The organism is Gracilibacillus lacisalsi DSM 19029 (assembly GCF_000377765.1).
Classification (GTDB): Bacteria; Bacillota; Bacilli; order Bacillales; family Amphibacillaceae; genus Gracilibacillus; species Gracilibacillus lacisalsi.
On the sequence record NZ_KB898669.1, the window covers coordinates 115,343 to 173,013 of the forward strand.

General features: G+C 36.6%; 48 protein-coding genes (1 of these 48 cut by a window edge). 7 read left to right on the top strand and 41 right to left on the bottom strand.

What is annotated here, in order from left to right:
* Positions 1-849: 849 nt before the first annotated feature.
* The gene (gene brnQ, locus D569_RS0113550; RefSeq protein WP_018932974.1) at positions 850-2,166 is read left to right on the top strand and encodes a branched-chain amino acid transport system II carrier protein; all 1,317 of its coding nucleotides are present in this window, start codon (positions 850-852) and stop codon (positions 2,164-2,166) included.
* 77 nt (positions 2,167-2,243) lie between these two features.
* Here the strand turns inward: brnQ and D569_RS0113555 are convergent, their stop codons facing one another.
* Both D569_RS0113555 and sppA read right to left on the bottom strand, forming a co-directional pair.
* Positions 2,244-2,708, bottom strand: a complete 465-nt coding sequence (locus D569_RS0113555) for an RDD family protein (RefSeq protein ID WP_018932975.1) — start codon at positions 2,706-2,708, stop codon at positions 2,244-2,246.
* A gap of 12 nt (positions 2,709-2,720) precedes the next feature.
* Positions 2,721-3,722, bottom strand: a complete 1,002-nt coding sequence (gene sppA / locus D569_RS0113560) for a signal peptide peptidase SppA (protein WP_018932976.1) — start codon at positions 3,720-3,722, stop codon at positions 2,721-2,723.
* 462 nt (positions 3,723-4,184) lie between these two features.
* On the opposite strand from sppA, the gene D569_RS22890 reads away from it, so the two are divergent.
* Entirely contained in the window at positions 4,185-4,457 is a 273-nt protein-coding gene (locus D569_RS22890; protein WP_018932977.1) for a hypothetical protein, read from the top strand.
* Positions 4,458-4,589: 132 nt separating this feature from the next.
* Here the strand turns inward: D569_RS22890 and pelA are convergent, their stop codons facing one another.
* From pelA to D569_RS0113590, 4 genes are all read right to left on the bottom strand, one after another.
* Complete coding sequence (gene pelA / locus D569_RS24015) at positions 4,590-9,809, bottom strand: pectate lyase (RefSeq protein ID WP_018932978.1); 5,220 nt, start codon at positions 9,807-9,809, stop codon at positions 4,590-4,592.
* Positions 9,810-10,492: 683 nt separating this feature from the next.
* Entirely contained in the window at positions 10,493-11,440 is a 948-nt protein-coding gene (locus D569_RS0113580; protein ID WP_018932979.1) for a nucleoside hydrolase, read from the bottom strand.
* A gap of 10 nt (positions 11,441-11,450) precedes the next feature.
* The gene (locus D569_RS0113585; RefSeq protein WP_018932980.1) at positions 11,451-12,389 is read right to left on the bottom strand and encodes a nucleoside hydrolase; all 939 of its coding nucleotides are present in this window, start codon (positions 12,387-12,389) and stop codon (positions 11,451-11,453) included.
* A 383-nt stretch (positions 12,390-12,772) separates the two neighbouring features.
* Positions 12,773-13,825, bottom strand: a complete 1,053-nt coding sequence (locus tag D569_RS0113590; protein WP_018932981.1) for a flavin-containing monooxygenase — start codon at positions 13,823-13,825, stop codon at positions 12,773-12,775.
* A gap of 196 nt (positions 13,826-14,021) precedes the next feature.
* Here D569_RS0113590 and D569_RS0113595 point away from each other — a divergent pair, with 196 nt between their 5' ends.
* Entirely contained in the window at positions 14,022-14,549 is a 528-nt protein-coding gene (locus tag D569_RS0113595; protein WP_018932982.1) for a sigma-70 family RNA polymerase sigma factor, read from the top strand.
* Positions 14,542-15,960 carry a DUF4179 domain-containing protein gene (locus D569_RS0113600; protein ID WP_018932983.1) on the top strand — a complete coding sequence of 473 codons (1,419 nt, stop codon included), beginning with the start codon at positions 14,542-14,544 and terminating at the stop codon, positions 15,958-15,960. Before D569_RS0113595 ends, D569_RS0113600 begins: the two co-directional genes overlap by 8 nt.
* A 78-nt stretch (positions 15,961-16,038) precedes the next feature.
* Here the strand turns inward: D569_RS0113600 and D569_RS24850 are convergent, their stop codons facing one another.
* From D569_RS24850 to D569_RS0113635, 7 genes are all read right to left on the bottom strand, one after another.
* Positions 16,039-16,248, bottom strand: a complete 210-nt coding sequence (locus D569_RS24850; RefSeq protein WP_018932984.1) for a hypothetical protein — start codon at positions 16,246-16,248, stop codon at positions 16,039-16,041.
* 31 nt (positions 16,249-16,279) lie between these two features.
* Complete coding sequence (locus D569_RS24855; RefSeq protein WP_245548505.1) at positions 16,280-16,654, bottom strand: CPBP family glutamic-type intramembrane protease; 375 nt, start codon at positions 16,652-16,654, stop codon at positions 16,280-16,282.
* On the bottom strand, positions 16,555-16,881 hold the full coding sequence (locus tag D569_RS24860) for a hypothetical protein (protein ID WP_018932986.1): 327 nt from the start codon (positions 16,879-16,881) through the stop codon (positions 16,555-16,557). The genes D569_RS24855 and D569_RS24860 overlap by 100 nt, the downstream gene beginning before the upstream one ends.
* Before the next feature lie 17 nt (positions 16,882-16,898).
* Positions 16,899-17,507: an ABC-2 transporter permease gene (locus D569_RS0113620; protein WP_018932987.1), complete on the bottom strand. Its 609-nt coding sequence runs from the start codon at positions 17,505-17,507 to the stop codon at positions 16,899-16,901.
* Entirely contained in the window at positions 17,500-18,369 is an 870-nt protein-coding gene (locus tag D569_RS0113625) for an ABC transporter ATP-binding protein (protein ID WP_018932988.1), read from the bottom strand. The genes D569_RS0113620 and D569_RS0113625 overlap by 8 nt, the downstream gene beginning before the upstream one ends.
* Complete coding sequence (locus D569_RS0113630) at positions 18,369-18,746, bottom strand: GntR family transcriptional regulator (RefSeq protein WP_018932989.1); 378 nt, start codon at positions 18,744-18,746, stop codon at positions 18,369-18,371. Before D569_RS0113630 ends, D569_RS0113625 begins: the two co-directional genes overlap by 1 nt.
* Positions 18,747-19,150: 404 nt before the next feature.
* Complete coding sequence (locus D569_RS0113635) at positions 19,151-20,656, bottom strand: DHA2 family efflux MFS transporter permease subunit (protein WP_018932990.1); 1,506 nt, start codon at positions 20,654-20,656, stop codon at positions 19,151-19,153.
* Between the two features lie 157 nt (positions 20,657-20,813).
* Here D569_RS0113635 and D569_RS0113640 point away from each other — a divergent pair, with 157 nt between their 5' ends.
* Positions 20,814-21,686 carry a TetR/AcrR family transcriptional regulator gene (locus tag D569_RS0113640; RefSeq protein WP_018932991.1) on the top strand — a complete coding sequence of 291 codons (873 nt, stop codon included), beginning with the start codon at positions 20,814-20,816 and terminating at the stop codon, positions 21,684-21,686.
* 197 nt (positions 21,687-21,883) lie between these two features.
* On the opposite strand, the gene hxlB is transcribed toward D569_RS0113640, so the two are convergent.
* The 12 genes from hxlB to D569_RS0113700 form a co-directional block, all read right to left on the bottom strand.
* Positions 21,884-22,441 carry a 6-phospho-3-hexuloisomerase gene (gene hxlB, locus D569_RS0113645; protein WP_018932992.1) on the bottom strand — a complete coding sequence of 186 codons (558 nt, stop codon included), beginning with the start codon at positions 22,439-22,441 and terminating at the stop codon, positions 21,884-21,886.
* A 28-nt stretch (positions 22,442-22,469) separates the two neighbouring features.
* Positions 22,470-23,099 carry a 3-hexulose-6-phosphate synthase gene (gene hxlA / locus D569_RS0113650; protein WP_018932993.1) on the bottom strand — a complete coding sequence of 210 codons (630 nt, stop codon included), beginning with the start codon at positions 23,097-23,099 and terminating at the stop codon, positions 22,470-22,472.
* A gap of 350 nt (positions 23,100-23,449) precedes the next feature.
* Positions 23,450-23,821 (bottom strand): transcriptional activator HxlR, encoded by a 372-nt coding sequence (gene hxlR, locus D569_RS0113655; protein WP_018932994.1) that lies wholly within the window; start codon positions 23,819-23,821, stop codon positions 23,450-23,452.
* 172 nt (positions 23,822-23,993) lie between these two features.
* Positions 23,994-24,857 (bottom strand): DMT family transporter, encoded by an 864-nt coding sequence (locus D569_RS0113660; protein WP_018932995.1) that lies wholly within the window; start codon positions 24,855-24,857, stop codon positions 23,994-23,996.
* 93 nt (positions 24,858-24,950) lie between these two features.
* Complete coding sequence (locus D569_RS0113665; RefSeq protein WP_018932996.1) at positions 24,951-26,669, bottom strand: CocE/NonD family hydrolase; 1,719 nt, start codon at positions 26,667-26,669, stop codon at positions 24,951-24,953.
* A gap of 83 nt (positions 26,670-26,752) precedes the next feature.
* Positions 26,753-27,628, bottom strand: coding sequence for a glycine betaine ABC transporter substrate-binding protein (locus D569_RS0113670; protein WP_018932997.1), 876 nt, complete (start codon positions 27,626-27,628; stop codon positions 26,753-26,755).
* A gap of 13 nt (positions 27,629-27,641) precedes the next feature.
* Complete coding sequence (locus D569_RS0113675; RefSeq protein WP_018932998.1) at positions 27,642-28,472, bottom strand: ABC transporter permease; 831 nt, start codon at positions 28,470-28,472, stop codon at positions 27,642-27,644.
* Positions 28,469-29,671, bottom strand: a complete 1,203-nt coding sequence (locus D569_RS0113680) for a quaternary amine ABC transporter ATP-binding protein (protein ID WP_018932999.1) — start codon at positions 29,669-29,671, stop codon at positions 28,469-28,471. Before D569_RS0113680 ends, D569_RS0113675 begins: the two co-directional genes overlap by 4 nt.
* Before the next feature lie 24 nt (positions 29,672-29,695).
* Positions 29,696-30,172 (bottom strand): thioesterase family protein, encoded by a 477-nt coding sequence (locus D569_RS0113685; RefSeq protein WP_018933000.1) that lies wholly within the window; start codon positions 30,170-30,172, stop codon positions 29,696-29,698.
* A gap of 15 nt (positions 30,173-30,187) precedes the next feature.
* The gene (locus D569_RS0113690; RefSeq protein WP_018933001.1) at positions 30,188-31,132 is read right to left on the bottom strand and encodes an L-carnitine dehydrogenase; all 945 of its coding nucleotides are present in this window, start codon (positions 31,130-31,132) and stop codon (positions 30,188-30,190) included.
* Positions 31,129-32,025, bottom strand: coding sequence for a beta-keto acid cleavage family enzyme (locus D569_RS0113695; protein ID WP_018933002.1), 897 nt, complete (start codon positions 32,023-32,025; stop codon positions 31,129-31,131). Before D569_RS0113695 ends, D569_RS0113690 begins: the two co-directional genes overlap by 4 nt.
* Positions 32,026-32,308: 283 nt before the next feature.
* A complete protein-coding gene (locus D569_RS0113700; RefSeq protein WP_018933003.1) occupies positions 32,309-32,851 on the bottom strand; it encodes a TetR/AcrR family transcriptional regulator in 543 nt (180 codons plus the stop codon).
* A gap of 487 nt (positions 32,852-33,338) precedes the next feature.
* Here D569_RS0113700 and D569_RS0113705 point away from each other — a divergent pair, with 487 nt between their 5' ends.
* A complete protein-coding gene (locus D569_RS0113705) occupies positions 33,339-33,731 on the top strand; it encodes a hypothetical protein (RefSeq protein ID WP_018933004.1) in 393 nt (130 codons plus the stop codon).
* Positions 33,732-33,861: 130 nt separating this feature from the next.
* Here D569_RS0113705 and D569_RS0113710 read toward each other — a convergent pair whose 3' ends face one another.
* The 7 genes from D569_RS0113710 to D569_RS0113740 all read right to left on the bottom strand — a co-directional run bounded on the left by D569_RS0113710 (position 33,862) and on the right by D569_RS0113740 (position 46,147).
* Positions 33,862-34,128, bottom strand: coding sequence for an alpha/beta-type small acid-soluble spore protein (locus D569_RS0113710; protein ID WP_018933005.1), 267 nt, complete (start codon positions 34,126-34,128; stop codon positions 33,862-33,864).
* Positions 34,129-35,221: 1,093 nt separating this feature from the next.
* Positions 35,222-36,265 carry a pectinesterase family protein gene (locus tag D569_RS0113715; protein ID WP_018933006.1) on the bottom strand — a complete coding sequence of 348 codons (1,044 nt, stop codon included), beginning with the start codon at positions 36,263-36,265 and terminating at the stop codon, positions 35,222-35,224.
* A 16-nt stretch (positions 36,266-36,281) separates the two neighbouring features.
* A complete protein-coding gene (locus D569_RS0113720) occupies positions 36,282-38,570 on the bottom strand; it encodes a glycosyl hydrolase family 95 catalytic domain-containing protein (protein ID WP_018933007.1) in 2,289 nt (762 codons plus the stop codon).
* Between the two features lie 122 nt (positions 38,571-38,692).
* Complete coding sequence (locus D569_RS0113725; protein ID WP_033404956.1) at positions 38,693-40,177, bottom strand: extracellular solute-binding protein; 1,485 nt, start codon at positions 40,175-40,177, stop codon at positions 38,693-38,695.
* A 303-nt stretch (positions 40,178-40,480) separates the two neighbouring features.
* On the bottom strand, positions 40,481-42,811 hold the full coding sequence (locus D569_RS0113730; RefSeq protein ID WP_018933009.1) for a helix-turn-helix domain-containing protein: 2,331 nt from the start codon (positions 42,809-42,811) through the stop codon (positions 40,481-40,483).
* Between the two features lie 216 nt (positions 42,812-43,027).
* Positions 43,028-44,596 (bottom strand): extracellular solute-binding protein, encoded by a 1,569-nt coding sequence (locus D569_RS0113735; protein WP_018933010.1) that lies wholly within the window; start codon positions 44,594-44,596, stop codon positions 43,028-43,030.
* Positions 44,597-45,151: 555 nt separating this feature from the next.
* On the bottom strand, positions 45,152-46,147 hold the full coding sequence (locus D569_RS0113740) for an NADPH:quinone oxidoreductase family protein (protein WP_018933011.1): 996 nt from the start codon (positions 46,145-46,147) through the stop codon (positions 45,152-45,154).
* A 143-nt stretch (positions 46,148-46,290) separates the two neighbouring features.
* On the opposite strand from D569_RS0113740, the gene D569_RS0113745 reads away from it, so the two are divergent.
* Positions 46,291-46,734, top strand: a complete 444-nt coding sequence (locus tag D569_RS0113745; RefSeq protein WP_018933012.1) for a YndM family protein — start codon at positions 46,291-46,293, stop codon at positions 46,732-46,734.
* A 134-nt stretch (positions 46,735-46,868) separates the two neighbouring features.
* Here the strand turns inward: D569_RS0113745 and D569_RS0113750 are convergent, their stop codons facing one another.
* The 9 genes from D569_RS0113750 to D569_RS0113790 all read right to left on the bottom strand — a co-directional run.
* Positions 46,869-47,792, bottom strand: a complete 924-nt coding sequence (locus tag D569_RS0113750; protein WP_018933013.1) for an ArsR/SmtB family transcription factor — start codon at positions 47,790-47,792, stop codon at positions 46,869-46,871.
* Positions 47,793-48,193: 401 nt separating this feature from the next.
* Positions 48,194-49,039: a carbohydrate ABC transporter permease gene (locus tag D569_RS0113755; RefSeq protein WP_033404980.1), complete on the bottom strand. Its 846-nt coding sequence runs from the start codon at positions 49,037-49,039 to the stop codon at positions 48,194-48,196.
* Between the two features lie 25 nt (positions 49,040-49,064).
* Positions 49,065-49,934 carry a carbohydrate ABC transporter permease gene (locus tag D569_RS0113760; protein ID WP_018933015.1) on the bottom strand — a complete coding sequence of 290 codons (870 nt, stop codon included), beginning with the start codon at positions 49,932-49,934 and terminating at the stop codon, positions 49,065-49,067.
* Positions 49,935-50,000: 66 nt separating this feature from the next.
* Positions 50,001-51,326: an ABC transporter substrate-binding protein gene (locus D569_RS0113765; RefSeq protein ID WP_018933016.1), complete on the bottom strand. Its 1,326-nt coding sequence runs from the start codon at positions 51,324-51,326 to the stop codon at positions 50,001-50,003.
* 148 nt (positions 51,327-51,474) lie between these two features.
* A complete protein-coding gene (locus tag D569_RS24020) occupies positions 51,475-53,622 on the bottom strand; it encodes a family 43 glycosylhydrolase (protein WP_018933017.1) in 2,148 nt (715 codons plus the stop codon).
* 128 nt (positions 53,623-53,750) lie between these two features.
* Positions 53,751-55,511: a glycoside hydrolase family 2 protein gene (locus D569_RS0113775; RefSeq protein WP_018933018.1), complete on the bottom strand. Its 1,761-nt coding sequence runs from the start codon at positions 55,509-55,511 to the stop codon at positions 53,751-53,753.
* 15 nt (positions 55,512-55,526) lie between these two features.
* Positions 55,527-56,411: a carbohydrate ABC transporter permease gene (locus D569_RS0113780; RefSeq protein ID WP_018933019.1), complete on the bottom strand. Its 885-nt coding sequence runs from the start codon at positions 56,409-56,411 to the stop codon at positions 55,527-55,529.
* Positions 56,412-57,287 carry a carbohydrate ABC transporter permease gene (locus D569_RS0113785; RefSeq protein ID WP_018933020.1) on the bottom strand — a complete coding sequence of 292 codons (876 nt, stop codon included), beginning with the start codon at positions 57,285-57,287 and terminating at the stop codon, positions 56,412-56,414.
* 106 nt (positions 57,288-57,393) lie between these two features.
* A protein-coding gene (locus D569_RS0113790) for an extracellular solute-binding protein (RefSeq protein ID WP_018933021.1) crosses the window boundary here: on the bottom strand, positions 57,394-57,671 show its end. It continues 1,018 nt past the right edge of the window; the window shows 278 of its 1,296 coding nt (coding positions 1,019-1,296); the start codon falls outside the window, past its right edge — the gene reads right to left on this strand; the stop codon is at positions 57,394-57,396.

The window sequence follows — 57,671 nt, forward strand, 5'->3', positions numbered from 1 at the left end:
ACTTAATATTGATTAAGTTTTTATGACTATATTATCATTACTTTTGGCATAATTCCACCTATCAGTACTGATGAAAAGGAATCATACATATGGTGTTTTTCTGAATCAATATATCCACTTTCATAACTTAATGTTGGTGGGAGTTGATAGTATTTTGTGAAAGGTTGATAATAAATCCCTTGAAGTTGATAATAAATTATCCGTGTACTAAAAACAATGGCAAAAAAAATCCCATTACCAATGCAGGAAAATGGGTAGTAACATACAACTCATCGAACTTTATTTCTCAGCTAATTCAATATCAAAATCTAAAATTTGCTTTTCCTCAATCCTCCTAAAGTATTTAAGATCAAATGCGTCGCAATTATGGATAAAAGGTATGCGATCATCGGGTCTTGCGTTCTTAATACAAAAGTCAAAGAAAAGAATAATAGTGTAGATATACTAAAAAGAATTATTAGATATAAACCAATACTCACCATAGTGATCATAATTAGCCTCCATTAACAGTTTACATTGATTCTACCATTTTAACATAATATTCCAACCCCATCACTGTCCTAGAATTTCATTAAAGAAAACAGACTAGGAACAGTTAGCGACTCGAGACTAGTATCGATGTTGTTCACAGGACGAGATCGAAGTTAGAAAATAAAATATGATTCTTAGTAGGGCTTATCTAATGCCGATTTCGAGAACTGTTATTCCATACTGAAAAACAGCTATTAAAAATAGATTGCTTTTCAGATAATTCCATGATATTCTGTAAATATTTTGACGAAACATGTCGCTGAAATAATCTGATATTTAGCATTTATCTGATATTAATAAAAATAACGGAGGTTTAATATGTCATCACGAAGTTCATTAAGTGTCGTTACAGTAGGGTTTATGTTATTTGCCCTATTTTTTGGTGCGGGGAACTTAATCTTTCCAGCACAATTAGGTCAAGCTGCTGGTGATAACTTATTTTCAGCAAACATAGGATTCATTATAACTGGGGTTGGATTGCCCGTACTTGCTGTTCTAGCATTAGGCATTTCAGGTAAAAGTAATTTGCAGTCACTTGCAAGTCAGGTTCATCCATTGTATGGTCTTATTTTTACGGTTGCATTGTATTTAACAATTGGTCCACTGTTCGCATTGCCAAGAACAAATACGGTTGCTTATGAAATAGGGATTATGCCGTTTCTGGAGAATCAATCAAACAATTGGGCGTTGCCTAGCTTTACCATTATTTTCTTTGGATTATCGTTATACTTCTCATTACAGGCAAAAAAGCTTGTAGATATCATTGGTAAAGTACTAACACCGCTCTTGTTGATTGTTATTGCAATATTAATCTTGGCTGCCTTTTTTAATCCGATTGGTACGATTCAGGAACCAACCGAGGCCTACTTGACAAATAGTTTCTTCAAAGGCTTTCAAGAGGGTTATTTAACCATGGATGTACTAGCAGCATTCGTATTTGGGATTATTATTATTAATGCCATGAAAGACCAAGGCGCTTTATCCAAAAAGGAACTGTTAGTTTCAACGATGAAAGCTGCACTAATTGCTGCAGTACTTTTAGCTATTGTATACTCCTCCCTTGCCTATCTTGGGGCAATTAGTATTACAGAGATTGGGTTTATGGATAATGGTGGAGCGATTTTAGCGGGAGCATCTGCATTCTATTTCGGATCATATGGGAAGATCATTCTTGGAATTATTGTGGTGGCTGCATGTTTGACGACAAGTATTGGACTAATTACGTCCTGTGCATCCTACTTTAATGAAATTGTACCAAATGTATCATACAAGGTATGGGCAATTATTTTCACATTGTTTAGTGCAGTTGTTTCCAATTTCGGTTTAACTACTATTATCGAATTTTCTGTACCTGTGTTATCTATGCTTTATCCATTAGCGATGTGCTTAATGGTTTTAACATTCGTAAGCCCGCTTTTCAAAGGAAAAAGAGAAGTATATCAAGTAAGTATTTTCTTCACATTTATTGTAGCTTTATTTGATGGATTGAATGCAGCAGGTATAAAAATACAAATTGTGGACGAATTTTTTACTGCTATACTTCCTTTATATACGGTAGGACTAGGTTGGATTGTTCCGGCAATTGCTGGTGGAATACTAGGTTTGATTTTTAGTTTTACGAGAAAAGAAGCTTAACAATCATTTAAAAGAAAGTGCCTGTCACTTATTACGATCAAATCGTTATAAGTAAACAGGCACTTTTCATATCTGGATTATTCCTCTAACACAACTCGTGTATTTCCAATCATGTCATGAATCCCTTGCTTTTGAGCACCAAATGCGACAAACAGGTACAAAAAGACACCGATAAAAAACACGCGGTGAATGAATCTTCCGATTATCTCGCGAAAGATTAGATCATTCCATTTAAGCGATTGACTATCCTCACGAATCACTCTTAAACCGAAGATCATTTTACCTAGTGTCTGGTTATAAAACTTTGTCATCAACAAAAAGTAAAGATAAAATACGATCGAGCTGAGAATCCCTGTAACGGTCCAAAATCCGATATCCATCGTGAATCCATCGTTGATAAATTTAAATGGCACAAGTAAGATGCCGTTAATACTGAAAACAATAATTAAATCAACCAGGTATGCCCAGAATCGCATCCAAAATCCTGCATATCGAAATTTCGTTGATTGCGTAGTGGAATCATTCATTTGTTCTTCAGTCATTCCGACACCTCCTTATTGTGAATAGAGAAACATGGCACGTGGCGCATTATTCTCTCGCAGTAAATCTTTAATACCAATTAAATCAGATTCTGATCTAAACATACTTTGAACAGTACCACCAAACCATTGATTAAAATTAAAGCCAGGCTCGTATTCAATCACTTGAGCTTTTGCCAGGTCATGATCTTCTCTCATGATTTCGATCGTATCATCTAAAGAACCAAGTTCATCGACAAGTCCTTCTTTTTGTGCTTGTGCACCAGTGTATACTCGCCCATCCCCTAATTCACGGACGCGATCCTCGGACATCTCTCTTCCATCAACAATAACTTGCACAAACTCCGCATACATATCATCGATCATCGTTTGTAATATCTCTCGTTCATCATCTGTCATTTCACGAGACATTGACATAATATCCTTATATTCACCACTCTTAATCGTGTTAAAATCAATACCATGTTCATCAGCAAATTCGGCAAAATTAAAGCTTTCCATAATCACACCAATCGAACCAGTAAGTGTCGCATTATGTGCAACAATTTTATCAGCTGGGGCTGAAATATAATAGCCACCTGATGCAGCGGTATTGCCCATTGATACATAGATTGGTTTTTCGTATTGTTCTTGAATTTCCAGGATCTTATCATGAATTTCTGCACTTTCCACAACACCACCACCAGGTGTATTCACACGTAAGATAATCCCGTTCACACGATTATCTTCACCAGCTTTATCTAGCATATCTAAAAAGCGTTGATGGTTATAAGAATTGGTATTAATTAACGTACTTGGTGTTGTGTCTTGAATTACCCCATCTAAATGAAGTACTGCTATTTTATTGTTGCCCGAGCCTCTCTCAATCACCTTTTCACCGAATTTATCGTCCGGATCTTGAAAATTAAGCATGTTCTCAAAATCAGCAGTCGCCATGCTTGAGAAAAACTGAAAGCCTATTGAAGCCAAAAATAACCCTGCAGCAACAACTAAAGCAATCCAGCGTTTTTGGTTCATATGTATTTCCTCCTTTTTTATATGTAAATTTCTCACTTTGTTAGTGATTAAACTCTTTTCTTGTAATTATGTACGGATGTTATTGCATGCAGGTTTCAGGAATAACTACATTTATCTTAAATTGTCATTGATATATTACATGCGCAGTAAGACATCTTCAAAATCTGAAAAGACGAAAGTGATAATTTTAGGAAATATCCGGTAAATGTACTAAGGCGGAACTTAAAACAAGCAGTAAATGGAGACTTTTTCAATAGAGGGTGGGATTCTTAATTGATTAGCCTTATTTTCCCCCATTCCATTAACATTATTACAACTACTGCACTTTAATTGTCTCTGATCACCTTATATATATATATCAAAACACTCTAGGCTTAATGATTGGAAATTGAATTACTGCATAAAAAGTGACGTTTGAATAAAAAATAAAACTGTTCCAAATCTTATTAAAGGAATGATGATATGGGTTTAATGAACAGAGTATTAGCAGTGGGTGCTGCAGGTGCAGCTATATACGGTATTACGAGAGGTGTGCAAAACGGGACTTTTCAGCGGTTACCTGAAACCGTTAATAACGCACTAAATAATCCTCAAGTACAGCAGTTTACGAAACCAGTACAAAATATGCTAACAAATCAAAACCAAAATAATACACAGCCTGCAAATGCAGTACAGAATGCTGTACAAACAGTTGCTGATGAAGAAACTAACGACGCTTTTCTTTATGAACAATAAAATTCAGTAAAACTAAGAGCAACTCCTCGCTTTTAGTAAGAGGTCTGGACTATCAAGTTTCAACCATATTTAATATAGCCTTAGCCATTTTTGGCTAAGGCTATATTAAAAGTTAGTTAAACATAATTATCGTTATTGCTTAGTTCCTTCGACTCTGTACAAACTCCCTTTTTCCAATGTTTCTCCTGCAGCATTTTGCGAGTTTTCACCAACTATTTTTACATAGGCACGGTTTTCGTAAAAACCTGTTGAATTCGCTATATCCAGTAATTTTTGTGGCCAATCTCCTGCCCAACGGTAACCATCTCTTCGTTCCTGTTCAATTTCTTGAATCGAATGCTTAATAACACCATCTCTTCCAGAGAAAATAGGACGATTTGTACCAATTTCATAGAAGCGGTACCAAGTATTGGTTGTTGGATCATCGTAGAAATATTGGCCTTCAGGATCAGCTGATACGTATTTTACTCCTTCCACTTTAGCCTCTTCAAACCAGGTTAAAGCGCCATCAATTGCGGCCTGCACTTCTTTTGAACGGTTTGGCAAAGACATTAGATACTGCACAATTCCCACTGACTCTGAACCTGAAATAGATGGATGTTCATAGGAGCGAGCTTCCTTCGGTTCATACGTAAATGGATCATGTTGTGCGCACCATGCTGTTAATTCTCCGTCTACTGAAATTTGAGATTTCAAAATGTAATCTACGCCAAGAGTTAGAGACGCGTCTACCTGCTCTGCAAGCTCTTCCGTAACGATATCTGTATTAAATGGATATTTCTTTTCTGATACCATGGTTAACACATTCATAACACGAATCATCGCATTATCGTTAAACGTTGCATAATCAGAATAGTTTCCCCTTGCAGGGTATACTTGTGGCCAGCCACCAGTTTCATATTGAGCTTCAAGTAAATAATTAATACCTTTCAGAACAGATTCTTTATAGCGTGTCTCCCCAGTTTCGTTATACATAAGAGCTAAAAAGAGAATTTCGTTTGTTGTTGCATTATTATCTATAACACCTAGTTCCCCATGTTCAGGATGATACATATCTGATTTAGGTTCTTTACCATCCCACGGACGAGTATATTTATCTTCCATATTTTTATACCATCCGCCATGGTCCATTTGCCAAGATAATAGTGCATCAGCTTGTTCTATATCATTAGCTCTATCACCGGTATAATAAGGAGCATTTAAATATGGAATGTTATGTGGATCTTCATTTATTGGTTTATTTATCGTTCCATCCTCATTGAATGACTCCTTCGTTTCAATCACCGCTACTGTTTGTTTTTCTTTATTAACCCTTGTTGATATCTTTTCTACAGTTATGTTTGGCTGGAGATCAGGGTTAAGAGCTACCCAATCGTTCGTTGCTAACTGCAATTCAATATCATTAACATCAAATTCTTTAAGCTTACTATTAAATGTGATTTCCACCGTATTCGAGCTTGTAACTTTACTTTGTAAGATTTTTATGGGGCCGTTCGGAACGGAACTTCCTTTTGGAACAAGCTTGAACGTTACAGGATCGGATTCATTTCCAGCAAGATCGACAGCCGAAATATTGACTTTATTTAATCCAGGTTCAAGATCTATCTCTGAACTAAATGTAAAATCATCCGATAGCGTTACTTCCTCACCATTAATCTTTACACTTCCTGCTTCATTAAGCTTACCTGTAATAGGAAAAGGATTATAGTTCACGTTATAGTGATTCCCTTTTTCTTCGCCTTCAATATCATCCACCGTTATAACAGGTTTCTCATGATCGTATTCTACTCTTAATATAGTTGGTACCGACTGGTTACCTTCTGAATCAACTGCCTCCAATGTAAACGTATTGAGTCCGGACTTTAGTTCAACGGTTTCCTGGAAACTAAAATCTTCGTCTAACTCCATTTCTTTTTCATTTACATAAACAGTTGCTTCTTTGTCTACCTTACCTGAAATGGTAAAGCTTGATTCGTTTACAATTGCGTCTTGCTGATCAAGCGAAATCACCGGCGCGGATGCTGATATAGATGGGATAATTCCAATTCTAGTTGGATCCCAACCGTCTGATCCTTTCAACACATTTTGAACCGTGTATTGATTCGCTTCTTCTGGTGTTAATTGCTTTGTCCAAGAATCACGCATTTTTGGATTTGCGCCTGGACCTGTACTATTGTATTCGGAATATTTTGCTGTTTCCTCGTTCGCCTGGTCGCCCCAGTTATCCCAACCATCAGGAGCAATCGAGTCATCGATTGCTGTATTGATAAAGGAAACCGCTGCATATGGACGCCATGGCCTACCAAAGCGCACGTCCTCTATACCTTCATCTGAGGTAATTTGAGAATTTAGAAAGACATAGCCAAACCGATTCTCTTGTGGTGTACTTGCAGCCGTTACCATACTTCCATCACGCTTACTGTGGATTTGACAATTATCAAAAACCGCTGTCGCACCACCAAAGATGAAATCCACATCACCTTCAATATAGCAGTCTTTATAATACTGGCTTCCAGAATGGGTATACAAAGTATCCTGATAACCTAAAAACATGACGTTGTCAAAGTATGCACGATTGCCTGCAACATAAGCTGCTACTGCTTGTCCAGTGCCTTGACCTGAATCATTTTGAATCGTTAAATTTTTTGCAATAAAATCATCTGCATAGATGAACATGCTTGAACTCTTTGATGTACCTAAAGGATTACCATCAGGTCCAATTGTGTTGGCATTATCATCATACACAAGAACAGTACCTTCTTTACTTTCCCCAACAAAACTAAGGTTTGTTTTACTCTCAGGTACCGTCAGTTTCTCGCGATACTCGCCATCTTTGATATAGATAACATGTCGTTTAGAACTATTATCTGGTGCAGCATCAATTGCTGCTTGCACCGTTTCAAAGTCTCCTCCTTCTTTCGCTACAACTGTCACTTTTGCCGGAGTAACAGCTAACGGTTCAGAATCGAAGCTTTCACCATTCTCATTTACTGCTGAAACAACATAATCATAGGTTTCACCATTTGTTAAGTCTGCGTCTTGATAACTTGTAAGCGGCACATCCGTAGCAATGACTTCATATTCACCACTATCAAACGAACCACGTTTAATGTTATAAGTATCAGCTTCACTAACAGATGGCCAAGTTAAAACTACCTGCCCATCACCAGCAGTGGCTTCTAATCCTGTCGGAATCGCAGGTGCTCCATTTTTCGGCGCAGCAACCGCGCTTATAGGAGCAGAGTTAGCACTTTGGGATGTATCGCTCTCAGCGGACACAACATAATAATACCTCTCACCATTTGTTAAGCCAGTATCCGTATATTCCGTTTCGGTTACTTCACTTTGAACAACTTCATAGCCTATTCCCTTTTCTTTACTACGAAGAACTTTGTACGAGACTGCCCCTTCGACTGGTTCCCATCTGATTGTTATCTCTTCATTCCCATTACTGGCGGACAAGTTAGTTGGAACTTGTAATGGAGCTTCAGGTAAAGCACTTACTTCGTCTGAAGGATTACCTTCTCCACCAATGTTTTCCGCTGAGATAACATAATAATAACGTGTACCATTTTCTAGCTCTGTATCACGAAATGTCGTTTTCTCAACGTTTTCAGCGATTGTTTCATAAGGTCCTTCTTTCGTTGTGCTACGTTTAACATGATAGGTTTCTTTGTAACTGTACTCATCCTCGATACCGAGTGCCCATTTTACGGAGGCATCCATTAACTTCCAACCATCTTCCGTCATTACATCTTCTTGTCCTGCGAATAAAAATGTTGCTACTTGACGAGCAGGAACTGGGTCACCATTAACATTTTTGGATCCTTTTTCATAAGCAAAAATGGTTGCTTTACTGTCATCATCTGCAGCCGTAGCAATGGTAATCGCCTCTTCACCAGGGGTACCAAAATTGATGTTTCCAGTCTCATTATAAACTTTAATCGTACCACTTAACTCTGCAGATAATGGGTGATTACTAGTATCAATCGTAATTGAATCCTGATTCTCATAACTTCCAAATAAGCCAGAACCTGCTTCACTTAAATAAACATCATCCAGAGCATAAGGTTCAGCATATACGACCGGAACTGGTGAATCTATGAATTTTGTGCCGATGTAGGCAGAGCCAGAGGATTCACCAACAAACACTAAGTCATAGGAAAGTGCATCATCTCCAGAGACTTCATTGTCTTTGATAAATGATACGGCAAAACCAAGTGACTCTAAGTGATGAATTGTTTTTTCATCAGCAGGAACACCCGTCCCAACAAATAAGACCTGTTTTCTGTCGCCGGCATTCCAACTTAAATCAACCTGACTATTCCTTTCAACAGCTGTCAAACCTGTCGGCGCTGCTGGGGGATCAGGAATTTCAATTGGTGTCACACTGACTGGTTCAGAATCTTCACTTTCACCTTCCACATTCACAGCAGAAATCACATAATAATATGTCGTATAATTCGTTAATCCGCTATCGATATAACTGGTTTCTGTTATATCTGTTGCGACAACTTCATATGGCCCTCCGTCTTCAGTGCTTCGCTTTATTGTATAGGTTTCATTATAATCCTTATCATCCATACCTAACACCCACATAACGGATTGATCAAGTAATTGCCAGCCTTCTTCCGTCATATATTCTTCTTGACCAGCGAATAAAAACGTGGCTACTTGGCGAGCAGGGACAGGATCTCCATTCACATTAGCTGCACCTTCTTCATAAGCAAAGATGGTTGCTTTGCTATCATCATCTGAAGCTGTAGCAATGGTGATTGCCTCTTCACCAGGAGTTCCATAATTAATTTTTCCTGCTTGATCATACACTTTGACAGTACCACTTAACCCAGCAGCTAAAGGATGATCACTAGCTTGGATTTGAAGTGAGTCTTGATCTTCATAGCTTCCAAATGATCCAGAAGAGGATTCAGACAAGTAAACATCATCAAGTGCAAATGGTTCTGCATAAACAATAGGGACGGAAGAATCGATAAACTTATTACCTATATTAGATGAGTTCGATGATTCACCAACAAATACTAGATCATAGGAACCCGCATCTTCTCCACTTACTTCTTTATCCTCTATAAAAGTGATTGAGAATCCAAGTGATTCAAAATGATCCATTGTCATTTCATCTGCTAGATTCCCTGTACCCACATACAATATATGTTTTCCTACGCCAGGAATCCAACTTAACTCAACCTGTTGACTGTCATATGGTTCAGCCGTTAATGCGATTGGTTGAGAGGGTAGTTTTTCTGTAGTTGCTGTTACTGTTGAAAGAACATCATGCTGCATAAATGAGAGCAATAAAATGAAACTTAATAATACCTTACATACGTTTTTCATGACTTTCCTCCTTGTAACATGCTTCATAAAATTTTTAAATTAGGTATTTCTAGATGTAATTGGCACTTCTAATACCGCATAATATTTTGCCTTTATCACCTCCTTAAAGTAAGGAAACTATCATCTTCTACTTGGAATATCTATGATCTTTTTCTAACAAGAAAATATCCCCCTCTACTATGGAAACCTTTTCATTTTAAGGTTTAATTAAACCTTCCATAAAATTGGTTAAGTTCCATTATAAAAAGGTAAGTTCCAAAAAAATATAATCAATATGTTAGAAATGAGAAAAAAGATATAGTATTCACTAAATTATAAGAACTGTTGATTATGAAATAAAGAAATGATTATGACCATATAGCCAAGCCTTTTAGCACAATTTAGAAGAACTATGGGTAACTAATACATGAGCTTAAAACTATCATCCATAGAAAAAAGCAGAATTTCCTTAAGTCAATAAAGAAATTCCGCTTTTCGTAAATACTTTACCTATTTTTTGTTTATCTTTATTCATCGTCTGGATTACCGTTTTAGTTTCACCTGCTATTTTGCTGTGTAGTCGCCCTTCAATCCATTTTGCTGAACTTAGCAAACTAACTAGTGTACCGGCAATAATGGCAAGGAAGCAAGAATCGTTTAGATTTCTTTACGGTTTGGAAGATTATACTGATCATAGACTCACTTTATTTAATCGCCGTTAATACTTGCAACAAACCTTCTTTAAACTTGTCACGATCTATTGCTTCACAAACACGGACATTTGGCTTCTGCTCCAGTCTGTTGTTCACATCAACAAGGCTATATCCTCTAGTTAATTCACCCTTTGTTTCAATATCAACATAGTACACATGTGATTTTGTCATGATAGATTCATCAGCTGAAACAGCGACTAGTAATGTATCAGGGTGTGTAGTCCCATTAAGTCGATGTACTTCTTTATTAAATTTCATTACAACTCGATTAATATCAATAAAGAATTGAGAGCCAGCTGTGTTAAGTGATTTTATCTCTTCATGATCTGCATCATCCATAATCGAATACTGTGTACACATATCCCAACCAACCATCGTAATCGGAATACCTGAATGAAGCACAAGTTTTGCTGCTTCAGGATCAACATAAAAATTATACTCAGCTGCTGGTGTAATGTTCCCTAATGTATTATTGGTTCCACCCATAATGTAAATATGGGGAATATCTTGGACAATTGATGGATCCTTTCTGATCGCCATCGCAATATTGGTTAACGGAGCAATCGCTAGAAATGAAACTTCACCAGGATATTCCTTTACTTTGTCAATAATAAAATCGACTGCATGTCCATATTCTGGTCGTTGTTGTGCTTTTGGAAAAAATGATCCTCCCATTCCATCCTCACCATGAACATCCTCAACCGTTCTGTGACTTTCATTACCTGTTGCAAGAATAGGTCCTTCATAGCCTTTATAAACTGGGACATCATACACAGGGGTGGCTACTTCTATCGTGTACAGAGCATTTTCTACTTCTTGATCGAAATCAACATTACCTCCTGTGATCGTAACACCTTCTACTTTAAAGTGGTGTAATGCAGTTAGCAACGCAATCGTGTCATCACCTGCTGTGTCGGTATCAATTATTACTCGTCTCATCCTATTCACCTCATTTTTCCTGTCTAGCTAAGTCTGTTATATAATCAAAAAAAGCATCGCGTTCCACTTCGTAAACAAGGTTGACAGTTCGTCCTGCATCAGATAATTCTGTTTTTCCTTGGCTTGCCCCATCTGAATGAACGATACTTTTTAATTCTTTCTTTTTCACTAAATCAGGCTTACCAACAGACGCTGTGGACAATACATCCCATAAGAAATATGTAGAATTTGTTTGGAAATGTACAAGTGGTGGTACCATTGCATAACATTGCCCAAGGAAATCAATACCAATGTCTATGCGCTCTGCTGCCCACTTATTTCGTACATCTACCGTTAATGGCACCATGTTGGTACTTTCTAGAGCAACTAAATCTATGGTAATACCACTATCCCACACTGTTTTCGCAGCTTCTGGATCCCAAAAAGCATTCCATTCAGCGGTACCATCATGTTCCGGTTCTTCGACGTTTCCATTTTCTAAAAACGTGCCGCCCATCCAAACAAGCTTTTCAATTTTATCTTCAATATCCGGTGCTTCTTCTAGCGCACGTGCTAAATCGGTAAGCGGACCAATAAAAAGGAGGGTAACTGGCTCTGTACTGTTACGGAGAGTTTCCACCATATGCCTGTGAGCAGGAAGGTCTGCTACTTTTGTTTTCGGCGCTCCAAATTCATTTAAAATTGGTAAGGCATCAACAAAAAAGGCATGCATGCGCCAATCTTTCGGGAATGGATTTTTACCTCGCGATGTTGAAGCTGCTACTTCAACTTCTTTGTTACTAAAGCGGTTGATGATTTTACGACTAGCATAAACAGCTGGTTCTAAATAGCAATCTGCCGGAATAACACTAACTCCGAGCAAATCGACATCCTCCATCTGTAATAATAGATAAAGAGAGACTAAATCATCCACACCGCCATCATGATTTAAATAAACCTTCTTCGCCATTTGCATTCGCTCCTTTATGTTTTTTATGCTTGCTAAAATCAAGCTGCTCACAACCGTACCCATTAGCTGTAATTAATGGTTAGCGAAACAGAGCATGATGTAATCGACCGTGATCCAAAAAATTGTTTGCAAAATTTTACGGTGAAGCTACATATACCACCGTAACATATTTCACAATGCTAATATAGCAACGTTCATAGAGATATCTAATCTCATTTCCTATTCAAAGAAAATAAAATATTCTTTTTTTCTTCTTAAAATGGAATAAAAGCATCATTTAAATACACTTGATTAGGTGTTTAATTTGGTCTGGAAGAGGAATTATTTGATTATAATTACTCTTATCTATACGTAACATGCCATATAACCCTCTCTTTCGCTGTTTAGACTTTTAAAATAGACCGCTCACTTATTTTTCTCACAATATATGCTGCGTCATATCCTACACCTTGTAATAATGCAGATCCCCGTCTAAATTGCCAAGGCAAGCCTATAAAATAGAGTCCCTTGATAGTTGATTCTCCTCTTTCATGAATTACTTGTCCCTCTTTATCTAAGACCCCTTCTATGCGTAACCATGGATATTCTGACTTAAAACCCGTTGCCCAAATAATGTTGTTTACCTCAAGTGTCGAGTTGTCTTGAAATACTAAAACGTTCTTATTTGCAGCGACTACCCTAGACTTCACTTTTACTTTATTTTTTTTGATCGCTTGTTTTAAATCCAAACCAAAAATAGGATCTCCCTTTTTTTGAATAAACTTCCCTAACAATGAATTATTTTTTGCACTTAGAATCCCTAACTTATTAAACCACCAAAAAATACTTTTATTAGATATCGTTAATGGTAAATAGCTTAATTTTTTGCTGATAGCTAAGTAAGTCTCTCGTTCCTTAGACAATTCCACAGCAATTTGCGCTCCACTATTCCCTCCACCTACTACTACTACATTCCCATCCAACAATTGATTTGAATTCTGATAATTTTCAGAGTGAAATTGGTTGATAGTAGGTGATAAGTTTTTGGAGAATTTAGGTATATAGGGCGTTTGAAAAGGACCGGTCGCTACTACCAAATTCTTTGCCTTATAAGTCCCTTTATTCGTTTCGATTAGGAAGTTATTTTCTACTTTAACAACACTTTTTACTGCTTCATTCAACTGTACGGGTAAATGAAAATGAGCTACATAATCTTTTAGATAAGAAACTATTTCATTTTTGGAAGGAAATCCTTGTTTGTCTCCTCGAAGGGGTAATCCCGGTAATGAACTATACATTCGAGGAGTAAATAAAACCAATGAATCATATCTTTCTTTCCATTTTTCGCCTATTTCATTTCCTTTATCAAGCAGTAAAAAGTTTTGATCGGTATTTTTTAGATAATAACCAACAGAAAGACCAGCCTGACCAGCACCAACAACTATTGTATCGTACATCAGTTCACCTCTTTTATATGAATGATTATTCATGTGTTCATTTTATAAATGTTGAAGATTCAATGCAACTATTTTCTAACCTATTTAAATCCTTAGCAGACATCATATAACTTTAATTTAATGTATAGTGAAATTAAATTAAATAAATGGAACGATTTGTATAACTGATCCGTCATGTTTGCGAAAGGAGGTCAACATGTATACAAAAAAAGACGTACAAAAAGCAAAAAAAGGTAACAAAAAAGCATTGGAAAACATCCTCCAAACAGAACGAGCTAAAATGTATCAGATTGCTTATTTATATGTAAAAAATCAAACCGATGCGTTAGAAATTGTCCAAGAAGCTGTTTTTAAAGCTTTTATTTCTATGCATACCATACGTGATAGTGCACAAGTATCTGCTTGGCTGAAACAAATTGTTATCCATGCTGCTATCGATTATATTCGCAAACATCGCAAAGTTACCCCCATTATGCACGAACAAATGGAAGCAATAGCAGACAAGCCTGTTGATCTTGATCAACAAATAGATTTATATAATTTGCTTGACGAATTAGATGAAAAACAAAAATCTATTATTATTTTAAAATATTTCGAAGGGTATCGAGATCGTGAAATTGCCAACATCATTGGATGTCCTGAAGGCACAGTTAAATCAACACTGCATAGAACGCTACTGCGACTACGGCAAAAATTTCAAAAGGAGGATTGTGCAAATGAATAACGAGATTAACCAATTTCATAAAAAAGTTGAGGAGATCCCGGTTCCAGATAAAGAATTAGAAACAGTTATTTCTAGTTCCATTAAAAATACACCAAGAAAAACTATTCCATTGCGAAATAAAGCACTTATTAGTATTGTCATCGCAGCTACTTTATTTTGTTCTCTAGTTGGCTCTGCCTACTTCTCCCCTGTTGTTGCAAGTGTTTTGCAGCAAATACCTGGAATTGGTTCGGTATTAAGTCATTATGATATTGGCTTGGAGTATGTTAGTCGTAACAATATGACAACCGAAATCGGAGAAACCGTAACTGACCAAGGGATTTCAATTACGGTAACCGATATTTATTATGATTACAATCGTTTTGTAATCGGCTATGTCATTGATCTTTCTGAAAAAACAGAAAAGGAGATAGACAGTTTTCAAGAAATTTTTCGTTCGACTTATCAACTTACCATTGATCAACAACCCGTCTCCAATCTTGATGAAAGTTGGCACCGTGAAGGTGATTCACTACTAGGGTTAATCAGTGTAGAGCAACCCTTACCCGAAAAATTTACTGCTCAACTAACGTTTTCAGAAGTATTATGGACATCAGGAGAGTGGAGCTTCAACATGCCCGTTGAACGAAATAATACGATTGCTATCTATGAACCTAATCAAACTAGCGAGATTGATGACTACCAGTTTGCTATTAATGAACTTACAACAACTCCAAGTACAATCGTCATCGATACGGAAATTACTACACCTTTATATGGAGAAGATAAATTTGACCTTGAGATTTACTATGACGGTGAAAAGCTCGAGAAAATAGACAGTAAAGAAAAGAAGCGACTCCGCTTATCACCTTTTAATAAAGATATTGTACGATTACGTGGAGCCTTTGAACCAATAAAAGGAATAGAAGAAATCACGGTTATTCCAACTTTGATTACTAATATGGAACAAGAACAACTGTCAGACTTAGCTATAACTGTTGATCTAGCACCTAAGAATATTGTAGCGATTAAAAAAGATACAACCAGCATAAATAAAGATCATTCTCTAAGAAAAATCGATTTTCAAACTTATGCTTGGAATGTGCTTGAGGATGAGTGGGCTAATTACGTTCCCAGCGATCCCGCACAATATCAACACGCAGCAGTAACTGTATTTGGGGGTGAATTTTCCAGTAGCTTTTATCGTTCGCTTCCCCAAACAGATGAAGAAATGATTAAGCCAACCGCCTTTATCAACAAAGCAAGTGAAAAAGAAGCATATATCATATACAAAGAATTTGATGGCACAAACCATCTTTATCAATTAACAGAAAAAGATGAGTGGGAGATTGTTGATCAGGCAACATTTAAAGGGAAGGCAATTGAAGCGATAAGGGAAGCTTATCAACTTGAACAAGCACAAAACGGATAGAATTATCTAACAAATTAGAGGCCGCTCATAAAATAACGATGATCGGCCCTTTTTATTGCAACGATAATACATATGGGTCTAATTTTTTTGCAACAAACGCTTTATACCTAAAATAAAAAGGGAGACTACAATACCACCAGCTACTATCATTCCGAGCGATATAAATAAAACACCTAATCCAGGAAAAGATTCTTGATAACTTAAAATCGACGAACCGTAATAATTATTATTAACGACAAATCGTGTGATCTCTAAGTATCCTAAATGAAAACCTATTGCTGTCCACAAACTTCCTGTCCAGAGACGCAGTAACTGCAAACTAATACCGAAAAAGGATCAGCATAATATATCCAACATTTATACTATTCCCAGGTGCCAGTCCAATCAGTACTTGTAGTAGTGTTGTTGTTAATGGAACGGAAAGAAATATCAGTGTTTGTAATTGCACGGCAACCCAAGTCGCAAAACGATGACGTAAAACATCAAACACAAAACCACGCAAAGCGAGTTCTTCTGGTAATGCCTCATATAAAAAGGCTATACCCATATTAACGAGTATTGCAATCAGCCATTGATCGGGGGTATGCCATTTTTCTATCGAAATCCAACCAAATGAGGCGGCAAGAAAAATACCAAAAAAGCTAAACCGATAGCTAGAAACATCCCAGTAAAAAAGTGATAAGCTTTCTTCCAATTATAAATTGCTTTCTTCGGCTTAATACCTGTTATTCGGTAGAAGTACTGATACAAACATAAAATAATTGGGACAACGATGCCTGTCATGACAAGACCTTGCGTCAATAAACGATAATTTCTAGTAAAACCAAACTGTTCAGCTACAACAGTTCCTGTCAGAGAACCTAGAAACAGCCCACCAGTTATCGTTGCCCATCCAGCTAATAATAGTACACCCCACCTCATCTACCACACCTCCTATTTTAAAATACTTTATTTCTATAAATGCGAATCGAAAGTAACCATGAAAAGATATATAGCACCATAATAGACAATATCATCACTAAAAACACAGAAGGATCTTCCAAAGTTAAAATCGTTTGTACAAATTCTCTTAAAATATCATTCAAATTATGGATGAAAATAGTAATAACTATCATATAAACAACAAAAAGAACTAGAAAAGCTTTTAAGATATATTGCGATTTGAATTTATATGAAAATGGAAAAATGAATGAAACAGCTAGCATCGATAGACTAACCATTAACATGATTTCTTTCCAAGTAGGTATTTCCTTGTGAATCAGCATACCTCCAATAATCATTGTTAATGCTACTAACAAAGTAAAAATAATAGCTCCTATATATTTGGAAGTAACAATTTCTTGACGTGTATATGGAAGCGAATTAAGTAACTTATTGATGGACGAATGCTCATCCTTAGCAAAAACATCCTGTATAATGACAATACTAAATACGATTCCTATCCAAATGTATGACGGATTAAACACTATATAACCGAATAAAGCGGGCAACAAGATCATTACCCCTTTCTTTTGCAGAACTAAATCCTTCCATATTAAATTAAACATGCCACTCCGCTCCTTTTTTTGTATAGAACATAATATCTTCAATGGATGGTTTTTCAATCAAAACCATTTGACCAAACACTTCTTCTATACGGTTTTTATTCGCTGTTAACGCCTCAAAACCGTGATTTGACTTACGAATGGAGATGAATTCCTTTTTCGTATCAGCATCTAACAGTTCCTTTTCCCCTTTAACGATCGCATACTCTTCTTCAATTTGCGTCGATTCTTTCGTAAATACATGTTGGCCTTTATCAATAAATATAATGTAGTCTGCAATACTGTCTAAGTCAGTTGTTACATGAGTGGAGAAAAAAATCGTCTTATCCTCATTTTCCATTAAACGATGCAATACATCTAAAAACTCTCTGCGAAAAACTGGGTCAAGGCCAGATGTAGGCTCATCCATGACAATTAACTCTGCGTGGTGGGATAAAGCTATTGTTAACGAAGCTTTCATCATCATTCCTTTTGAAAATGTTTTAATCTTTTTATTTAATGGTAGTTCAAATTGTTCGACATAATACCGAAAAAGGTTGTCATCCCAATTAGAATAGGCACGTTTTATTATTCGTTTCATTTCTGTCAATGTTAGATGCTCATAAAAGATATTATCATCGAAAACAAAACCAATTCGCTGTTTAATTTTTTTCTCATGTTGCTTATAGTTCAATCCAAATATCGAAATCGTTCCACTATCAGGCTGTAGCAAGTTCATAATCAGCTTAATAGTAGTTGATTTCCCTACACCATTTCCACCAATAAAACCTGTTACAAATCCTTTTTTAACCGTCATAGAAAAATCCTTTAATTGAAAACCTTTAAAAGATTTATTAACATTTTGTAATTCTATTACATTTTCCATTATTCTTCCTCCCTGTATAACATGGTGAGCAACTCTATAAGTTCTGTACGACTTACACCTATTTCTTTACTATTTTGAATAGCAGCCGTTAATTGTTCTTCAATTACTTGCATTTTTCTTTCTTTAATCATTTCATTATTCTGCTCTGAAACAAACGAGCCTTTTCCCACTATGGAATAAATAAATCCATTCTTCTCCAATTCTTCATAGGCACGTTTTGTCGTAATGACACTTATATCTAAATCCTTTGCTAATTGACGCATGGAAGGTAACGGTTGTCCTACTTGCAATTCACCCTTTAAAATATGCGTTTTTATTTGAGCATATATTTGCTCGTAAATTGGTTCTTTTGAATTATTCGAAATTATTATTTGCATGCAAAAAACCTCACTAAGAATATTGTATATATACTTTATATACAATATACACAAAAAATAATTATTTTACAACTATTAATTGTAAAATAATTTGAGAATACCTATTTAAAAATTGCATTCGCTCGAATTAAAGGAGTAGTGAGCTACCAAGAATCGGCACAACATGACTGGCTTTTCTATATTTGTTATGAGTTAGTACCTTTTGAAAATGCGGGAAGTTGCTTGGCTATTTACTAGGTTTTACTGGCAACTTCGGCACTTTACTATCAACTTTTTGATTTTACTATCAACTTCGACTACTTTTCTGGCAACTTTTTTGATTTTACTGGCAACTTAACAATTCCCATTATCTAAAAAGGCGCAGTGCCTACACAGGAAAATGTAGGTACTACGCCTTTCAGTTATTATTCTACTGCTGGTTCTAAAGTGCTTGTTTCTTGCTTTTCAATTTCTCGTACCGCTTTATCACTCGTATCTACTCGTTTCATAAACAAGGAAAGTACGAGCGCGACGATATTGATTCCTAGCGCTACATAAAAGGAATACTGAATTCCACTAAGTAATGCCTGTTGTGTCATGGAAGCTGTTGAAGCTTCTGTTAAGGTGGCCGGATCAACTCCACTCATTAATTTTTCACCCTCTGTAGTCGCTACAGAGTTCATAATGGTTACCATAACAGCAGTTCCGATTGATCCTGATACTTGTTGCGCGGTATTGTTAATCGCAGTACCATGTGGGTTTAACGATGTTGGTAACTGATTCAAACCATTTGTCATGATTGGCATCATTACCATCGCCATACCAAACATCCGTAAAGAATAAACTAGAACAATATACATATAGGTTGAATCAATTTGTACATGTGCCAACAAATAAGTTGAGACCCCTGTAACAGTCAGTCCAACAATCGCTAAAATACGTGGACCGAATTTATCAAACAGTCTACCAGTAATAGGAGACATAATTCCCATTATAATTGCACCTGGAAGTAACATTAAACCAGAATGAAGCGGTGAAATCCCCCGAACATCCTGAACGTAAGCTGGTGTTAAAATCATACCTGAGAACATAGCAACTGCATTAACAATCATAATGACAGAGGCAAGAGCAAACATCGGATATTTATATGCACGTAAATCTAATAATGGTTCATCCATTTTCAATTGACGAACTACAAATAGAATTAAAGCAATACCACCAACTATTAAGGTCGTTAACACGACTGGATCATCCCAGCCTTGTGTACTTGCATTACTTACACCGTATAGTACCCCACCAAAACCGAGACTGGATAATACAAGAGATAAATAATCAAGTGTAGCATTTTTATTTTGCTCCATCACATTTTGGAACTTCCAAATCGCCAGCCCTAAACTGATAATGGCTAATGGTAAAATCATTTCAAAAAGTAATCTCCAATTATGGTATTCCACAATATATCCTGATAATGTAGGTCCAATTGCTGGGGCAGCAATCATTACCATACCGAAAACACCCATAGCAGTTCCACGTTTGTCACGCGGAAAACTTACTAACATGATATTCATTAATAATGGTCCCATTACAGAGGAACCCATTGCTTGAACCATACGCCCCGTCAACAACACACCAAAATTGGGTGCAAATGCTGCGAGTGCTGTACCTAGCGCAAATATGGACATAGCCGTAATAAATAAACTACGGTTTGAAAAACGTGTAATTAAAAATGCTGAAGCTGGAATTAATACTCCACTAACAAGCATGTAACCTGTCGCAAGCCATTGTACCGTGGAATAGTCTTTAATTCCTAAATCAACCATAATCGATGGCAGTGCTACATTTAATAATGAATTATTTAGAAACGAGACGAAAGCACCGATAAACAAAATACTGATCATTAAATATGGTGTCTTATTCACTTGTGTATTCATAATTTTTCCCTTCTTATCTTTACTTAGTATATTTAGCACTTGAATATTTTATACCTACAGTTCAAATTTTTCAATACTTTTATACCAAAAGTATAAAAATGTTGTTTTTATAGGTTAAGAAACGTATACTATTCCATATAGAGGACAGGAGGATATTATGAACGAGCGTAAAAGAAAGGTAGCAGACATTGCTTTAAACTTGTTTATCGAAAAAGGATTTCAACAGACATCCATTCAAGAAATTATAGACAAAGCAGACATATCTAAAGGTACCTTTTACAATTATTTCTCTTCTAAAAATGATTGTATTGCTGAAATATTAGAAAACATTCGCTATGATGCAAGCCAACAAAGAGTGGCCATGCAAATTGGAAAAGACCCACAAGATCGAGAAGTGTTAATTGAACAAATTACTATCATCATGAAGCTGAATGAGGAAAAAAATTTACGGACGCTATTTGAAAATATTTTATCTTCTGATCAAGCAGATTTAAAAAAACTAGTGGTACAGCATCGAGTGATCGAAATGGAATGGCTAGCGAATCGTCTCGTTGATGTGATCGGAGAAGATATTCGAGGTTATGCGACAGAGGCAACGGTATTGTATTTTGGCATGCTGCAGTATATGCTATTTACATTAAATCTTACAAACAGCCCATTTACCTTACATGAATTAATCGAAACTATTTTGTCTTATGTAGAAGTACTTATACCAGAGATGCAAAAGAAAAATAGTAGTTTTTTAAACAATTATGCAATTGACTTACTTCATAGAAATGTCCATAAAAAAGTGGTAACGAAATCCGAGGTAATGGAAATGGCAGAGCAATTGCAAGCGCAACATGATTTTAATGAAGAGCAGCAGGATCTTTTTGACGTGATTGTTAGTGAATTAGAAAATGAACGTGTACGGAAGATTGTTGTCAAGAAACTGTTGAAACCATTTCTTCAATTATTTGAGGGGACAACTATGGTCTCACAGGTACAGTTATTTACGAATGCGGTATGGAATTATTTGAAAACGATATAATCGGAAGACTGAAAATGGGAAGTGTTTGATACTGTAAATAATCTCAAGAGTGAATCCTTCTCATTTTTTGGCTAATTCCTTACCTATTAAATTTGGCAATGAATAACCACCCTTGGCATCATGGCGAAATTAAAAGAAAAGGACGACCAAAGTAATGTAATTACATCTTTTGATAGTCCTTTATCTATAAGAGGGCGTTATTCTAAGTTAGCGTGTTGCGTATACATCGAACTACCCTGTAATTCTTTGTTCTTCATCAACCTTAATATCAATGAATCATAGAATAGTAATAATGATTGTTCAAATAATGAACCCATTGGTTGAATCGTATCGTGTTCACTATCTTTTTCCGCCTTTGCTTTTGCCGGAATTTTTACAGAAACATTCGCTAGGTTACCAATACTAGATTCAGGAGATGTTGTAACAACTGCTACAGTTGCACCAATATTTTTGGCCTTTTCAGCCATTACTAGTAAACTGTTTGTTTCTCCAGATCCGGAACCTATAATCAATAAATCATTCTTTTCAATGCTTGGTGTCACCGTCTCACCGATAACATAAACCTCTAGATTTATGTGCATTAACCTCATAGCCAATGCTTTTCCCATAAATCCTGATCTTCCCGTACCAGCAACAAATATTCTTTTTGCTTGCGTCATTACATCCAATAATTGTTCAGCTTCTTCATCCTTTGTGAGATTTGCTGTACGCTTCAGTTCATCGATAACTGTTAACATATATTGAGTAGTCTGCATAATAGACTCCATCCTTTTAGCCGATTTTCTATTTATTCATTACTTTTCTTATCTCAGATGCTACAGCTTTTTTATCATCTTGGCCTGTAATGCCACCACCTACGATTACAAGATCAGGCTGTGATTGAACAACTTCTGGAATCGTAGCTAATTTAATACCACCTGCAACTGCCGTTTTCGCATTTTTTACAATAGCCTTAATTGTTTCGAACTGTTCAAACGGATTTTCCCCTTCAGCTTGTAAGTCATAACCCGTATGAACACAAATATAATCAACACCTAGGTTATCTACTTCCTTAGCACGTTGCTCTAAGTCTTTGACGTTAATCATATCAACAAGAATTTTTGAACCATGTTTTCTTGCTTCTTCAACTGCACCCTTAATAGTTGCATCATCTGTTGCTCCAAGTACTGTTACAATGTCAGCGCCTGCCTCAGAAGCCTTCATCACCTCATATGCACCAGCATCCATAATTTTTAAGTCAGCTAATACTTTTAAATGTGGAAACGCATCTTTCATTTCTTTCACAGCTTTTAGTCCTTCGTTAATTACAACTGGTGTACCAATTTCTACAATATCGATATGGTCTTGTACTTCATTAACCACTTCTTTACCTTCTGGAATGTTAACTAAATCTAATGCTAATTGAAGTTCCATTATATCTTCACTCCTATAATTATTATTTATATTACATCTCCATTGTAAAATGGCTAATTAAAAAGAGGAAGTACGCACTTTAATCTCATATAGTTACAAAAAATTCACTTAGTATCTATAAAAATATCTGCATTTTTTCATTTGTGAAAATACTAGGCAAAACCCTCCCAGTCCTTATCACTAAATAGATGTACGATTACTTTGGTCGTAATGATGAATTTATCGACAGGATTATCAGCAATCCGGCTGCCTACTTCCCTTTCCATGGGAGTTTTCATTTTAAGGGCATGCCCGTGGAATAAATAAAAAAACATCTGTCATGATAAACATGACAGACGTTTTTAAGCTAATCATTTGGAACTTTCTAGTATCTTTATATCATCACGATCCTGGAGTGCAACCTCCATATAATTTTTTCCCCATTTATATAATGAATCGAGTATAGGCATCAAAGTTTGGCCATGATGGGTTAAAGAATATTCTACTTTAGGCGGGACAACTGGGTAAACTTCCCGGTGAACAATTCGATCCTCTTCTAACTCCCTTAATTGATTAACTAACATTCTTTGTGTAATACCTGGCATTAGTGATTTAAGTTCGCTAAAACGCTTCGTTCCTTCTTTACCTAAATGCCACAAAATCAATATTTTCCATTTACCCCCGATAACTGCAAGTGTTAATTCCTTCTCGCAATTATATGTTTTTCCGCATACATGTCCCATTCTATATCATCCTTTATTAAGAGTTATGGAAGGTACCTATTTATACTACGAGCATTCCACTCATTTATAACCTTATATTAAATATGAAAACATAAATCAATATCGGTGTCACTTTATTGAATTTGGCATTAGCAAAAACCACTAACATTAGGTGATTTTTTCAAATATTAAGCTATGGAGTACTTTGCGGCCGATTAACTAGATAAATGCCAACTAAAATAATCGCTCCACCTGCTAATGTAGACAAATGCAATTGTTCCTCCAACAAAAGCCAACCAAATAAAACACCAAACAATGGGGCTAGAAATAAAAATGAACTTACCTTACCTGGATTCTCAGTTTGCAAAAGAAAAAACCATACAGCAAATTGGACAATCGATGCCATAATCGCTAGCCACAAGACAATCATAATGGCGTTCGGTGTAATTGTTATTACCGTTTTCTCAAACAAGGCGCTCGCTAATAATAATAAGAGTCCACCTGTCAGCATTTGATACGCTGTGACTACCCATACATCAAGGATTGATCCCCATCTATTCATCAACAGTGTTGCAATCGCCCAAGAAACCGCGCTAAAAAAACCAAGTATAGTACCAATTTGCTGAACATTCAAATCAGCTCCTAACGTAATAAATACACCTACAAATCCAACGACAACACCTAACCATTGACTCCAACGATATTTCGTTCCTAAAAACAAGGTTCCGAAAATAACGACAAGTAATGGATTGGTGAATGTTAAGATAGATGATTCACCAGCCGTTATTGTTCTCATACTGATAAAGATAAGTCCCATAACTCCTGCTGTTTGGAACAAGCCAATAGTCATAATTTGAATCCATTCCCGTTTAGTGCTCGGGTGTTTTCGCTTGAAAAGTCGAACCATAATTCCCATTAAAATACCCGCTAGTGTGAATCGTATCCCTACTAACAGTAAAGGAGATATATAGTTTAATCCGATCTTGCCAATCGCAAAGGAAGATCCCATTAAACTAGTTGTTATAATGATTAATAATGCAAATAAACCTTTATTCAATGCTTGTTCCTCTTTTCTAAACTCATTTATGATTTTCCCCAGAAGGATACGATAACATATCCATGCCATCTAAGCTACGCTACTGCCTTTCCATTATTGTGGAATAACTGGCAAAATAACATGTGATGGATATTCAGTTTGATGAAACACTTTTTGAGCTGCCTTTACCATTTCTAATGTATCTAATGTCGTTTTACCTGTTCCAGGATTCACATCATAACGAGGGAAGTCACTAGAAGCAATATCGATTCGGATTGAATGACCTGGTAAAAACACATTACTTGTCGGAGATAATTCTATTTCATAGCAAACTATTTTATTCTTTACAGATTCTCCGTGTTGGTATTTTGCTCGGACGATGCCATCTGCTAGATTATACGCCGTTCCATCTGGAAAAACATCAACCAATTTTGCCGTAAAATCCGTATCCAATGCATCTGTAGACGCCCATAAAATTACTTTTGCGGAACCCGTCACTTCTATTGATTCGTCCAATGGTGGAGTCGTATAAACTACTACATCGTCCCGTACTTCGATTTGCCTTTGATCACGCGGTCCCACATTTCTACCATTATAAAATAATGTTCCACCACCATGAGTGGGTACAGGACTAGCGGGATCATGGGTAAACTGATCACTTGGTTCATCTGTAGGAGTGGCAGTAGTTAATCTCCCTGACTTACTATTTGCTTGTCCATCGCTATGAAAATAGTAGTTAGTATATACTGTACGCTGTAATGGCCATTCCTTTTCAGAACGCCATTTATTTATACCCATCACAAAAATTTTGACAGGATCTTCATCAGCTTGAAGTGTATCGTTATCTTCTTTCAGCCAGTGGTTAAACCACTGAATATGAACTGATGTAAGATCTTCTTTACCAGCAATAGACTGAGCTGAACTATTTACACCAAAGGAACGCTCACCTAAGTCAGAACCAACCATTCCGTGTCCCCATGGTCCAATGATTAATTTTTGGTTTGGATTGTATTCTCGCATCTGTTGATAATTCATTAACGTTTGACTTAAGAAGTTATCGTACCAGCCAGCAAAGTGATAGGCTGGAATATTCATGAAATCAGAAGTATGTTTGGCATATATTTGTGTCACTGCCCTTTTATTGAATTCCTGATCCATATATTTGCGATAAATGTCTTGTAGTACGGGATGTTTCGTCACTGCTGGTAATTCTCTAATTGGCATATAGTTATGCCATTCTTCAATCTGGTCAAGGTCGTTGGAAAGCTCCTTGATCGCTGCACTATACTCTTCACTACTTAGTTTTCTTTTTAAGTAATCAGGTGCTACAGAATCAAGCATCCAAGTTTCTGCTGACGCTAGAGCAAGTACTCCACTTTCCCCAAAAGGTTCCTTGAAAATGTTTCCTGTCATGGCCGGGAAGATAGCTTTTAGCGCTGAAGGCTGTTCTACTAATGCATACAATTGAGTGAATGCATAATAAGATAAGCCAAACATCCCCACTTTTCCATTCGAGTACGGTAAGCTTGCAGCCCACTCAACAGTATCATAACCATCCTTAATCTCTTGGGCAAAAGGTTCAAACTCACCTTCAGATGCAAAACGACCTCGAACATCTTGGACGATGACGATGTAACCTTGCATCACTGTGCGAATCGGATCGATCCATCTATGTGAAAAGTCTGGAAGATTTTTATTATAAGGCAAACGTGTTAATAACACAGGATAGTTTCCACTTGCTTGTGGCCGATAGATATTTGCATATAATGTTATGCCATCTCTTAATGTACAAGGGACTTCCCTTTCAACAATGATTTGATTGATTTTTGTCATATGAACCTTCCTTCTGAAATAATTAACAGTAAATACAAACAAGGTCTGTGCTGACACAGTCAACACAGACACTTATTGCTTCCTTATTCGCCTAACATCTCTTCTACTTTATCTTGATTGTTGTCAATCCATTCTTGTGCTACTTCTTCTTTAGGGATTTCTTCTTCTTCAATTTTCACAATCATTTCTTCGACATCATCAATAGAGATACTCCAATTACTCAAAAATTCATATGCATCTGGAGCAGTTTCTTGTATTTCATTATTGGTAATTACTTTAACAGATGCTGTTTCAAAAACACCTTTAGGGTCTTCTAATACTTTAATATCAAATTTGTTAAACATCGTGTGTGGTCTCCAGCCATAGAAAACAACTGGGTCTTCACTTTCCATCTTACGCATTGCTTGGGCGATCATTCCGCCCTCAGAAGAATTGACTTGTGTCATATCAAGTTCATAACTCTCGATTAATCCGTCGATCTCCTCTGTAATACTTGCTCCTTCTTCAATACCATATAATTCATTACCCAAATCTGCTTCGATTCCTTTCAGATCTTCGATGGAATTGACATCCTCCATATAAGTTGGTACTACTAGTCCAGAATCTGCCTCAGGATAGCTAACTGCTGTTTCTTCAATAGTGTCACTATACTTTTCGATGTATACGTCATGTACTGGGAACCAGCCATCCATAAATACATCGATATCTCCACGAGATAAACCGATATACGTACTACCTGCATCTGCTTGTGTTTGCTCTACGTTATATCCCATATCTTCTAAAATAATTTGCGCAATTTCAGTAGGTGGTACTGTACTTGTCCATGGGGTTACACCTAGTGTAATGGTTTGTTTCTCTTCTGCACCTGCTTCGTCTCCGTTTGCTTCATTATTTTGCTGGGAACATCCAACGATAAACATAACGAGTAAGACACTCAAAGTTAATACTACTTTTTTCATTCTTCTCTCTCCTCTATAATTTATTTCCTATTCCTTGTGTGATTCGATCAAGAATAATAGCAATGACGACAATAGCTAATCCACCAATTAATCCGAGACCAACGTTTACAGTTGAAATACCTGATAATACAATCGATCCAAGTCCTGGTGCACCGATCATCGAAGCAACAACTGCCATCGATAGTGCTAGCATAATTGTTTGGTTAATACCAGCCATTATCGTTGGTACCGCAAGTGGTAACTGCACTTTGAAAAGTAATTGTTTCGAAGTGGAACCAAATGCCTTTGATGCTTCCACTACTTCTTGTGGCACTTGTAAAATTCCTAATCGTGTCATTCTTACTGCTGGTGGAGCAGCGAATACGAATGTTGCGATAACTGCTGGTACACCACCAAGTCCAAATAATAGAATCGATGGGATTAAATAGACGAAAATCGGTAATGTTTGCATAAAGTCCAATATGGGACGGACGATTTTATCTATCACATTACTTTTGGCACTTAGTATCCCAACCGGAACCCCAAAAATAATCGCGATAATTGTTGAGACAATCACAATCGCAACGGTTTGCATCGTCTCCGCCCATAAATCAACGGAACCGATGTAAAGACAACCGATTAATGTAAACAACGCCGTTCCTTTTCCTGCGAGTTTCCATGCTAATAAAATCAGCAGTACTGCAATAATTTCTGGAGGAATTGCCAGAATCAGATTAGTTACACCATCAATAAACGAGCGAAGTGGTACACTGATACTATCAAAGAAGCCACCCATGACTGGTAGTAACCAATCATTAACAAAATCGTTTGTCCATTCTTCTAACGGAAAGTAGAAATAGTTCATGTTGATTCCACCTCATCTTTCTCTTTCCCAAGCACTAATCCCGATAGGATAGAAACACGTGAAACGATTCCTAATAGTTTTTCATCTTCGACAACGACAATTGGATATTTAACATCTGCTGCAATACCGATTAAGTCATTTAATGGTGTAGCTGGCGAAGTAGAATAAATATTATCGGTAATCAGTACTTCTTCCATTGGAATATTATTTTGATATGCTTTCACTGCATCATCAATCGTGATCAGACCTTTAAAGTTCTTCTCCTTATCGGTAACAAAGATACTGGAAACACCAGCTTCCTCCATCTTTCTTACCGCTACACGCGGTCCGTCTTTGTATGTTAATAACACCTCTGGTTTTTTCATGACATGAGATGCTTCTAACACTTTGGAACGATCAACATCTTTCACAAAATTGGAGACATAATCATTTGCAGGGTTTTCTAAAATCTCCTCTGATGTTCCGATTTGAACAATTCGACCGTCCTTCATGATCGCAATACGGTCGCCAAGCTTTAATGCTTCATCTAAATCATGGGTAATGAATAATACGGTTTTACCTAATTTGTTTTGAATTTTTAATAGTTCATCTTGCATTTCTTTTCGAATGATCGGGTCTAACGCACTGAACGCCTCATCCATTAAAAGGATATCTGTATCATTGGCAAGTGCACGAGCAATGCCGACACGTTGCTGCATCCCACCACTTAATTGACTTGGATAGCTATCTTCATAGCCACTCAATCCAACATCCTTAATCGTTTCTTGCGCTTTTTGTTCTCGTTCTTGTTTACTAACACCTTGAAGTTCTAGGCCATATGCGACATTTGCCAAGATTGTTTTATGCGGTAATAAACCAAATTTTTGGAAAACCATCCCTAATTTTTTACGTCTTGTATCAATTAACGTATTTTTATCCATTTTGGTAATGTCTTCCCCATCGATAAACACTTCTCCATCTGTTGGTTCAATCAATCGATTGACTAATCGTATTAAGGTAGATTTACCACTTCCAGAAAGGCCCATAATAACAAAGATTTCTCCAGGTTTTACTGCGAATGATGCTTGGTTAACACCAACTGTCATTCCAGTTTTCTCAAGGATTTCACTTTTTTGTTCGCCATTTTTCAAACGTTTGAGACCTTGTTGTGGATGAGAACCAAAGATTTTCGTCAGATTATTCACTTCAATCTTATTCATCAACATTCTCCTATCCTTATCTTCTTACCTTTTTCGTTTCATACCAATTGTTCTTCCTGCTTGTTTCGGAGCTTCCAGTTGTTTATGTTCGTTCCAGATCATTTCTACTTTCTCTGCTACATCCTCTGGAAATGGAGCAGGTCGTTGTTGATCAGTATCCATCCCCATTAACATTTGTTCACTTGTTGCAAGCACATCGTCTTTTGTATTTTTCATCGTGAAAATGACGTGTAGACGTTTGGCATCAACATCTAACAGTTGTACATTCACGGTTAGCTGCTGACCTTGATGTGCTTCTTGCAAATAACATAAATGTGTTTCTAATGTGAAAATGGTATAGCTGTACTTTTCTCGAGCTTGTGCCTCTAGTCCGATTTCATCGATAAAGGCATCGACAGCAAGACTAAATACTTTCGCATAAGCTGCATCATTCATATGGCCGTTATAATCCACCCAATCGTGATGCACATAATCTTGATATTGAAAGGCTTGTTCCGCCATTGCTATAGAGCCTCCTTAGATTTTTGACTGTGGCCAATAATCTTCTACCAAATCTAGTAGTTTAACTAAAAATTCATTTCGTTTATTTTCTAATTCAGAAATTGGCACGTCACCGGCATGACTTTCACAGCCTTCAATGACTTTTTCTTTCAAGTCTTCTGTTAATTCAGGTGCTTCTAATTTCGTCCATGGCTTTTTCAATGCCGGACCAAATTGTTCAAGCATATGACGCATTCCTTGTTCACCACCAGCTAAGTGGAATGTTAAGAATGGTCCCATTTGTGCCCAACGAAGTCCTGCACCATAAATAATGGCGGCATCAACTTCTTCTGTTGTCACAATACCATCATTTACAAGGTGTAATGCTTCACGCCATAGAGCTTCCATTAACCGATCAGCTACATGACCTTCGATTTCTTTGTTAATTACTAGCGGTCTCATTTGGATAGATTGATAGAAGGCTTTTGCTCTTTCGATTAGTTCATCATCTGTTGCTTGACCACCAACAAGTTCAACAAGCGGTAAAATATATACCGGGTTAAACGGGTGTGCCACAATGACACGTCCAGGGTGTTGTAAACCTTCTTGTAAGGTGGTTGCCATAATACCAGATGTGCTTGACCCGATTATCGCATCAGGTTTCGCGTGCTGATCAATATTGGTTAAAACACTTTTTTTAATATCTTCACGCTCTGGCACGTTTTCCTGTATAAAATCAGCATCGTGAACTGCTTCTTCTAAAGTAGAAACAAATGTTAGACGGTCTTGTGAAGCACCTTCTGCCATGCCTAACCTTTCTAACTCTGGCCAAACTTGCTCTACCACTTGACGTGTACGTTCTTCTGCACCATCTGCAGGATCAAATGCTACTACATCTAATCCTCGTGCTAAAAATCGGCCAATCCAGCCATTTCCTATTACACCTGTACCAACTACTGCTACTTTATTGACGTTACTCATGCTTTCTTACCTCCATTGGGATTTCGCAATCCGAATTGTTGTCTTGCTTCTTCTGGTGTCATCACTTCAATATCATTGCCGTTTAGCATAGTAACTGCTTTATCAACGAGTTGGTCATTACGAGCTAGTACACCTTTGGATAAATAGATGTTATCTTCCAATCCCACACGCACATTTCCACCTAACTGTGCTGCTTGTGCCAAAATTGGTAACTGCATACGTCCAATACCAAATGCTGACCAATGTGCATTCTCTGGAAGACGATCTCTCATATAAAGCATTGTTTCTACATCTGCATCCATTCCCCATGGAATTCCCATGCAAAATTGGAACATTGGGTCGCCATCGATTAATCCTTCATTTACAAGTTGTTTGGCAAAGCGAAGATGTCCGGTATCAAAACATTCCAGTTCAGGTTTTACACCACTGTCTTGAATCAATTTTGCTTGATCTCTTAACCAATCAGTCGGGCTCATATAAATCATATCTCCGAAATTTACTGAACCGCAGTCGAGTGTACACATTTCTGGAAGTAGTTCGCCGACTGGTTCGTGACGTTCTGCTGGTGTTTGCATATCTGTTCCATTGCCTCCAGCTGCTGGCGTATCTAAACTCGGAATAAAATCACCGCCACCTCCAGAAGTAATATTAATAATCACGTCTGTTTCTGATTCGCGTATACGATCGACAATTTCTCGGTAGTGATTAACATCATGACTTATTCCACCTGTTTTTGGGTCACGAGCATGGACATGTGCTACCGTTGCACCTGCTTTTGCTGATTCGATCGCTGCTTCAGCGATTTCTTTTGGTGTTACCGGAACATAAGAACTTTTTGCTGTTGTATCTCCTGCACCTGTTACCGCAGCTGTTAATAATACTTTGTTCTTCATTGGATATCCTCACTTTCTATATTAAGATGCTTTTTATCTGTCAAATCTTTTATAATTTGTATACCATCCGGACGGTTTTTTTATCACAGTTAGAAACTATACCATCCAGACGGTTTATTTTCAACCCAAGATAATAGTTGAAAGGGGTTACATTGGGTGATTTTGCGAATAAAAGTAGCGCATTAGTGACTGTCAGGACAATACATTCCGTGTTTTCGACAAAAAATCACAAAAAAAAAATAAAACACCAGCTTGATAAACTGGTGTTTTGTACAAAAACTAATTAATCTGATTCATTAGCCCAATCTTTGAGCTTTTTATAGACTGCTTCTTTCTTTTCCGGTTCGATATGATATATATCGAATAACTCAGATAACCAAATCCCATCAGTAGCCAAACGAATGATGGTCGCTTTGATTGGATCTATTCCGTCATGTTCGATTTCATGCTGCCACTCCGTATATAGTTCACGAATAGGATCCAACGAATTGGAGCTTACTGCTTTTGCAGCAAGTAAACCATAATGCATATCTTTGTTTTGGTATGCTTGATTAAAAGTGACATCCACATAGGCACGAACCCATTTTCCCTTATCAACAGGATCTGCCTCAGCGTTATTTGCTATTTTCTCGCGATAATTGTTCGCAAGGTGTTCTACCATCCCTTGTACGAGAGCTTCTTTGGATGGGTAATGGTAAAGTAGTCCGCCTTTACTAATGCCCGCTTCTTTTGCAGTAGCGTCCAGTGTTAAGTTAAAGATACCTTGCTCACTAACGACCTTTGATGCAGCATGAAGGATTTCCACTTTTCTAGAATTTCTGCCCATTCGAGATCTCCTCTTTTTTTAAACTTGTGATATTACTATACTATCCAGACGGTATATTTTTCAATCATTTTTTTGGAGAATTTTTGAAAAGAGAGAAATAACAAATAAATATGTTATAATCTCTAGTTAAATGGTAAAATATAACACAAAAGAATTTTTCTCCTACTCGTCCATACTCCCCTATAATAAGACGAACTCTATTATGTACAATCTCTTCATTATGATTTTTAAAGAATTGATATTTAAATCCCGAGTCATTACCAATTAAATTAGTGATATAATGCGGAATACTGTCTAAACAGATAAGTACTATATCATGTGATAAAATCCCATAAGTATAAATTAACCTGATCTAAGCTAACCCCGCCACACTTTAGATTCCTTGAAACAAAAGAACTGCAAACGCGATTTACTTTCCTTGAATCCTATGTCAAAACATCCGTCAAGTATGCTATAATCAAACATATAATATAAGGAGTGCTGTTAAATGGCAGAAAAACTTTTATTGGAGATTTTAGATGAGATAAAAGGGATGAAAGCTGAGGTTAACGGCGTTAAAGCTACTATTAATGGCATTAATGGTACAATCGGCGGCATGAATCGTACGATCGCTGGCATCAAAGACGAACAAACAAAAATGAATCAACGACTTAATGAAATGGATCGTCAATTCAATAAACGTTTTGATCGATTAGAAAACAAAACAAATGCCATTCAAGAACAAACAGCCAAAATAAGTGAGTATCATACAGAAACGATGCAAAAGTTAAACAGTAAAGCCACTAAAGATGATTTTAATTATCTTAAAGAGATGGTTTTTAAGCATGACGAAGAAATTTATAAAATTAAATCACAATATCAAAGTATAAATGAAAATTAGCATACTTTTAACTAAATAGTTTATTCTAAATAATCCCTCTTAGAGGACTTGCTATTATTAATAAGCGGTTCATCCCAACTATTAAATGTGGGATCAACCGCTTCGTCTTCCTTTGATTAAACGGACCCTTTTACTTAGAATCTTCCTGATTTTGTTGAAGCTGTTGTTGCCCCATCTTGACTAATTCTTGGACCATATTACCACCTATGTGTCCACCTATTTTTCCAGCATCCTTAGCCTTAATATTCCCATTATAGCCTTGCTCAAGTGATACATGTTGTTCTGCTGCCACTTCATACTTTGCTTTTTGCGGATCATTTGTATTAGCTATTTTTGCTTTTAATTGGTCCAATCCTTCTCGAGCTTCTGGAACAAGTATTTTATTCCTTTTTGCCATTCTATTCATATCCTTTCCTTGGAATAGTTTTCACCAGCATGACTCGTTAGTTTATTATTTTCATTTTTCCATCAATCGTATTTTCTATCATTAGAATCCGGATTTTTTACATTTATTCGCTACTTTTCACTATCCTTCATTGTTTTCATTTACTCATTACCATGTTGTAATCCTCTCTTTACTATTATGTTTTGCATTTAACTAGAATTTATGAGTATCATTTGGCTACATCAAGGTTAAAATAAGCTCTATAGAATAGGAAAACAAAGAAAAGCGCAGAGCGCCCGCTTAAAAACGTAGCGGCTGGAGCTAATCAACTGAGATAAAGGAATCACTGGGAGCTTGCGAACCGATGATGACTTATCGTAGGGAGATTCGTGAAGTCGCCTAATTTTTGGGCGCTAGGAGCTAGACATCTCCAAAAATTTTATACTTTCTTGTCCTATAAGAAAAACCGGGAAAGGCCACCCGGTCCTTTTCATTGACCAAAATAATATATCGATGGTATAAAGTAATTATTTTGAGATAGATATTGGGCGTAACAACCGCTACGGCTTGCCCACTTCGCTTTCCGTGGACCGTGTCTTCAGCTAACTTTTGTAAAGAAGATCGCTTTATAAAAGTGGATCTTCAGATCACGCTGATCCCACAGGAGTCGAAGTGGACGCCTACGCTAATTCATGCTCTACAATGAATGTACTCGCTGACATTCCAATTTTATTACTCAGGTTAAGAAAGCTCGAGAAGTTAGCAGTCACAAACGTTGTAGAACAGTTTCATAGCGAAGGCCGTCCACTTCCACTCCTACGGGATGATTTTCGACTAAGATCCACTTTGATAAGCGCTCTTTGCTTACAAAGTTAGCTTAGGCGAAAATCCCGTGGAAAGGGAAGTGGACAGCCGCAGCGATGGTTTCCTGTGCAAGCTATTTCAAAATGGCTACTCTGCTTACAAATGCGTTGATACCGCGGATTATATGCTTTCCTATATTATAAAAAAACCGGCAAACATCGCCGGTCCATTATTAAATACTAATTAGATGTCGATTACTTTGGTAGTAATGACGGAATATTGGAACAGGTTGTGCACCTTCTCATAGCGGAGAATAACGTATTTTTCTGTTTCTTACACAGCAATCTAGCAAATAGTCACGAAACCTTTCTGCTTCTTGTTTAGTTAAGCGTCTCCTCTTATCATTCAAACTGGCTCCAGCACCTTGACTACTATATTCATACAGCCGTGCTTCCATTGGAGAAAATCCCCCCATCTCTTTCCATCCCTGAGCTTTGATATGAGCTTCCATGTTACATTGATAAAACAATACACTAGCCTGTGCATCTGGATCTCCACCAGGATGCCATGGCCTTCCTAGGTATACTGTGTCATCTGCCATATCCGTTGATTCTTTTAAAAGCTTACATGACTCAAATAAGTAACCATACGGAACATCAATGGAGGTGCTTGCAGCGGTAATAAAACCATTGTTTTCCGTTTCACCTCGATCTAATGACACAATATCACACGCTTCAAATACAGCCTGGCCACTACCAAAAATAAAATCAACCGCACCTTCAATTACACAATTAGTAAAGTAATGTGTACCAGTATCTACAAGCAACGTATCTTGGTAACCTCGAAAGCAGCAATGTCCAAACATCACGTTGTCACTTTTATCTGTGGTACGAAAGGCAACCGCTTGGATATGAGAAACTTTCGTTGGATCATCATCTCTCTTTCGATATTCATTGATGTAATCAAAACTATTCTCAAAGGTCATATTAATCGCAGTAAAATTCGGTTCTCTAACGGTGACACTTGCACTGCCAAATGTGCCATATGTTGTACCATCACTTTTCTCTGTACCACTTGCCACATCATACGTCACAACAGTTTTGTCTCTATCCTCACCTATTAATGTAATCGACGGCTTTTCTATTTCTATTTTTTCATCATACACCCCTTTAGAAATAAATATGGTTGCAGAATCTCCTTTAACATTGTCTAAAGCCGTTTGTATAGAAGAATACACCTTTTTTTGCTGATATTTTTCCTCTTCTTTCTCTGAATAATGTTGATCAACGATATAGTCGATTTGCAGACTATAACGCTGTTCTATAGTATTTATTTTATTATTCATTCTTTTTCCACCTATCTTATTTAGTGTTGAAAGTTAATTGATACAAATGATCCTTTTTTGCATCAAACTCAAACAAACCTGTTTCCAGTTGAGAAATTTCTCCTTTATCGATGCTGACCTTAAATGGATGACTCATCCTAAGACGGCAGATCCTTGATTGTGACGCTTTTATATGGACATACATTAATTGATGATTCTGCCATTTGATCTCTAGCGTAAATCCACCTCTGGCTTTTAGCCCTTTCACATAACCAGTTCTCCAATCTTTAGGCAAAGCTGGTAATAGATGAATTTCGTTTTGATGACTTTGGACGATCATCTCAGCAATTGCTGCTGTACCGCCAAAGTTCCCATCAATTTGAAACGGCGGGTGGTTGTCAAATAAATTTGGTAGAGTAGATGATTTTAACAACTCCTTAATATTTTCGTAGGCATCCTCTCCTTTAAATAAACGTGCCCACATATTGATAATCCACGCTCGACTCCAACCGGTATGCCCACCGCCATGCTCTAATCTACGATTTAATGTCACTTCGGCTGCCTTTGCTAGTTTCGGTGTCGTAATTGGCGATATTTGATTACTGGGATGTAAAGCAAATAAGTGAGAAATATGGCGGTGACCTGGTTCGGCTTCCTCATAATCTTCCAACCACTCTTGAATTTGGCCATACTTTCCGATTTGAATTTCAGGAAGCTTTGACCTTAGATACAATAGCTGATCACGAAATTCATTGTCAGTTTCTAAAACCTCACTTGCCGCGATACAATTAGAGAAAAGTGCATGGAGAATTTGACTGTCCATTGCCGGTGCTTCACACATTTTCCCGACCTCTCCACTTGGTAACTTATATGAATTTTCTGGTGATACTGAAGGGGTGGTGATCATGTATCCGTCTTGATTTTCAACTAGGAAATCGACGAAAAATATAGCTGCTTCTTTCATCGCATCATAAGCTTTTGCTAAAAATTCTTTGTCACCGTTATATTCGTAATGCTCCCATAAATGCAGACAAAGCCATGCGGCTCCCATTGGCCAATAACTTGCTGGTGGGTAGATATCTTGCGGTGCGGTATCTCCCCAAATATCGGTATTATGATGAGCGGTAAATCCACGACAGTCATACATCTTCTGAGCTGTTAATCTCCCGGATTCCCGCATTTTTTCAATTTGTTGAAATAACGGCTCATAACATTCTGACAAATTACAAACTTCTGCCGGCCAATAATTCATTTGGGCATTGATATTTATCGTATACTTACTATCCCAAGGAGGAAGCATGTTATCATTCCAGATTCCTTGTAATGTCGCAGGCAATGAGTTTGGTCGACTTGATGAAATCATTAAGTAGCGTCCAAAATGAAAATATGTATTGATCAAATCGATATCTGTTTCCCCTTGTTTCATCCTTTCTAATCGCTCATTTATTGGCAATGATGTTATCCGCTGTTGATCCTCTAATTCCAGCTCCACTCGATGAAACAGGGTTTGATAATCCTTTATATGAGCTGACTTTAAGTCTTGATAGTTTTTCTTCTCAGCTGATGCTATTATATCTAAGCACCGCCTTTCTGGACCAGGGAATCGATAAGTCGTCGCAGCCGATAACAAAATAGTCACTGCACTTGCATTATTCACACAAACACGATTACCAAGCGTTTGAACAGTCCCATCATCAGCACTCACCCTCATAGCGGCTGAAAAAGCAATGCCATCCCTTCCACCTGTTTCTCCACTCATTACTATACTATTAGAGAAAAGAGGTTTGGTAGAATCTAAGTTCCTTGTATTCCCTCTATCTATATTTGCTTGTAATGAAATGGCACTTTTCTCCGAAGCAGTAATTCTCATGATCATTACTTGATCTGGATAACTCGTAAACACTTCCCTTTGAAACTCTATGCCTTCCGATCGGTACTTTGTTTTTACTATTCCATTATTCAAATCTAATTCTCTATAATAATCAGTGGTATCTGCAATATTAAATTGGATGATTAGCTCACCTAATGGTTCATAATGACGTTGGGCTTTTGGAATTCCAGAAAAACAAAGCTTTGCTAATTCTTCTGCTTCCATTAAATTCCCTTGAGAAAGCAATTTTCTTACTTTAGATAGATTAGGAAGCGCATCTGGATTAATTCGATCACGTGGTCCTCCATACCAAACCGTATCTTCGTTTAACTGTACTTTCTCTTTTATCACTTGCCCGAAAACCATGCCACCAAGCCTACCATTACCAATAGGTAACGCCTCATTCCAGTTCTTCGCCGGTTCTTTATACCACAATAATTTATTTTGATCAGTCATATTTAACACCTCATTTGATTTCTATTGAAATATTTTCAAATAGAGTTAGGGTTCTTAAAATTATTGTCTCAAGAACCCTAATGAATCTTGAATGGTCAAAGCTTATCGAAGAGCTTAGCTACTCACTCTGAAGCATTAAATTCTTCAATAATGTCATCACCACCTTGAGATCTCCAATCCTCTACGGCACTCTCAAAATCATCTTTATCTATTTGGTCTAACATATATTGATAGGTTGCATCTGTTATAATCTCCTGTAGCATAGAATTATCCTGTACAAATGTTTCGGAATACAATGGCTCGGTAGGATTATTAATTAAATAATTTTCATTATCCTTTATCAATTCTTCTGATTTTGCTTTTACATCATAGTCAATTAAGGCTTCATGACTACCTCTGGTTTCTGGCTCACCGATTAACAATGCTGCATATGGTTTGACTTCTCGATCAAACACACCCGAATCTACTATCGTTTTTGCTAAATCGTCTACAACTTCATAATGTTCCCCCTCTATTCCCCAATTAGCTAAATTGGATACTTCAGGTGTCATCATCTTATCAAAAAAGGAAAGAATTTTTTTCAACTCATCTTCTGTTTCTACTGAGCTCTTTGGAAAAAGCATTAAGCTTCCATATCCAGGTAAAGACCACACACCATACTCTCCATCCGGTCCTTCTACATAGTTATGCACATCAAATTCCACATTAGGATCATTAGCGACCGCATCATTGTATAGACTTCCTACATCACCCATTGCACCTATATACATACCTGCTGATCCATTTGTTATGAATTCTCTCTGATCAGTTTTACTCGTTACCGGAAAGTCTTGATTGATATATCCGTTTACACGTAGTTCTTTAAAAAAGTCCATTGTTTGCATATATTCATCAAACATAAATTCTGGTAATAACTCCCCGTCTTTTTCTCCCCAGTAGTTTGGTGTACCAAACCAAGAAGAGACCGTTTTAAATGCACCATAAATTAAGTCTCCTCTGTCAGCTAAACCAAACGTGTCATCTTTTCCATTTCCATCTGGTTCCTCCTCTGTAAAGGCTCGAGCCATTTCCATTATTTCATCGGTAGTTGTTGGTTTATCTAACCCAAGGTTATCTGCCCAATCTTTACGATAAATTAATCCTTGTCTAGATAAAGAAATGCCATTGTATAGACCATACACTTTCCCATTAATTTTTGTGTTTTCTATAATATCATCTTTTAATTTCTGTAAGTTTTCATATTCATCAAGGTATGGACCAATTTCCCAAAACTGACCATCTTCAATGGCATCACGATATTGGGTAAGTTCTTGAGAACCAACATTAATGACATCTGGCAATGAATTCGTTGCAAAAGATGAATTCAAACGATCATAATAGTTAGAAGCTGGAATCCATTGAATATCTATTTCCACATTCGTTTTTGCTTCAATCTCCTCTAACACCTTTTCCTTTGGTACTTCTGGGGTGTGAAGCCCCGCAATTATAGAGAATGAAAATGCTTCATCATCTCCGCTGCTGTCAGAAGTGTTATCACTACACGCTGAAATAACTAACAGGAGAGGTATCAAAAATACTCCTCCTAAATATCTCTTCCATCCTTTCAAGTGTATCACCCTCCAAAAATTATTTTATAATATTGCTTTGTACAACTTTCATGTTAAGAATGATTGATATCAATGTATATAATCATTTGTCTATGACTTTAAAATGCGTTTGATAAAGCGTTTTCATAATAGTCTGGAGGGGGAATGATCATGAGTCAGCACTATATTACAAAATGATTATATTTTATATCTGATGATAGTTATATATAGAAGTATTGATTTTATTACAAGTGAGACTATAATCAGGCGGGATCTTACAGACGTTTAACACCGTAATAAAACCCCAAAAATTAGTTTTACTAGCTAAGTATTGGCCGTATTATTTTCCTTCGTTTCTTTTCTATATATAGCTCTATACCTCCCAGGTGTTACACCTTCCATCTTCTTGAAAGAACGGATAAAGTTTTGGGGATTATTATACTTTAGTTCTTCCGCAATATGCTTGACAGGCTTACATGTTGTTATCAGCCACTCTTTTGCTTTTTCCAAACGATAATGTAACAGGTATTCACTAAAGGTATATCCCGTTTCTTTTTGAAAAATGCTACTTAAATATTTTGCATTATAATGTAATTCTGCAGCAATAGCATCGAGATAGATCTCTTTATTGTAATTTTCACGTATCATTCTCATAATTGTATCCGAAACTTTTCTATCTTTACTATCATTTTTATACTTTAACTCTTCAATTAAAGGAAGCGTGATATCATATAGCACCCAATCCCTTATTTCCCTTAAGGAACTTAAATGTTGATAATGTGTAATTTCCCTTGTGGAATCAAAGTGTTCTATCTGAACGCCAAGGAGTTCTTTTAATTCAAACAAATCATACAAAAATCTAGAAAGAATTACATCAAATTGGAAATCGTAAACATCATTTTGATCTATATATCTAAAGAAATCTATAACCAATTTGATGGCCTTTTCTTTATCGGTCATTTTTATAGCATCAAGAATTTGATGATTGATAGCAGCAGGAAATGGCACTATATTAATAGGTTCTCGATTCAAATTATCATAGAATATAATAGAGCCTGGCCCCATTTTTAATCGATATTTTAGTGCTTCATCACTTTCTCTATAGGCTTTTTTCGTTTCATGAAGATACTTGTAGCGCCTACTAATACCTATGCTAATAGTTAATTGAAAGAGCTCGTTCACCTTTTTTTGGATAAACTCCGCTTTTTGATTGATAAACCTTGTATATTCTGCTTCATTTAAATGATCTGTTAAAAGGATGGTTGATTGCGTATCATTCATGACAATAGGCGTAAATCTTTCATGCGGCGAAATAATATCTTCCATCAAATTATTTATAGCAAATAAAATTAACTCTTGGTCCATTTTATTAAATTTTTTATCTCCCATTTCTGTAAAATCAATTTTCAATGAAAATATCGTTAACCATGTCCACTCTTTTTTATATTGCAATGATCGTAATTTTGCAGAGATTTCATCCTCTTTTACCTTTCCTTGTATTAACCTTATCATAAACAATTGCTTTAATTGGGGCACAAAATATTGTACGCGTTGTTCCAATTGATTATTTTTATTTAATAATTGCTCCAAATGCGTTTCAATAAGATCAAATTCGTCGTCTATTTCTTCTAATGATTGTTCTCCTTGATTAGAGTGAACTATTCTTTTCAACTTTTTCACCGGTTTGTATAGATGTTTACTTCCTAAAATAGCAAAAAAGATCGAAATACTGAGTAATATCAACAAAACAAGTATCGTAATAATAGCAATAGAACTAGATTTTTCGTGTATTTCACTTAATTTGACAAAAGATAAATATGTCCAACCATTATAATTAGATTTTTCATAATTTATTTGGTAAGTAACTCCATTTAATTCGTATTCAAATTGTCCATCAGAATCATTATGATTGATCTCATCCAGTAAAGAATTTGGAATACGTTCACTCTCGTTAATTTGCGTATTCGAAGTATTCTGAGCGATAATTTGATTATTTTCATCTAGTATTAAGTATGAATCAGTTTCACTTCGCTGATCAATTATTTTTGTTAACTCACAAGTAGGAATAAGTACTCCTATAATTCCAGAAGGTTTACTTGTTAATATAGGTAATTTCTTTACAAGGTTAATATAATGAGAGCAACTTTTTTGGGGGGCATTTGGAAACTTTATTTCATCTGCTTCCTCTAATATCCAATTTGATTTTCCAGAAATTTGCATGTAACTTGTTCTTATATTTCCGTAGGTACTGTCATTTAAATGGGTTAACCCGTTATTATTGATTAACCATTTTTTGTTAAAATTAATAAACACAACATCTTCAATACTTTTTTCTAATGTTTGGATATGGCTTAAGTCACGCTTTAAATTACGTAAATCATTATAAGATGTTGCATCCATATTAGTTCTTAGAATACTTGATGTTTGGGAGGGACGCACAAAATAACTGGTAGATAAATCAATATACTGTAGGGCCTGTTCAATATTTGTTTTGACCTGGTAAATATTTTGCTTTTTTTCATCATTAGAATAATCGATGATAGCTTTAGATGATTGCCAATAAGAAAGAGTACCAGTAATAATAACTGGTACTGTGCTTAAAATAATGAGAAGAGCAATCAGTTTATAATAATGATTATTGAAGATTTTACTCATAGGCATATATCCCCTTTTTCAAAATACCTTTATACATTGATCCAAGCGGATTAGTGAAGGTATCAACACATTTTGGATACTATTTTTGTCACTATCGATTCTAAACTTCTACTAGCCCATTAACAGGCTAAGACTTTTCAATTACTAATATCTATAGGTCCCATTTGCTTAGTTATAAAGATTATTCTCCAGTTCCAAGCTTCACTTTGGCATTCTTCAGTTAATTTCATCCCTTGATTCATTGAATTCTGCAATAATATCGTTCCCACCTTCATTCTTCCATCGTTCCACTGCATCATTAAAACCGTCTAAATCAATTTGACCTTGCATATATTGGTAGGTTGCATCGTCAATTATTTGTTGCAATCTATCCCCATCTCTAACATAAGTCGCAGAATCTAGAACAATCGTTGGATCATGGATTAAATAATCATTATTCTCACGAATTAATCGATCCGCCTTGACTTTCGGTTCATAATTTGCCACCAATTCGTGACGTCCATTTGTTTCAGGTTCCCCGATTTCTAAAGAAAGGTAAGGATGTACTTCTGAATCGATTTTGTGACGGTTTTCTTCTATAGGAAGAGCGCCACCATCAACCACTTCATAATGCTCTCCTTCTACCCCCCATATAAGAAGGTTAGCCACTTCTGGCGTCATTAACTTATCATAAAATGATAGAATGTTTCTCAAATCCTCTTCGGTTTCAACTGCAGCTTTAGGAAATAATATAACACTTCCGTAACCTGGGATTGCCCATATACCAAATTCACCATGTGGCCCTTCAATATGATTATGGACATCGTACTCTATATCCGGGATAATATCTTTTGCATCATTATACGTACCCATTACATCTCCCATAGAACCTACGTACATACCTGCAGTGCCATTTTTAAATAAGGCTGATTGATCCGTCTTACTTGTTACGGCAAAATCTTGGTTCATGTAACCATTTGAGTGCAGTTCTTTAATAAAATCCATAGTTTGAATATATTCATCAAACATGAATTCTGGTAGCAATTGGCCATCTTTTTCTCCCCAATTGTTAGGAGTTCCAAACCATGAGGATATTGTTTTAAAAGCTCCATAAATTAAGTCATTACGGTCCGTTAAACCAAATGTATCATTTTCTCCACTTCCGTTTGGATCATCCTCTGTAAACGCTCTTGCCATTTCAAAAAACTCATCGGTAGTTGTTGGTGCTTCAAGGCCTAAGTTGTCTGCCCAATCTTTACGATAAATAAGTCCCTGTCGAGATAATGGTCTACCCTGATATAGTGAATATATCTTTCCATCGACTTTTGTATTATTAAGTATATCTGGATTTAATTTGCTCAAGTTCTCATATTCCTCAAGATAAGGTCCAATTTCCCAGAATTGACCTTCTCGAATGGCCTCCTTATATTGATTAAACATATTAAAACCCATCGGCAAAACTTGAGGTAATGAGTTAGTCGCAAAAGCCGCATTTAATCTTTCTTCATAGCTTGAGTCTGGAACCCACTGGATATTTAAGTTTGTGTTGGTTGCATCTTGAATTAGTTCTAATAAATATTCACTAGGAGTTTCAGGAGTGTGAAGATTAAACATTGCTTCAATTGTATAACGCTCCTCTTCTTCCGCTTCATCATTTTGTTTGATATTTTCGTTTCCTGTATTACCGTTGTTATTATTTCCGTCATTGTTTCCTTCACCACTTGTTGAGTCATTTTCAGTACATGCTGCTAATAATACAAACATGAAAAGAGCAAGTAAAACAAATAAAAATTTACTCGATTTCATCAAAAGTATTCCCTCCTGTTTTACTTATTTCTTGAAAAATTCTAATAGTGTAACAATTCCTCCTTTGAGATAACGCTTTCATTTTTGAGGATTTTAACTAGCTAGATTAAAAATCCTTTTCCTTCTTGCAATACCAAACTGATATCAAATGTCGGCACCCTCCAAAACAATCGCTAGCTATTGCTTTATATAACTTTATATTAAGAACAATTACGATCATTGTATATAATCATTAGTCCACAACTTTAAAATATTGTATGACAACGTTTAAAAACTAAATTGATGAACTAATGATCACTAGTTCGGCATTTTGTTACTTAATGATTATTTTCAATTCTCAATGATAATTATCCTAATAGAAGGACATTAGACGGTATTGGAAATAGGAAAATGCTTTTATCAAGCTCCATTCGCAAATGGTATTACTTTACATTTTTCCCTTATATTTAAATTATATTGGCTTTATCACATTCTATATTTTCTTACTTTTAAGCGGCTCGATTACTTGTAAAAAGAAGGGTACCGGTCCACTTATCCGGTACCCTTCTATTGACATTATATTAATTTCACAAGTATTCTCCCTCTAACTTGTCCCTTCAATAAGGTTGGCAGCATGTCTGGAAGTTCTTCTAAGCTAACTTCTTGAGAAACAAACTCCTCTAAATTAGCTAATTTTACATCAGTCGCTAAACGTTCCCATATTTTCAAACGTGTTGCCATCGGACAATAAACAGAATCAATCCCTAGCAAATTAACTCCTCTTAAGATAAATGGAAAAACAGTAGATGGCAGTTTTGTCCCAGCGGTTAACCCACTGACAGCAACCGAACCTCCGTATTCGATTTGACTTAAGACAGAAGCTAGTGGTTCGCCACCGACTGGATCAACGGCAGCTGCCCATTTTTGTTTTGCTAAAGCTCTTATTTTCCCGTCATATACTTCTTCACGAGAAACGATTGTATTCGCACCAAGTTTATGCAAATAATCACGCTCAGATTCCTTTCCGGTACTAGCCTCTACTTGATAACCGAGTAAAGAAAGAATAGCTACCGCAAAACTGCCAACACCACCAGTTGCACCTGTGACAAGCACCTTTCCTTTGTCTGGTGATAGATTATTTTCTTCTAAACGTTGAACAGACAATGCCGCAGTAAAACCAGCTGTCCCAATAATCATGGTTTCTTTCAGAGAAAGACCTGCTGGAAGTGGAACAATCCATTTGGAGGGAATACGTGCATACTTACTGTACCCTCCATAATGGGAAACGCCGATCTCATAGCTAGTCGCGATCACCTCGTCTCCCTCTTTAAACTGTGGATCATCAGATGAAACAACAACACCTGCTAAATCAATTCCAGGTATCATCGGATAATCGCTGACAACATTGCCGTTTGGAATCGTTGCGAGGCTATCTTTATAGTTTATTCCGGAATAATGAACACGGATTAAGACTTCTCCCTCCGGTAAATCCTGAAAGGTTAGCTCCTTCCTATTAACCGAAAATTCTTCATCTTGTTTATTTACAACTAATGCTTGAAATTTTTCTGGCATCATTAGTCCTCCTTGCAAACATATGCAAAATTTATCCAAAGCATATCATTTGTTGTGGTTGACATCAATTATGAGGGACCGTGATAAAGTAATGTATATTTTTTTAGAAGGAATAAACAATATGAACAAAAGGAGGAATTTGCATGAAACATGTAAGTGCTTTGTTGATTAAGTTTATAGCTTCTCTAGTTCTTCTATATCTTATCCTTGGATTAATGTATGGAATGACTTTTGGTGAGGTTTTTCTTTTAACTGCCGTGTTAGGATTAGCTGCTTATGTAATCGGGGACCTATTGATATTACCTAGAACAAATAATACACTAGCGACTGTAGCAGACTTTTTCATAGCATGGTTAATTATATTTATGTTTGTTGATGGTATGGCAGTAACTGATAACATTTTTACAGCTACTACGATTGCAGCATTAGCTGTTGGTGTTTTTGAAATATTCTTCCATCGCTATTTAGCTAATCAAATTTTGCCTGATGATGAGAAAGGGGCAATGGATAGACAGTTACAGTATCAAACTGAGATATCCGATGAGCTAGGAGAACAACCACCAAAAGATGAAAAATTCGATAAGTAATTAGGAAAACCTTAAGCATGTAAACTATAACTGCACAACAATGGTCAGACGATTCTCTACCGATTGGGGTGCAGTTTTAAATTAAAATGGTTTTCGATTGGATGATTTTCCAGAACCGTGGGCGCTTCTAAATCTTATTGAAAAACCACTTTTAACTTAATATCTTGCGGATAATCCCCAAACTCCTTACCAAATATGTTGAAGCCACCTTTATGTAAGGCATTGTCTTTAATACCTACTCGGAAGGTCAAAAAGTTGTTTTCATATAAATTTAAATCATCAACCGTCACATTACTAAAAGGGATATCATCGATCATTGCTTTATCTTCCGTAACCTTCCAAGTCTTTAATGTGCCATATTGAGTGTTTGTACTTTCTGCCCAATATTTCGGATTTAACTTACCTGGTCTATCACCAAAATCCCCTGGACTTGTCCATGTACCTACATCTACACCATTTAGCCAAACACTGATATCTGAAGGCCAGTGATGATCATGGTTTGGTGCCTCGGAACAGACTTCAAATGATACTTGAAGCTCTTTCACTGTTGCACTTGGTGGAATGGCAAGTGGAAATTTATACTCTAAATAACCTTTTCTCGTCCAAATAAGTTGTGCACTTGATCTGGCAGGATTATAAAAATTAACTGGATCATCCTCTTGTATAATCAGCCCATCGTGATTAGCCATACCGCATGTTGGCGAAACGCTAAAGTCCGTATACTGTCCGATCGGCATTTCAATTTCGTAGTTTTCATATTCACCTGCATAATTTTTAGACGTATTTAATTTTATATGTACATCATCAAAATTCCTCGTACAAACCTTCATTGCTCCCCTGCTGGCTGGTCGAAGCTCTGTCAATATTAGTTCTGCTTCTTCTAAAACTTTAATATGAGAGGCTGCAGTAGACATCGGAATCCCAATACTTTCTGCCAATTGATTTATATTCATATTCTGTTTACTTAAAAGACTGATGATTTGTAACCTGACTTCTGAAGATAGCGCACGCGCCACCTTCCTTAATTTTTTTTGATCTTCAAGTGATAACTCGAGCAAAATCAGCTACCTCCTTACTTTCATTCTTATATTATAAATGAAAACCTTATATTATTACAATTTTTTTGGACTAAATCCCGATTACGTACAAAATAACTCTCATCTTTGAGGTAAATAAAAGGTATTTGAAATAAAGCAAGAAGGAAGAAGTTAAGTAGGGATTTTTCCACGTACTTATTATGTGCTCAGTATTCTCAATTGATTTTAATATACCGTGTAATAATAGAATCGTCCGTATTCAAGTTATTAATACTACCTTGAAAGTTACATGGTCAAAATTCTCCAATGAAATACATTTCTTTTTAGCAGTCTGATTTTTCTGGATTAGCCAGAATGATATCTTTGTATAGTATAAAAAATCCCCACTATCCTTTTTGATTTCTAGTGGGAATTTTTCAAGGCTAACCTTTTATACCTGTTAATGTTACCCCTTCAATGATATGTCTTTGGGCAAACATGTATACAATAATAACTGGAATAACCGAAATGGTTGCACCCGCCATCATATATGCCCAGTTTGTTACATATAAACCTTTGAAATTATTAAGCAATAACGGGACCGTGAAATTTTCTGGTGTGGATAAATAGATTAAGGCATCAATAAAATTGTTATACGTACCCATGAAAATGAAAATACCGACCGCTGCCAACGCAGGGCGAATCAATGGTAATATAACACTCCAATAAATTCGAAATGGATTAGCACCATCCATAACTGCTGCTTCCTCTAATTCCTTAGGGATTCCACGAATAAATTGACGTAAGAGAAAGACTGCAAAGGCATTGAATAATGCTCCAGGTACAATTAACGCTAAATGGGTATCAAGCCAGTTAATTTTATCCATGATTAAATATAATGGAATCATAGTAACTTGTTTCGGAATCATCATTGTGGCTAAAAACAAAATAAACAAGACACCAGATCCACGGAAACGTAGCTTCGCAAAAGCATAAGCAGCCATTGATCCAGTAAAAAGCTGTGCCACCACTACAATTGCCGTAATGTAGAAGCTATTCCAATAAGCTCTACCAAACGGCATGGCGGTAAAGGAATCGACATAATTAGACCATACGATAGGATCTGGAATCCATACTGGTGGTACTGCAAAAATTTGGGTCATATCCTTTAATGAACTACTAATAGTCCATAAAAAAGGAAATACCATAAGCAGGGCACCAATGGTTAGAACAATGTGTAGTAAAATCCTTGCAGGTGCAATTTTTTTCTTCGTCTGAGCAACTGTCATGACATTATCATTTAGTGTTTGTGTATTACTCTTCATAGTGAACCCACCTTTTTTGTAGCTTAAATTGAACGAGAGTAAAGATTAAAATGACAACAAACAAAATCATCGCAGCTGCAGAGCTTTCTCCGAACCGAAAGTCTACAAAGGCATTATCATAAATATGATATACCATCGTATAGCTCGCCTTGCCAGGACCACCATTTGTCATAACAAATGCTTGATCAAATACTTGGAAAGAACCGATAATCGCCATAATCGCTACAAAGAAAGTGGTTGGAGACAGCATTGGCAGAGTAATATTGCGAAACTGCTGAAATTTAGATGCTCCATCTATTTCAGCAGCTTCATAATATGTTTTCGATATTCCTTGCAGTCCTGCTAAAAAAATAACCATATTGTAGCCAAGCTGCCACCATATGCTTAACATTGCAATCGATATCATGACGAGATTCGTATTCGTTAACCAGTCAGGTCCAACTATACCGATCATTGCTAGAGCTTGATTTAGAATCCCAAGATCTCCATTTAGAATCCACATCCAAATAACCCCAATAGAAACAGAGCTTGTGACCACTGGCATAAAGTAAAATAAACGGTAGATCTCTTTCCCTTTAATTTTATTGAGTGCAATCGCTAGGAGAAGGGAAATCATCAAACCAATTGGTACAGTCAGTACCGTATATAAAATGGTATTGTAAGTGGCTTTCCAAAAATCCGAACTCGAAAACTGATAGATGAAATTTTCTAGTCCTACAAAGGATCTTTCTCCAAAGCCATCCCATTCCATAAAGCTTAATACTAGCGCAGAAATTAGTGGGATAATCGCAAAAATAATTAACCCTAGTAATTGTGGTGTCAGAAATATTAGTCCCCATAAGGCATTGTTTTTACGCACATTGCTCACCTCTTTATTGAAATATAGAATGGGGAGCAGGGATGTCCACTCCCACTCCCTCATGATTTACTGATTCCTATAATCTTGAATCATTGTCTCAGCTTTTTCGGTTATTTCAGCAATTGCTGCCTCTGGTGTGTTTTCTCCTAAGAACATCAAATCAAATATACTTGTTACTTCTGACTCTAGTCCCGGAATAATAGATTGATGTGTTTCTACTTTTCCTATATCACGAGTATCGATTAAATAACTTGCATGTTCTGGTACTTCTGCACCCTCGATAATATCATCCACACTTGAGATAGATGGTACTGCATTGCCATTTCCTTCGAGACGTGCTCGTTGTCCTTCTTCTGAAGTATAGAAAGAAAGGAATTTTTTTGCTTCCTCTAAATTATCGGAGTCAGTGGTTGCAGATAAATAGGCAGTTCCAATAGTTACTGGTTCCAGTTTATTACCTGTATTGGTTGGCCATGGTATATAGTCAAATTCCAGACTTTCATTTTCCCTAAACATCGGTGTATACCAGCGCCCTGCTCCTACAAAGGCTGTTTGGTTAGACATAAACATCGCGTCAGGTCCCTGGCCTTCTGGTAAAGAACCAGCATATTTGAAGTTACCATTTGTAACATTTTCATTTAAATAAGCAATAGCTTCCTCTGCCTTTTCATTATCTTGCAGCATGATATTTCCTTCCTCATCATACATTTGTCCACCATTGGACCAAACCCAGTTAAACATGTGTAGATATCCACTTTCTGCTACATAACCATATTTTCCTGATTCAGCAACTTGTTTGTTTACTTTAACAAAATTATCCCAATTCCATTCGCCTGCTTCGTACAATTTCTGCGGTTCATTTGGATCCAATCCAGCTTCTTCTAAAACTTTCTTGTTGTAATAAAGAAGCACTGGATTCGAGTCGACTGGTGCACCATAGATTTCTTCCCCTTTTTTGGCTGCTCCCCATAATCCATCCGCAAATTCATCTGGTTTCACATAACTTTCCTCTGAACCTAAGAATTCTGACAATTCAGCCACTCGCCCTGTCTCGATTAACTGTGACATATATTCTCCTCCAACATAGAACAAATCTGGTGATTGGCTACCCTGGAGCTGTGTTAATAATTTTTGTTTATACGTATCACCTGGTCCTGGAATTAATTTGATCGATACATCTGGATTTACCTCTTGATAAGCATCAATTGCTTTTTGATATACTTTAATTTCTGCTGGATTCCCCCAAGCAGTCATGGTTAATTCTCCTTCTTCACTACTACCAGAATTATTTGATGAGGAACTACTAGAATCAGAGCTACAAGCTGACAACAATAAAACAACAAATATTATAACTACAAATGGATTGACAAACTTATTTGCTTTACCTTTCATTTTCTTCCTCCTACCGTCCGTTATTTAGTATTATTTCAGTAAAATATCGCACTCCAGCAATAAAGCGCTTTCTAATATATTTAATACAAACACCCGTTTAATTGCTCACTCTGCATCCTTTTCTGTTGAGGGACTTAAGCAATTATATTTATTTGGTTAATTGCATATAGTCTAAAGCTAATTCACCCGAGTTATGTGCTAATTGAATCATCTGTACTCCTGCTTCTAACTCTATCGGAATAGAAACAGTATCCTGCTTATTACCCGTTGGAGGAAACTCTAGTTCACCAATGCTATGATTGTTTAGTACTAATTCCTGTCTTCCAATCTCATTTGTCTCGTTGCTATAAATCAGATCCAAATTGTAAGTTCCTGCTTCTTCCACATTTATCTGATACGCCAGACTTCCATCGCTAGTAACATTAACTTTCTGTTTATTGGATGCCGTATACGTATTGATAGTCGTTACGTTATTTAACTTTGCATGTTCTGCTTCATATTTAAATTCTGGATGCCTCGGGACTAATTCAATAAAATCAAGCTCTGCAAATAGATTTCCTTTTGTTAGTCTAATGTTATTTTCCGAACTGGTTAGATTGATAGTTTTTTCTGCAAAATACCAGCTGTCCCAGCCATAGTTATGATAGACAACTTCACCAATCGTATCACCATTAACGGAAACTTGATGGGAGGATGGCTCCCCCATGCCATTTGCATATCTGATTTTTAACGTGTAATCTCCGGCCGGAAGATCTACATCAAACTCGACAAAACTATCATCGTAATCCATATAACCTACCTTTGCTCCATTGGAAGAAGAGGTATTCTCTACAATACTGGCACGATGAACGGTAGCATCTTCTGCTTCAAATTTATATCCTACTTGAACTTTAGGGCTTAATGTACCTGCCTGTTCACCCGACGGCACTTCTAACAATGTTCCGGTTGCAACAGGTTTGCCAAAGTTAGGTGTCCCATCTTCATTCCAGGTGAACTTCTGCATTCTGATATTCCGATCCCAACCTGCTCCTTGAAATTTGGCTGCATGATAAATGATCCAATCCTCGGTTCCATCTGGTGATTTAAAGAAACCGTTATGTCCAGGACCATAAACATCCACTTCCGGATCTTTTTCAAATACTGGATCTGGACTCTTTTCCCATGCGTTCGGATCAAGTGGATCTGATCCAGTAAAGGTCAACATTCCTAATTTATAATCGTCGGTCCAGCTTCCACTAGCAGAATAAATCAAGAAGAGTTCTCCATCATTATTTCTTAAAAATTGTGGACCTTCATTGATAAGTGGTTCCCCGATTTTTTCCCAATCATATTCTGGCCTTGATAATTCTACTCTTTCACCGCTTATCGTCCAAGGATTGTCCATTGGCGCAATATAGATATCCTGACGCACATTAACGTCACCTTCCCAACCTGACCATGCAAAATAGTATTCGTCATCCATTTCCAAAATCGTTCCATCAATGGCCCATTTGTCAGCAGGGGTCGTTATCTTCCCATAGGTAGTTCCTTCCGGATAAGAATAGTCACTAAATGGATCAGACGTTTCTGACTGAAGCACATGCATGCGTTGCTTTTCCATATCACCATCAGATGCGGCAAAGTAGATGTACCATTGGCCATCAATAAAATGAATTTCAGGAGCCCAAATGTGCGCGCTATTAGGAGCACCCTGTTCCGGTGTCCAAACAACTTTACTTTCTGCATCCTGTAAGCCTGTAATAGTCTTAGATTTCCAAATCGTTACGTTATTCCCAGTTGTATTTGTATAGTAATAATAGCCATCTGTATGTCTAACGATCCATGGGTCTGCCCCATCACCTACCACAGGATTTTCAAATAGTTGTGCAGGTTCTTCTTCATAATAAAAGGTGATATGACCAATGTCTGGTTGTTGCCCCCCTTTATTTTTCGGAGCGTTTAATTCATTATCCATAGTATCCTCCTGATTATAACTATATAAATTACCTGCGTTACCACCCTTTACAAATACATACTTGATGCCAATATCAGACTGCCAATCAAAAGTTTTACTGTCATGAAAGTTGATCGCAAGGCTTCCATCATGATATAGCCCACTTTCATATGAGTCTTCTTTTAACTCTAACTTGAATTGCTTTAATTCCTTTAATTCATCAGGTAACTGTTCATTTCCGGGTCTATCATTCCCCTCTATTCGAATAGGATCTGAAGAAGCTTGAACACTAGAATCTTTACTTAAACCATGAAAAGATAGTACTAACACAACAAGAAACAGCAAGACTACGCTTTTTTTCAATACAGCCACTCCTTTTCGTTGAATGAAGAATTTAGATATTTACCATATTGTAATGTAAAGAATCCATTACCTCCTTTTATTGAGGAAACAGGGATTGTTCGATTGCTCAGAACAATCCCTTTGAAGTCTTAATTATTTATTTGTTTGATTTTTTCCAGTGATATTTTTGGTGTTCGGTCTTCTTTTAATAAACCATTAATTTCTTGTTGAACATCCGTAATTTGCGTATAACAATAACCAGATATATACGGAATGTCTTTGATGGCATTCGTGATATTTCGGTAGCGATTCAAAAATTGTTCCTCTGTTTCAACCTGATTACCGTATCCCCATCCGCTTCCTTCATTAAATGCAATACCACCATATTCGGAGATAATGATGGGCTGCCCTTTATACGTATAACCATTCGCAAAAGGATACTTATCATTATTGTGAGCTATGTCATTCTGAACGATCGCTTCTTTATTTCGATATCGATCTAAAAATCTTTCACCAAACTCCTCATAATCATGTAAGGTAATAATGTCTGAAATCGTATGTTCCCATCCATCATTAACGATAACCGGTCGTTCCGTATCCATTGATTTCGTTAAATAGTAAATAGACTCTGTAAAAGCTTGTTCTTTTTTATTGGTTGAGATGTGAGGTACACCCCAAGATTCATTAAACGGAACCCACGTAATGATCGATGGATGGTTATAATATTGCTGGACAATTTCTAACCACTCTTTTGTAAAATTCTCCACCGCTTGCTCTGAATACTCATATGTCGCAGCCATTTCAGACCAAACTAATAATCCTTTGCGGTCACACCAATAGAAGAAGCGCTCGTCTTCAAGTTTTTGGTGTTTACGAACACCATTAAATCCCATTTCTAATGTTTTTTCGATATCTTCGATCATCGCTTCATCAGACGGTGGAGTAAGCATTGTGTCCTGCCAATATCCTTGATCTAATAAAAGCTTTTGATAAATAGGACGGTTATTCAACAAAACCTGACCATTTTTTATTGATACTTTTCGCATACCAAAGTATGAATGCACTTCATCTAACAATCTGTCTCCTTCATATAAGCAAAATGTCACATCGTACAAATTAGGATGCTCAGGTGTCCAGTGCATGACCTTCCATTCATGTATTTCAGCTAATAGATCTACTTCAAAGTGCATCGTTGAACGGCTTGGTGTGAAAGAAAAGTGTTTTACTGTTTCACCTTTAAACTGAATCGTTGTTTCTACTCTCAGTTGCTCATCGATGTTACCTGTTAGTGAATAATCGAAAACTACTGAATTCGCATCAATGTTCGGTGTCATTTTTACATGTTCAATACTTTTGTTTTCGAGAAATTCTAACCAAACCGTTTGCCAGATTCCAGTTGTCTGTACATACCAACAACCGAAATTATCCCCTTTCCACCTTTGTTTCCCTCTTGGTTGATAACAGCTATTGCTATCCTCCACTTTCACAACAACTTCATTTTTGTCGTTTGTTGTAACGGCGTTAGAAATATCAAAGGAAAAGTGAGCATTTCCACCTTTATGGCTACCAATATATGCACCATTCACCCACACTTTTGTTAGATAGTCTGATGCCTGAAAGTGTAACAGCACTTTTTTACCAATTTGATCAGTTGGTATCTCAAAGGATCTTTGATACCATACGTATGGATGAAATTGTTCATCCCCTATACCACTTGCTTTTGTTTCATACGTAAATGGAACTTGGATATCCATTATTTCTGTCAAGTTCTGGTGCCACTTGTCACTTTCTCCGATATTTTGATCATCAAATGCGAACTTCCAAGTTCCGTTAAGGTTCATCCAACTATCACGTTGAAATTGTGGTCGAGGGTATTCTGTTCTTTGATAAGTCATTGTTTTTTCTGTCATGTCCATTCTCCTTTGTTATCCTTTTATTCCTGTAAAGCTAATTCCTTTTACAATTTGTTTTTCAAAAATTAAGAATGCGATGATTACTGGTATCGATGCAATAGCATTAGCTGTCATTGGTTGAACATACGCTTGTGAATAGGTAGCATTAAATACTGGTAAACCAACAGGTAACGTGTACAGCGTCTCTGACATGATCGATAAATAGGGCCATAAGAAGTTATTCCACGAACCGATAAAGGTAAAGATCCCTATCGCTGATAATGCTGGTTTCGCTAATGGTAATACGATCTTGTAAAATAATTTAAAATAAGAACAACCATCGATAATCGCACTCTCAACGACTTCTTTTGGAACATTGTCAAAAAAGCTTTTCAATATAATAACACCTAGTGGTGATGCTATCATCGGTAAGATTAAACCCGCATACGTATCAATTAACCCTAAGCTCTTTGCCACCTCATAAAGCGGGATAATCGTTGCTTCGCCAGGAATCATTAACCCTAGCAAAAAGAAAATAAAGATAAAGTTTTTGAAGCGAAATTTCATTTGGGAAATCGCAAATGCAGCTAGTGACGTTATCAACAACGTTAAAGCAGTCGTAATCACCGCTACAATCAAACTATTAAACAACCAACGAAATATTAAACTACCGAACATAATATCCACATAGTTATAAAATGTATACGGTGGTAAGAACCATTCGAGTGGTTCTGTTGTCGAAAAACCGTTTGGCTTAATAGAAACAAACAACATCCAAATAATAGGGGAAATAAAGATTAATGCTACGATAAACCCCAATGTCACCTTTAATCCTAATTTAGGATCACGATTTCGTTGTAATACTTTACTTTTTCTGATTGGAACCGCTGTCTCATTCCCGAATTGTGAATCACTCATTTAGTTCTCCCCCGATCTTTGACTCTTTAATTGAATAATAGAAAGAATTAATAAAATAAAGAATAGTGCATAGGACATCGTTGCAGCATAACCTAGATTATTTTGATTAAACCCAACTTCATAAATATATTGAATTAGCGGTCTTGTTGCCCCGCCAGGTCCACCACCAGTAATTAATAGAATTTGTGCAAACACTTTATAGGACGCCAGTATTTGTAACAGCAATATGACGCGACCGATCGGAATAAGCTGTGGTAATGTGATATACCTAAACATATCCCAGCGCGAAGCACCATCTATTTCACTTGCTTCATATAAAGATTCCGGAATATCCTGTAATGCAGCTAGGAACAAAATCATATTAAAACCAACTGTCCACCATAAGGTAACAACGACAATAGTCACCCATGCTAACCCTTGATCTGCCATCCACTTTGGTTCCGCCTCAATGCCAAACATTTGAATCACATTGTTTACCAATCCGTTATATGGCTGCAGCATAAAAATCATTAGAAAAGAAATAACAGACACCGATAAAATACTAGGTATAAAAAAAGAACCTCGGAAAAATGTTTTCAATTTCGTATTTAGGTTAGATAATAGTGCTAAACCTAAAGCCAATAAAACCATCGTCGGCGTCGTCAATATTACAAAGAGGGTAGTGTTCCATAACGTTCGCCAAAAATGGCGATCTGTAAACATTTTTATATAATTTTCTAATCCTACAAACTCTAATTTACGAACTAACGTCCAATCATATAGACTCATTTCTAAACCTTTAAAAATTGGAAATATCGTAAAGATCATGTAAGCAATAAAGAACGGTAATAAGAATGGAATCGCCTTTACATCATGGACCCATTGTTTCTTTATCATCATTTGACCTCCTCTAATAGGATGGAAAAAGAATAGCGTCTGGTCCTAGTCATTCGATTTTAAATTTATAGGACCAGGCTGCTAAGTTATCTGTAATTTTGATCATTTATTCTGCTATTAGATCCGTTACTTCTTGTTCAATCATGGTAAATACTTCTTCTGCAGTAGCATCGCCTGCCCAGTACGTGTCTAAATTACGAACAACAATATCCTGAATTCCACGTGCATGAACAGTACGGTCCACATATTTTACATAATCAGCAACTTCAGCGTACTCGCTGCGATATGGCATTTCTTGAAATTCATCTGACTCTAAAACAGTATCTTTAGCTGGTATATGTCCAGCTTTAGCCCAATCAGCACCATTGTCAGTAGCAAATTTCA

Coding starts and splice junctions, on each gene's coding strand:
- brnQ (WP_018932974.1), top strand. CDS start 850: ATGTCATCACGAAGTTCATTAAGTGTCGTTACAGTAGGGTTTATGTTA.
- D569_RS0113555 (WP_018932975.1), bottom strand. CDS start 2,708: ATGACTGAAGAACAAATGAATGATTCCACTACGCAATCAACGAAATTT.
- sppA (WP_018932976.1), bottom strand. CDS start 3,722: ATGAACCAAAAACGCTGGATTGCTTTAGTTGTTGCTGCAGGGTTATTT.
- D569_RS22890 (WP_018932977.1), top strand. CDS start 4,185: ATGGGTTTAATGAACAGAGTATTAGCAGTGGGTGCTGCAGGTGCAGCT.
- pelA (WP_018932978.1), bottom strand. CDS start 9,809: ATGAAAAACGTATGTAAGGTATTATTAAGTTTCATTTTATTGCTCTCA.
- D569_RS0113580 (WP_018932979.1), bottom strand. CDS start 11,440: ATGAGACGAGTAATAATTGATACCGACACAGCAGGTGATGACACGATT.
- D569_RS0113585 (WP_018932980.1), bottom strand. CDS start 12,389: ATGGCGAAGAAGGTTTATTTAAATCATGATGGCGGTGTGGATGATTTA.
- D569_RS0113590 (WP_018932981.1), bottom strand. CDS start 13,825: ATGTACGATACAATAGTTGTTGGTGCTGGTCAGGCTGGTCTTTCTGTT.
- D569_RS0113595 (WP_018932982.1), top strand. CDS start 14,022: ATGTATACAAAAAAAGACGTACAAAAAGCAAAAAAAGGTAACAAAAAA.
- D569_RS0113600 (WP_018932983.1), top strand. CDS start 14,542: ATGAATAACGAGATTAACCAATTTCATAAAAAAGTTGAGGAGATCCCG.
- D569_RS24860 (WP_018932986.1), bottom strand. CDS start 16,881: ATGAGGTGGGGTGTACTATTATTAGCTGGATGGGCAACGATAACTGGT.
- D569_RS0113620 (WP_018932987.1), bottom strand. CDS start 17,507: ATGTTTAATTTAATATGGAAGGATTTAGTTCTGCAAAAGAAAGGGGTA.
- D569_RS0113625 (WP_018932988.1), bottom strand. CDS start 18,369: ATGGAAAATGTAATAGAATTACAAAATGTTAATAAATCTTTTAAAGGT.
- D569_RS0113630 (WP_018932989.1), bottom strand. CDS start 18,746: ATGCAAATAATAATTTCGAATAATTCAAAAGAACCAATTTACGAGCAA.
- D569_RS0113635 (WP_018932990.1), bottom strand. CDS start 20,656: ATGAATACACAAGTGAATAAGACACCATATTTAATGATCAGTATTTTG.
- D569_RS0113640 (WP_018932991.1), top strand. CDS start 20,814: ATGAACGAGCGTAAAAGAAAGGTAGCAGACATTGCTTTAAACTTGTTT.
- hxlB (WP_018932992.1), bottom strand. CDS start 22,441: ATGCAGACTACTCAATATATGTTAACAGTTATCGATGAACTGAAGCGT.
- hxlA (WP_018932993.1), bottom strand. CDS start 23,099: ATGGAACTTCAATTAGCATTAGATTTAGTTAACATTCCAGAAGGTAAA.
- hxlR (WP_018932994.1), bottom strand. CDS start 23,821: ATGGGACATGTATGCGGAAAAACATATAATTGCGAGAAGGAATTAACA.
- D569_RS0113665 (WP_018932996.1), bottom strand. CDS start 26,669: ATGACAAAAATCAATCAAATCATTGTTGAAAGGGAAGTCCCTTGTACA.
- D569_RS0113670 (WP_018932997.1), bottom strand. CDS start 27,628: ATGAAAAAAGTAGTATTAACTTTGAGTGTCTTACTCGTTATGTTTATC.
- D569_RS0113675 (WP_018932998.1), bottom strand. CDS start 28,472: ATGAACTATTTCTACTTTCCGTTAGAAGAATGGACAAACGATTTTGTT.
- D569_RS0113680 (WP_018932999.1), bottom strand. CDS start 29,671: ATGAATAAGATTGAAGTGAATAATCTGACGAAAATCTTTGGTTCTCAT.
- D569_RS0113685 (WP_018933000.1), bottom strand. CDS start 30,172: ATGGCGGAACAAGCCTTTCAATATCAAGATTATGTGCATCACGATTGG.
- D569_RS0113690 (WP_018933001.1), bottom strand. CDS start 31,132: ATGAGTAACGTCAATAAAGTAGCAGTAGTTGGTACAGGTGTAATAGGA.
- D569_RS0113695 (WP_018933002.1), bottom strand. CDS start 32,025: ATGAAGAACAAAGTATTATTAACAGCTGCGGTAACAGGTGCAGGAGAT.
- D569_RS0113700 (WP_018933003.1), bottom strand. CDS start 32,851: ATGGGCAGAAATTCTAGAAAAGTGGAAATCCTTCATGCTGCATCAAAG.
- D569_RS0113705 (WP_018933004.1), top strand. CDS start 33,339: ATGGCAGAAAAACTTTTATTGGAGATTTTAGATGAGATAAAAGGGATG.
- D569_RS0113710 (WP_018933005.1), bottom strand. CDS start 34,128: ATGGCAAAAAGGAATAAAATACTTGTTCCAGAAGCTCGAGAAGGATTG.
- D569_RS0113715 (WP_018933006.1), bottom strand. CDS start 36,265: ATGAATAATAAAATAAATACTATAGAACAGCGTTATAGTCTGCAAATC.
- D569_RS0113720 (WP_018933007.1), bottom strand. CDS start 38,570: ATGACTGATCAAAATAAATTATTGTGGTATAAAGAACCGGCGAAGAAC.
- D569_RS0113730 (WP_018933009.1), bottom strand. CDS start 42,811: ATGAGTAAAATCTTCAATAATCATTATTATAAACTGATTGCTCTTCTC.
- D569_RS0113735 (WP_018933010.1), bottom strand. CDS start 44,596: ATGAAATCGAGTAAATTTTTATTTGTTTTACTTGCTCTTTTCATGTTT.
- D569_RS0113740 (WP_018933011.1), bottom strand. CDS start 46,147: ATGCCAGAAAAATTTCAAGCATTAGTTGTAAATAAACAAGATGAAGAA.
- D569_RS0113745 (WP_018933012.1), top strand. CDS start 46,291: ATGAAACATGTAAGTGCTTTGTTGATTAAGTTTATAGCTTCTCTAGTT.
- D569_RS0113755 (WP_033404980.1), bottom strand. CDS start 49,039: ATGACAGTTGCTCAGACGAAGAAAAAAATTGCACCTGCAAGGATTTTA.
- D569_RS0113765 (WP_018933016.1), bottom strand. CDS start 51,326: ATGAAAGGTAAAGCAAATAAGTTTGTCAATCCATTTGTAGTTATAATA.
- D569_RS0113775 (WP_018933018.1), bottom strand. CDS start 55,511: ATGACAGAAAAAACAATGACTTATCAAAGAACAGAATACCCTCGACCA.
- D569_RS0113780 (WP_018933019.1), bottom strand. CDS start 56,411: ATGAGTGATTCACAATTCGGGAATGAGACAGCGGTTCCAATCAGAAAA.
- D569_RS0113785 (WP_018933020.1), bottom strand. CDS start 57,287: ATGATAAAGAAACAATGGGTCCATGATGTAAAGGCGATTCCATTCTTA.